Origin of the sequence: Nostoc sp. (assembly GCF_036919495.1) — a bacterium.
Taxonomy (GTDB): domain Bacteria; phylum Cyanobacteriota; class Cyanobacteriia; order Cyanobacteriales; family Nostocaceae; genus Nostoc.
In genome coordinates this window covers 1-47,267 of record NZ_JBALBZ010000103.1, presented here as the reverse complement: position 1 = coordinate 47,267, position 47,267 = coordinate 1, and the positions used below count along the sequence as shown (strand labels likewise).

Here is a 47,267-nt window from a genome sequence, read left to right as displayed (position 1 = left end):
CCCAAATAATTCGCAACAAGACTGCTCCTAATCTGTTTGGTTGGTCGTGGCAGACTGAATAACTGCCTACCCCTGATTATTGAGCCGATACCTTTATCTCATTATGGAATTAATTTTACAAAGCATTAAATTACAAATAGGTCAAGTCTATTTGACAATGAAAATTAGCCATGACTTTTCCAGTAGCCAACTTGAAAAAGTACATATTGCGAATGGCACTAATAAAAGCTCTAAGCTATGACAAATAGAGATTTGAAGCTTTAACCCATTGAGCATCGGGCGGAGGATCGATCAGGCGATGTCTACGAGGTGTTGCGTCTAACCTTCTTAGAGCTGTGCTATGGGGCGATCGCTAATTTAAACGTACAGTAGGATGCAGCGATGGTGCGTGGCTTGTCCAAAAATTTTTAGGTAGAAAAAGCTTATTCGTTCGTGAAATACTTTCTTTGAGACGAATGAATGCTCTGCAAAGAACAAATTTCAGCCATCAAAAAAGGTGACATTTTAGCTCAAGTAGAATTCGTGTTGAACTCGTTAATTTTGCTTTGTCATCTGTAGCTTTATTTTTAAAGAATCGGTATTAGTCGGCTTCAGAAGCGGTTTTGGCGTATCAACTTGAAGCAAAAACGCACGTTTGACTGATTGATTTTGTTCGGTTTCAGCCGTGAGGACAATTTGAGAAAGACTTGTGGTTGCTTTCAATGTCCTAGAACCGCTAGCTGGGACATCACCTAAAGGTTCGAGTTTAACCTTAGCACCATCTCCCTGTACCTTCCAGTTGAGAGTCACAACTTGTCCAACTTTTAAGAACATTGAGGGATTCGTCTCTGAACTTTGATTATTGAGCGTAAAGTCCATAATTTGAAGGGGTGTTGCCTTTAACTGAACTTGAATTGCTTTAGAGAGCGGCGATTGTTTTTGACTTCCACTAGACACAGGTTGAAGGCTAATCGTATAGTCGCCTGGTTTAGCTGGAAGCCCTATATCCACGTTGGAACAACTCAATGTTTCGTTGACTGGAAGTTGACATTGCTTCGTTAGTTCTGGAGGAATTTGTTTTTGAAAATCATAAGTCTTGAGGAGCGTTGGTTTATCCTCTTTGAGTTGACTTATAACCTGAAGCTGACCAAGTTGGCTAAAATTCTTGATATTCCAACTAAGGGTTAAGGGTTTCCCTTTTTCAAGTTGAGACTGGCGTGCTACAATTCTTACCACCTGTGGCAGTGGCTTAGGTTGAATTACGACATCAAGTTTCTGCTGAATAGGGTTTTCTGCTGATTTTGCCTTAATTTGAAGTTGGAAGGTGTATTTTCCCGCCAGTCGGGCACCTGTATCGACGTTAGTGCAGGTTAAATTGCGATCGCTAATTTGGCAATAACGGTTCAGTTCTGTCGGTAAGCCTTGACGAAAGTCGTAAACTTGGGGACTGCTCGCAATTTGATCTTTGGTTACATAAATCACCAGATGCTCAAGCCGATCTGAATTCGAGATCGTCCAGTTTAGGCGTACCCTGCCTCCCTCCGTATAGCTAGCGCTATCCGGTTTGAATTCTGCCACGATTGGCGAGGGAGTGGGTTTAAGAAACACAAACCAAATCAAAAAGCCGAGTCCCGACAATGCACCAACCCCTGCTAGCAGTAACAGCAGAAATTGCCACCAAGGACGTGCTTTCCAGACTAATAACCCTATCGGTAACTTTTCTGGCGTCGGTAATGCTTGAATATCTTGAAGATTGACTTGAAACGGTAGTTCTAAGCCATACCCAAAGAGGGGACGTCGCCATTTCTGTTTGGGATAAATGGTTAGACTAATCGTTGCTGTTTCGCCAATCAACAAATTGACAGAAGACGGACTGCAAACATAGTTGCACAACTCCGTTTCATCTCGACTGCTAGCACTTATGGCTAATTCTCGAATTGAATTCCCGTGATTTGTCAGTGTAAGTCGATACTGTCCTGGACTGTGGCTGACTTTTCCAAGAATAGTCTCCAGTTCAACACTCAAGTGAAATTTTGGCTTTACCTCTAAATACACCAGATCCAAAAAGACCTGCTCTGGGGCATTATCAGAAATGAGCTGGAGAGTCGGTGAATAGTGACCAGCAGGCATGTTTATTGGATAATGGAACTCAATAATGATTTCGCCTTGACCTCCAGGATTAAGCTCCAAACCATCGGTACTGGAAACGACACCTAACTCACTCAGTTCGTTAGAAGGATATTGAATCGTGAACCACGTTTTATCCAAGTCAAGACAATAGAGCCGGAACCGATCTACCCGACTGGAGTGGTTATTCACGATTACTGATAGCCTCTGGTGCTGGTTGGGCTGAACTAGTAAGGGCTGAACGGGACTAGTTGCTGGGCTAAGTGAAAAGGTAAGGTTTTGTGACCGTATAACAGTCTGCTCTTTGACTAGAACTTCAAGACGGGTTGGGTAATGAATCGGAGTCTCTTCTGGATAATGCTCTGGGGCATCTACTACTACCGTGTAGGGATAACTTCCTGGTAGAGCGTCTGAGGGAATTTCAAAGAGTAGGCTGACTTCACAAGCCTGTTGAGAGTCGAGAGCGACCCGCTTTCTTGCAGATGGACACCATGACAGCAGAGTTTGAGTCGTGGGATCGACAAACACATCAATTGTGGCTCCCTGCTCGCCTTGATTAATCAAACTGATGTCAAGGGTAACACTCTCCCCTGGGAAACCCTCTAGGTGGGTGGGAGGATTCAGTATAACTTTGAGTGGTGTTATAAGATTCAACATCTCTACAGCATCTTCAGTAAAGGAATATGGCGTTGCTGAAATGGAATGGTAGTTGTACAATAAAAAAAGAAAATGTCCAGAATGCAACTTTATCGAAATTAGAAAAAATAGTTGTCGTTGTGGTAAAATCAGCTTTTGGATTTAACAAGTGTAGTTTTCTTCCAACTAATTACTGTCGCATCAAACAAGTCATAATATAAGAATCGTATTTGATTGTTGAAGTTATCTGCGTAGGCTGGGAGTGGGGATTCGGAAATAAAGAGTTAGGCTTTTCGAGTTTTACCGAGCTTTTGCAGAAATCAAATATTAGTCTTATAGCTTGCCTTTGGACTCATAGGTTACATCATATTTAAATGCTAATTTATACTCAAGTTCGCCAAGTTTCCAACTATGTTTTGTTTGCAGTCAACTTAATATTTATTCTTGGTGTTTAACATTCAGATAGCTCTTGATTGCTTTATTTTAAAACGGATTATAAAGTAAACTAAAATATAGAGCGTTTTCTTGTAATGTTTTCCCATTTGATGAGTTAACAGATACTAAAGGAACGCCCCAGTCAAGACGAACGGTGAAGCGATCGCCTTGAAATTATTAGTTGGTAATTGTGTAGTATCAACAGCCTGAGCTTTCAGTGGACTTAAAGATATACTGCTGAGTAATATAAGCATACTCAGAGGTAAGTAGCAGACTATAAGATTTTTAGGGTATTTATCAATCATTGCACTGGACTATTTTTTGTCAGTAACTTTTATTCATCTGGGTTAAAGCGATAGAGGCGAACTTGTGCATCATCAGAGCCACTGGCAATCCAAACCCCCTGCTCTTTAGCAATCAAGTCTAAGGAAGTAATCCTGCTGGACAGGGTTGCGATCTGCTTCGGTTTTTGAGTCAGATCGGGAGTGAAGTTTGCGGTTAGACGCCAGGCCAGGATCTGACCATCATCGCCTGCACTCACCAGCCATCTTTGATCTGGAGTAAATAAAATGCTGCGAACCGATGTTTTTGAAACCTGCCACCTCGCCCGTTGTTTACAGCTTTGCTGAGGAAGTTGCTCTTTAGGCGACGCCTTTCGGGCTGCTTTCTGACATTGGCTTAAGTCCCAAAGAGTAACGTAACCATCAGAATCAGAAGCTGCTAGGATAGGAGTATTGGGCGCAAAGCTGACATCCCAGAAAAAGTCGTTTTCTCCGCGATTTTGAGCATTCTCTGAGAGCTTTAGCTGCCGAGGTTGCGAGTTTGCGACATCCCACAAGACAAGCCGCTTAAACTGTCCGGCACTCACAAGGATCTTTTCATCTGGACTGAGTGCTAAAGACCAGGCTTGATATGCGAAGCGATCGGGTACTTTCAAAACCTTAGCAGGCTTTGAGTCAAAACGGACATCTCTTGGTCTTTGCCAACTCCGAATGGTTCCGCTTCCATAGCTGGTGTATAGCGTCAGAGAATTACGAGTAAAAATCAAGTCCAAAATGCGATCGCTTGTCTGGTCTTTAGGGTCTTTGAGCGTATAGAGTCCCTTGCCAGTGTTGATATCCCAAACCTGAACGGTTCCATTCTCTAGACCTGCAAAGACCTGATTATTTTTCACCGGAATTAATGCTAGCGATCGGATTGCTTGCTGAGTAATCGCAAGAAGTCCCTTGGAAGAGTTAGGTTGAGCATCGGTGCAAGTTTTGGCTAACGTCCCCTTGCTCAAAGCACCCTGAGCGGTTAGCGTTCCCCAATCTGTCACGCCCCAAGTGCGAATTGAACAATCGTCTGAGACACTCATTACAAGCGGCGATCTGCCACTCGTGCCACTGAGTCGCACGGCATTAACGCCAGCCAGATGAGTGATGGGCGTTGGTCTAAATACAGCAGCTGCAATTGCTAAGAGCAATGCCACTAATAACCATAGAGGTACAATTGGGAAAACCTTTAAGAATAAAATCTGGGTTGCTGGATCGCTACTCCCTAATCTTGGGTCTGATAGCCAAGGCTTGAGTTCAAACTTGAGTTTTTGCGACCAGCCAATCCAGGGACGACGGGGAGAGAGGGTTAGGTTTGTGGAAGTTATTTCTCCCAATGGCAGAACGGGTTTTTCTGGACTAACCCCAATTTGGCATCGTTTCGCGTCTTGACCTCGTACTTCAAGATCGAGGGTTTGCAACAGATTACTATTGTTCTTAAACATCAATTGAAAGGTACTGCTACGCGATCGCCAATTCGGGAGCCAGGGTCTTTTAGCCGGGATACACTGCTGCTGAGGCTGGACTTCAAACTGCATGAACCCAATGGGCAGAACTTCTAAAATCCCTTGCACTTCAACGGTAGAACTCACATGACTTTTGGCAATTATGACAAAAAGATAATCGCGGCTCGGAACTCGATCTGCTCTAGGGGGCTGACATTGGAAAGTTGCTGTTGTCTCTCCATTTGCTGGAATTTCTATATACTGTTCTGAGCTACCAACTAGCCAGGACGACTCAAGTTCTGCACACTGCAAGCGCACTTCTGAAGGCTGCGACCCCACATTCTTAACAGTCACGGGAATATCCACGACGTTACGAGGGTAAACTTGAAACCGCTTCGCGGCTAGTGCGATCCGCAGTAGATTTAATTCACCACTAGGTTCTAACGTTAATCGCAGAACTAATCGTCGTTCTTCAGAGAGCTGGGGCGAAAAAATCCGCACCGTTAGATTGACGATCCCGACGAAATCAGGGAGGGGAGAGTCTAAAATCTCAACTTGAAAATCAGTGCGATCGCCCGGTGATTTAGCTGTAGATACATCTGGAGAAAGGTGATACCAGTTACTCTGCTCGCCTGCTCCCGCCGCTTTAATTTCAAGTTGAAACGACGCAAACTGATTGCTGCGGTTGATCACCGAGACACCAAAAGAAACCGGTGGCCCACTGGGGCGAAAGGCTATATTTTGCACAGTCAAGCTAGCATCGATAATTGAGCTGGCAAGCATAGTAAAGAGAAATATTTGGGCTGTTTTAATATTGAATAACAACTTTGATTGGAATAGATCAGACTTCTGTCTAATTCAGTCTGGGTCGAATGGCACTAAGAAAAGATGAAACCTTGGCTTAGTGCCAGTTCAGTAGAAGTTATTGACAAATCAATAGAATTATGCAGGTATTTTGATTGGATTCATAAGTGGCATTTGAGGCAAAACATGAAGATTATGAACAAGGGATTTGCCGTTATCCTAGTGCCATTCCACTCTGGATCGTTTTGTTATTTCTTAGCCTAAACACCAATAATCATCTTAAAAGCTGCATATTCTGATTTGAGTTATCCCAATGAGTGATACAGAAGCGTAAGTTCGGCTTTGGCTTTAAGCCGTTAGTTATGCTTGCTCACGAACATCGCTAACAACTATCTATTGTCAAAATTTTATGACCAATATTCATTTGGATAAGTTTCTTTCATTTCCTGATTTTAAACAGGTTGTTTAGTAAAAATCTCTGGTCATACTTTTGTTATAAGTTTGTCATAAGTGCGTCAAATTAAAATGAAATAATTAAAGATTATGTTTTACTGCTTATGTGAGTTGGGTTATCGCCTTGCCTGGTTGACAGGCTTGCTCCCTGAGAATTCCATCACCTACAAGTATGTACCCGCACCCGTGGTGATTACAATTCTCTGCTTTGGCTACTGTTATGAAAAGCCAAGATATGGAATGTCCCTAATGTCCCCCCACAACCGATCTACTGTAGCTTCTTTTAGTAGGTGCAAAATTTTCAACAAAATTACGGAATTAAGATGACATCGCTTGAAGTCATAATTGTCAGTCACAACATAAACTGACTGCATTCGCTGAATTTCTTGCTTTACTAACTCCAAGTAAGAAATCTTGAAAATGCCCAAATGATTAAAAGAACAATGCGATTTTATTAATCGAATTTTAATTCTCAGTTAACAAGCTAAATTCTCAATAAAAATAGCTATATCGGGGGTTGCTGAATTAGGGGATGATTTCGCACAATTTATAACATATTTCCAATGGTTTCGCCCGCCAATTCATCCCGCATTTATGCAACGCCCTATATCGCTGCGATGTCTGCGGCAACCTACGCCTACATATTATTAAATAGGTGATTTATAGCCTAATTTTTAGTATTTCACAAAATCGCACTGCTCCCTCATAGGAAACTGATTGTCAACAATAAGGCTTTACTACCTTACCATCTGATTCACTTTTGCGACACAACCTTTTTTGCAAAAGAACCAGAAGTAGAGCATATAATTTGGAGGAAAGTTATGGATAGTCTCACAGATAACCCAGGCATAGGTCTCAAACTCTTAAAAAATCTGAGTCCTCAGTCAGAAAAGGGGACTCCCCAGTATTACACCCGGAAACTAAAGCATTTCTTGCAGCTACAGATCGAGCAACTGGTAGCTCAACCGCAGATTCAATGGACGAGAGTGGTTTATCAAGATCCGCAGATGTCCGATCGCCAACAAGTTATTGAAACCTCTCAAATGCCTTTTTCTTTTGCGAAAGAGACCCTAGCTTACTTAGATAACAAAGGTTGGTTAGCTAATGTTTCATCTGCTCTAGTGTTAAAGCCGATTGATGCAGAGACAATAGAAAAAGGCTTCTATTATTGTCATTTTGGTGAATCAAGTCAGCCTAATCAATACTTACTATTATTTGCTAAGGGGCCTTTGTCTCATACTCAACGGCAATTCATCAAGCGAACGGCTGCTAGTATCGGTGAATATTTAGACGAACATCAACAAAACTGGCAACACCGCCAGAAGATTCAAATTTTAGAGCATCTTGTTCAACGAGTGGGGCATCAGTTACGTCATCCTTTGGGTTTAATTAGTCTCTATGCCCATAACCTTAGTCATCTTCTGGCTGCGAGTAAGGAGCAAGAACAAGCTTCAGTCATTTGCAAGACTGCTCACGGCTTAAATCAAACTCTCACTGAGATCGTGCAGTGTGCAAGTAGTAAAAATTTGCAGATTGTACCGCAAGATATTCGTAGCCTCGTCCATAAAACACTAGAAGAATTTCAAGGCTGGATTTCGGAGAAAGATATTCAGGTTTGTTGCAGCGATCGCACACTTATTTTAAAACTCGATCCACTCCAAATCAAACAAGCTATCAGCAATTTATTGAGTAACGCCATTCATTTTAGTCCCCAAGGCGCAAAAATTTTCATTGATTGGCAAGAGCAGCAGGGAGATATTTTACTGACCTTGAGAGATGAAGGCCCCGGTCTATCCTCCGAGGATTTACAGAAGCTGTTTAAGCCTTTCTATACCCGCCGCTCGGAGGGAACAGGTTTAGGATTAGCTATTGCCCAAAAAGTTGTACTCGACCACGGAGGGAAACTATGGGCAAAAAATGCACCCAAAAAAGGTGCAGAATTTTCGATAAGCCTACCTCGATTGATTCCATCCATTAACTTATCAGAGGACAACGCTGTATGTTAACCCAAGTAGAACAAACCAAAACCCTATCGACGCTTTTAGTCGATGACGACGATCAATTTCGGGCTGGAATCAGAACCTTTCTAAGCTTCTCCCAGATTCAGGATCGAGCCATTAAGGTGATTGGCGAAGCGAATCGTCCGGCTCTGGCTTTATCCCTTACCGAGCAGCATACTCCCGACCTAATTCTGATTGATATGGAATTAATTGAGGGAGATGGCCTCTCCCTATTACAGCAACTGCAAGACAGCAATGCATCGAGTAAAACCCTTGTTCTATCAGGTCATCAAGAAGACTATTGGATTTATCAGGCTATGCAGTCGGGGGCGGATGGCTATGTATTTAAGGGTCAGGTTTCACAGCAGTTGCTAGATGCGATCGCCACTATTATGCAGAACCAAATCTATTTACCACCTGAAGTTGCCACTGGGTTCTTTAGAAAATTCCAAAAAGCCCAAGCCTCATTACCCTCACAGATCGGTCAGCCCTGCACCCTATCCGAGAGAGAAAGCGATGTTTTATATTGGCTCGTTCAAGGAGCCTCAAACGAAGAAGTTGGGAAGCAACTCTACATTTCAGTGTCTACTGTTAAGACTCATATCACTAATATTTTTCTGAAGCTACAGGTAACAAGTCGGACACAAGCTATTGTAGCAGCCATCAAGATGAATCTGGTTCAGTCCTAATTGGGTTCAATCATTTTGGTTCGGAGCATCCCAATTTTGCCAAAAGGTACAGGACTGACACAAAAACCCTGGACAAACTTCTTTCCTTGGCGCTCTTGGCGTCCTTCTCTAACGAGACGCTGCGCGTTCGCGTAGCGTTCCGTTGGCGCAGCCTCTCGAAGAGAAGGAAAGGCGGTTCGTTATTTCATTATTGTTCTAAGCCAAAATCCCATATAAAAATAAACTTGCACATTTGGGATGCTCCCTTTTGGTTTAGCCCTAACTATCGAGAAGATTCTATGCCTATTGTTGATTCTAATGCATTAGCTAAATTCTACCGATGTACCCAAAATGCACCTCTGGGCTGTCGAAAGCCAATAGAAACTACTGAGAAAATACCGGGTGCTAAGTTTTGTCTGGAATGCGGATTCCCCACTACATTACCAATTCAAACTGAACTCCGGGGCAGCTTAGGCACCTATCGCATTTCTGAAATACTTAGGTCTCAGGGAATGGGACGGCTTTACAGAGGAACTCAGATCAGCAATGGTCAATCCGTTGTAGTGAAAGAGTATTTACTACCTAAGCAATATTTTAATGCTGTAGAAGCACAACAGCGCAGAACAGCCTTGAGTCAAGTAGCAAAGGGTAATTTGACCACCGCGAAGGGTCGGGAATTTCGATTGGTCAGTCCATCAGAAACCATTGCAGATCCATTGAGCGATCGCGTCTATCTGATTTTTTCAGGCGAAATCGCGGCACTTCCTACCCTGAAGCAGACTTTGAGAGAGACGGGAGCCTTTTCTGCATCACAAGTGCGACAAGTCCTAAATCAAATGCTCCAATCGCTACATTTCCTCCATAGTCAGCCATCAAGTTTTGCATCTGTTGCAATAGGAACTGCCCACGGCAACTTGGGGCTTGACAGCCTGCTTATAAGTGATGGCGGCTATGGCTACGTCTATGTCTGCGATCTGGCATCCTGGGAGCAGCTTTTTGTTCCTGCGCCGCGCCAGGTGCTGTTACCGGAACAAGACTTAATCGATCTTGGATCGGTCGCCTTTGCTCTCTGGACGGCTCAAGAGATGTCTTCTGGTTCTGACGCACCGCTAAATCCGCGCGAGGCTCAACATTGGCCCCAGAACGATCCACCCCTGAGAGATTTTCTGCATCGTTTACTAGGGTTAGACACCCCGTTCAACTCTGCGGCAGAGGCGCGTCAAGCTTTGATTAAACTGCCTCAACCTGAAACGGCTGCTGGTTTTCATGGAAATTTTAGCTCAGAGTCTCCAGCGAAACCGAAATCTCGAAAGTATTGGCTTTTGAGTTTACTTGCTTTGCCTCTATTGGGAGGGCTATTGTGGTTGCTATTGCCCCGATCTATATCAAATTCTAATGCAGAGATGGCTAACTTTAAGCATCTTTTGCCATCCTTTGCAGATGTTAATGGGATTGGGCCAGGACAGTATCCCTATACAGGAGAAGCGCTGGGAACTTGGACAATAGTTTTAGACAAGAAGCCCGCGAGCGATCGCAAAATGAGAGCGTTACTGACCCAGCCTAAGTTGGATATGGCAGCTATTTTTAACTACCGAACTTATGCCCCTCAACAGTCTCCCCTTACTGAAGTTCTCGAAGCGAACGCCAAGGCAAATTTTGCGATCGGTAGTTTATCAACCCAACTACCCGAAGGGTTAATTCAAGAAACGATCGCCTACGATGGTCTTTTAGTCTATGTACCTGCTTATAAAAGTCAAAATCTACCAAGTGCATTGCAAGGCAAGATCAGTCTTGCCCAATTGCAGCAAATTTTTACAGGGAAACTTACCAACTGGAAACAGCTAGGTTCAAATTTTCCTGACCTGCCGATCAAGCCCTATCGACCGATGGAACCTGAAGCATTACGCCTGTTCCAACAAAAAGTTTTAGGCAACGATCCGAATCTGATTGCCCAATTTAGCAAGATTGAGCAACGTTCAACCTTTAATACCTTGCGCTCCATCGCAGTTGGAGAAAAGCAGGCGCAAAAAACCGAGGCTGGCTCAATTAGTTTTGGACTATTGACCCAAACCTGGGATCAATGCAAGATTTACCCCCTAGCTATTGCCCAAGAAAATCTAGACCCGGTACAGCCTCTGCTAAAAGAGACCACCAACGGCATAATGCAGCCCATTTCTCCATCAGACAATCTCTGTCTGGAGAAAAAGCCCTTACTTAATATATCGGCTTTTCATACTGCAACCTATCCACTTAGCGCACCGTTGATTATTGCGTATCCTAGAGATAATAATTTGCCTGGGAATGTATCAGGGCCGCTCTTCGCTAATTTTCTCAAAACTCAAGATGGGCAGTATCTCCTTCAGCAAGCGGGTCTTGTGCCGCTACAAACTCCACCTAAAAACTACACTTTATCGTCATCTATTCTGAATCGTTAGGGAGCGCAATTACTATGGCAATCCAAACTCATCGTTGTCCAGAGCCAAGCTGCTCTTTCTTTAATCAGGTACTACCGCACAACGCTAAAATCTGCCCAATGTGCGGTACTTCTTTAGCACAGGCAGTACAAGCCCCTGCTATGGTAGCCTCGACAGCCCGCTATGCTCAAACCTCGCCTCCTTCGCCCCAGCTATCATCAATAATCAATAATCAGGAACGTCCTCAGTTAAAGTTGCTTCATCCCAGCGAACAAAGTTTTCTATTACTTAGGGAATCTGGCGTCATCGGTCGTCAAAATCTTTCTAACGGAATGCGGCCAGAAATCGATTTAACAGCACTGCCCCATGCAGGTATCATCTCTCGCACCCATGCTCATCTCTACTGGGATCTTGCTCGACAAGCTTATATGATTATTGATGATAGCCGAAACGGTAGCTACCTAAATGATAAATTATTACCTCGTGGAGCGCCCCATTCATTGAGTCATGGAGATAAATTACAGCTAGGTCAGGATGGGTTGATTTGCCTGCAAGTTGAATTGATCCATAATTCAATTTAAATCGCGATGCATGAAACTCATCTTTGTTTAGTTAGCGGGTGAATGTAGAGTTAGAACATTAGTTTTGTAACTTTATTCTTAGATAAAACAGAAACCAGGGCGCTTAAAATATTATTAAACAGTAAAGAACAGAGCGATCGCTCTGTTCTTTGCAATAATTTCGTCATTGAAAAAGCCGTTAGCAAAACCAGTGCTAAAACTAACGGTATTGAGAGATTTAACTGTACTTTAGGTCACAGAGTTTCACGTTTGATTAGAGAAACTTTGTCATTCTCCCAAAAATTAGAAACCCATATTGTAGGTATCTGGTATTTCATCCATCGCTATAATGAGTTGCTACGGATTTACGGCTATCTATCCTTACCTATTTAGGGCTAATAGATAGTTTTCATTGCTCTAGTTTTGTCTCAAGTAAGTGACATACTCTCTATTAAGATTTGGTGTTTTGCTCTTGACTATCGGTTGTTGTTTGCTGGCTGGCTGTTGCACTTTCATTAAATGGTTTTTCAACCGTTTCTCTGATTTTAGATTCAGCAACATCGGTTATCTTGTATCTCAGTTGATCGGATAGCCTATCAATAAATCCGCCGAAAACTCTAGCAAAAAAGTATCCAATTGATTCCATGATTTTCACCTTATAATGAAACAATATTCAAGAGTAGTCTCCATTAAGTTCATACTAGTTTAGTTAACTATGAAATGTGAATAGACTTATGTCTATAAGCAGGGTTATTCCATTTCTTCACAAGACTCCAGGCAGAATTATTAAATTAAAGCCATTAAGAATCTGTACAGGAACTATATGCTGAACTAACCTATTTACGGGAGCAACGCGATTTTGTGAGGTGGCAAAGCTGGGGAAGAGAAAGAAATTAATCTGAATCTGACTTATAGTCCGGAGTTGTTTTTAGAACAAATTCTTGTGCATCTTTATAGGATTGAAATACTGTATTAGCAGTGATCTGAGTATCTTTTTGCCCTTCAACCATAGCATTTCCCGATTTAAATTTATAGATACGGTAGTCACGGTATTCTTCGATTCCGTCCTGAAGATCCATATTCGGTCTACCCTCTGTATCGAACAAGGGGTCGTATTGAATCCCCTCAATTTTGCACCAAAAATGTGAACCGAAAAACCACATCTTTTTTTCTTCGGTATTTGATTGTCGGGCGTCTCCTCTTATCGTTCCCTTTTCTACCAACATTGCAGAAGTCTCTCTTTCTAGCGAGGCTTTAAAGCCGTGTTCTTCTGCTATTTTTACTGCCTTATCCGCCAAATACCCACAATCCTTGCCTGAACCGTATTTATACGACTCCTTTTCTAGCTCCTCCGTTAGCTCCGTCTTTACTAATGCTAATTTCTGCTGTGGTGTATTGGCTCCAGTAGAAACTTCATTTTCTATGTCTGCCTGTGTCTTAGGTGCGTTTTCCCTGCCTGCCACCTCTGTTACATTAGAGTGTTGTCCAACCGTTTGTTGTTCTGGAGCATTTAGAGGTATTTCAGAAAGGAGGTTGTTACTCCCCCGAATACTTCCACTTCTCCTCTGAGTATTTTCAGTGCGCGGGCGACTTGAAATATCTATTTCTTCTTGACTTGATTCTTCTGTATTTCTTCTTGTGCGTAAACAAGGCAGACAATTTTTTATAGTATCCATAATATCCTTGATATATTAGTGACTGAACTTTCTGTACGACTTTTAGATAGTTCTTTCTAATTCGTATTCTTGTTTAGCTTGAGCATTTTGATTTTAGTTTTAGGGTACATTTCTAGTGTACTTTCAACCTTTTTATAAGCATATAGACCTTCGGCTGATTGAATTTCTGCGATCGCTAGATATCCTAAACTTTATAAGCGAAGTTTAGGGACAATGAGGATGGCAAACTTAATAAACGAGCAGCCACAAAAGTATTTAGGTACAGGCTTATCTTTCCCATTGCAAAGCAATGTGCAGGGAGGAATCAAGCTAAGTTCTGAAGCTCAGAAGGTTAAAGAATCTATTTGGTTAATTTTGCGTACCGATTTAGGCGAACGTTTATACCGCCCTGATTTTGGCTGTCGCTTATCAGAATTAGCTTTTGCTCCCTTAAATAAAGATACTTTATTAAGAATTCGGATCTACATACTGGAAGCATTACAAAAATGGGAGCCTCGAATTGAAATTGATGAAGTTCGCGCAGATCCCGACACGATCGCAGGGCGTGTCAATATTATCATTGACTATCGCCTCAAATCTAATCCCGACCCCTACAGTTTTGTCTACCCGTTCTATTTAGCTTCAGAGGTGGAGTAATCGTGAATTTTGACTTTTTACCTCGGCTTCCCAGTTCTCGTCTGGACGATCGCAACTTTGATGATTTAGTAGAAGAATGCCTACTGCGTATTCCCCGCTATTGTCCAGAGTGGACAGATCACAATCTCAGCGATCCTGGTATTACTTTAGTCGAGCTATTTGCTTGGCTCACCGACCAGATGCTGATGCGATTCAATCAGGTTCCCCGTAAAAACTATATAGCCTTTCTAGAACTATTAGGAATCCGTCTACAGCCACCAACCCCAGCTCAAGTTAGGCTGACTTTCTACCTCAGCACTTATTTACTAGAAAACTATACCATTCCACGCGGAACAGAAGTTGCAACAGAGCGCACTGAAACTCAAGAAGCTATTATTTTTACCACAGATCGAGACCTGTTGATCTCTCAACCGACCTTAAAATATATATTGTCTGCACCAGAGGCGGGTAATACTCCTCAATCGCTCCATGACCACACCGGGGAATGGCATCGTCAACATGACGGTCTTGCAGTGACTCACGAATTCAAACTATTTCCGCAAAAGCCGCAGTCTGGCAATAGCTTTTATCTGGTGATTGAACCTGATACCCCTTTAGAAGGAAATGTGTTGGCGATCGCCTTCACAGGAGCGCAAGGTACGCCTACGGGCATCGATCCAAACCATCCTCCCCGCAGTTGGGAAGCCTGGGATGGCGAGTCATGGATAAAAGTGCTTTTGCAGGAAGCAGACGACACCACCAATGGCTTTAGCTTTAACGAGAATACGAAAGATAGCTCACAGCAGAGTGGTAATGTGATTCTACATCTGCCCGAACGCTGGCCTACATCTAGTTTTGATGCCTACCGAGGTCGTTGGATTCGCTGCACCCTCATCGAATCTGGCGCACGCCAGCCGGGATATTCAAATTCTCCTCGAATTAAAACAATTGCGATGCGTGCTATTGGCGGCTCGGTACAAGCTAGCCAATGCGTTCTGATCCAGGAGGAAATATTAGGTATCAGCGACGGGAAGCCGGGGCAGAGCTTTGAAGTTGAGACTGCGCCTATTCTGGAGCGCCGGGGAGAAGAGCAACTGGTTGTTCTTCCTCTTGGGAAGCCCCCTGAAATCTGGCAGGAGGTTGAAGACTTTGCTGAATCAAAACCCCAGGATCGGCATTATGTCGTTGATGTATTGGCAGGCACTATTCAGTTTGGGCCATTGATTCGCGAACCTCAAATGCTTAAGAAGCAAACGCAAACTCGTGCCTATTTACAGCAAGTGCTGCGAGCAGATCGCTCGCCTAGTCAAGACCTTCAGGCTCAAATGATTGAGCAACAGTATGGTGCAATTCCTCCTCGTGGTGCTGAAATTATGTTTACCTATCGTACCGGGGGCGGGAAACAGGGAAACGTACAGGCGAACACACTGAATTTTATGAAGACGGCAATTCCTTATATAGACCGCGTGACCAATTATCATGCTGCGGTCAACGGTGCTAATGCCGAGTCTCTAGAGCGGGCCGTCTTGAGAGCGCCTCAAATACTGCGATCGCACGATCGAGCCGTTACTGCTTCAGATTTTGAAGCCTTAACTCTCAAAGGCAGCGGCGGTGCGATCGCTCGCACATTGTGCTTACCGATGTCTGCCAGCCAAACTGCCGGGAGCATCAGCGTGTGTGTTGTGCCTCAAGCCAATACCGATCTGATTGACTTAGGACACGGGATTGCTCCAGACAACTTCAATTTAAGTTCGGCTCTGCGCGATCGGGTCTTGCACTATCTAGATGAAAGACGTTTGCTAGGCATTCAGTTGCAGCTACAGCAGCCCAACTATGTTGGCGTATCGGTTCAAGCCGAAGTTACCCTAGAGCCTGCCTATAATAATCCAAGCGCTCAAGCCGAGATTATCCACAAACTCAAAGTCGCGCTCTATCGCTACCTCAATCCTTTAACTGGTGGCGTAGAGATGACAGGCTGGCCCTTTGGTCGCCCCCTTTATCCGTCAGACATAATTGCTCTCCTTCAGCAAACAGCAGGGATTCAATATTTGGGCGCTATTTTACTGTTTCCTATTCAAAAAAATGGGGAATCTTGGCAGCGGCAAACAATGCCTGTAAACTACATAGATCCTGGCTCCTTGGGTTTACTCTGCTCCTGGGCAGATCCGCAGGTACGCACAGGACATAGTGTGAATATTCTCACAGACCAATCTGCAATGAGGATTTAGGGTATGGTGCCAGTACTTACCTCAAAATCAGCCAGTCTTCACATCTCTCCCATGCAGATTTCTGCGACCACCTCCCAAGGAGGCAGTCGGATGCTGGGAACTGAAGCCATCGAAGGCTCGCAACAGCAATCTGAAATTGTGGTTTACCCGGGAGAACTCTGCCGGGTTGCCCTTGAGATTAAAAACTGGGAGTCTCAATCTCAATACCTTACCTTAAAGTTAGATGGGACGTTCCCTTTGGAATGGTGTCAGGTGCAGACGGATGCTTCCAGCGCCCCTGAATTTGGGACAGCCGCACAGAACTCAGTAGCGCAACTGTCAGGCGCTGGAATGGGGGCTGCTATCAACCTCATAACCCTAGAAGTGGCTGCCAAGAAAAGCAGACATGCTGACTTATGGTTTCTGATTCCTAACAATTTTTTTGAGGGTGAAGATGCCCTTCAGGGAAGCAAGGGAAACCAACTCAACTTTCGAGGTTGTCTGTCGATTTATGCTAGTCAAAGCCTGAGTCAAGGGTCAAGTCCACATCCGATTCAAGAATCCAACTTTGAGCTAAATGTTCGACCACGGAGCAACTATACTGCTTTTTTGCCGATAGTTTATCAAGAAGTTGACTACATTCATCGCTTCATCAAAATCTTTGAGCAAGCGTTCGAGCCGGTAGTCAATAGCTTCAGTTCAATGTGGGCGCATCTAGACCCGTTAACGGCACCTCAGGCGCTCCTGCCGTTTCTAGCTCACTGGGTGGACTGGTCAATTGATGCACAGCTAGATTTAAACCATCAAAGGCGGCTGATTCGACGCGCCGTAGAAATTTATCGCTGTCGTGGAACCCGTAAGGGACTTCGATTTTATCTACATTTATATACGGGTTTACCACTTGATGAACAAATTGACCGGGAAGAAGATAAATCAATCTGCATTACCGAACCCTTTGATCAAGGATGTGTATTTGGACTAGCCTACGTGGGAGAAGATGCGGTTATAGGCGGTGGCAAGCCCTATCATTTTGATGTCCGCTTGCGTGCCCAGCCAAATAGCCCAATTGATCAGCAGCTCGTCCGGCGAATAATCGAGCAAGAGAAACCTGCATTTTGCTCTTACAGCTTGCGGATAGAAACAGACTAGATGAAAACAGACCATTACTGAGCATTTACCTGAAACTTATTCAATCGAATTGGAGAAATTTTTGTGGGTCATCCTTTTCCAAACCCTATTATCGCCCCCATGCAGCGCCAACAAGTTAGAGATGGCTTGCTGCTAACTGCCGAGCGTTGGCAACGTGCCCATGACTATCAGCGCAAACGCCAAAATCTTCACTATCAGTCAATCAATCAGCCAGGGATTGTTTGCGGGTTAGGAGTACGGGTAATTCCAGCCCCAGAAGAAGTTGCCGCTCAATATCGAGACAATCGCTGGGTGCAAATTCAGCCGGGAATTGCCATCGATTTAGAAGGGAATCCGATTGTCGTGCCTCATCAAATCAATTTTCGGATCGCAACCGAGTTGAAGGATTCGGAACCTGTCACTGTTTATTTAGTTGCTCAGTATCGAGATCCCGATCGCCTGGGGGGAAGCCCCGATCAGGAACTTGTACAGGAAACCTTCAGAATTGACGAGAGAAGCCGTCCCCCTGAACGTTCAGATGTGGAGCTTTGTCGGATTCTGCTGCGACGATCGCAGCAGGAAATGCTCCGCACACCTGCCGATGTCTTTTTTCCGGGATACGGCGATTTAGATTTACGTTATCGCCGTCAAGCCCAGGCAAGACCCCAAGGCTTGGTTCAAATTGCTGAAATTAACTCTGATGATCCAGACTGTAGCCGAAATTTTTTCAATCTCACCTACTTACTGCGTGCTGTTGAAGATATCTATCCATCCTTAAAAGGTGCAGAAACTGTCGATCGAGTCACTTGGGATGGAGATATCCATCTCTACGATCTGTTATATGTGACTGGGCATCAGAGTTTATCGCTAAACAACCATCAATTCTCGAAGCTTGAAAGCTACCTGAAGTCGGGGGGCACTTTGCTGGTCGATGCCTCCATTGAAAGTACAGAACTGATTCAATCAGTCCAGGCAGTAGCTCAACATTTGCAGACACCACTAAAGTCTTTACAAGAAGCCCGTCGCGACCATCCCTTACGGATAAAGCCGTTTCTATTTTCTGCGTTGCCAATAATAGATCAAACTAGAATTCAACTCTTATCTGGCGGGGGAATTATTTTAGCGATCGGCAATCTGGGCGGATTATGGGGTTTAGATGAAGAATTGCAGCGATCGCGAACTGACATAAGAACCGCTCAAGAGTTAGGAATAAATATTCTACATTTTGCTTGGAAACGCAAACAGACGATAGATTTACAGTCTTAAGCGGGCGCTGTTGTATAAATAAGGTCAGTAAGATTAAGGGTTTCAAGTGAAAAAGTATATAAAAATAAACCTGATGCAACTCTTCTGGGGTCTGACTTTTCATGGGATGTGGAAGTGCGATTCGTTGTATGATGAATCACGGTAATCAGTCCGTAAATAATCACACCAACCAACTTTAACAATAACCTGAGTTCGACGTAAAAAATGTTCCAATTAATACCAATTTAATGTGAAGCTGCATAGAAAAGAGCTTCTAGGATCAAGTTATAAGAAGAGACAGAAATTACTTGCTCAAATGTAAGTTGATCGAATATCTCTTGGATGCGTTCGCGTAAAGCTTGTAAAGAAGAGAATAGTTGATTTTTAAAGGGTTTTTACAGCCAAGGAATTGTTTTTCTGATAGCGTTTTCCGTTGCTGCTCAGTTTTCTGCCAGCACAAGTCTTTGGACACATCTGCGCCAAGTCCACTCAGGGATACTAGAGATTCAAAGGAGTATTTAGTTAAATGGCACTAAGAAAAGCGATACAAACTTTCAGAAAACTCTGGTCTAACACATAACTATCTAGCAAACAACAACCTAGCGGCTGAACTCTTTTGTTAATTTGGTAAGATAAAATGCACAGATAACGGGTTATTACTTAATTTTTATGTTATTCATCGTTTTTTTAGTTACTTAGTACCTTACTTGCTGACTTAATTTTTATGTAGTATATATAATGTCTTCTAGGTTGAAATAATACAAACTTAACCGATTTAGTAATAAATTGAGTGGTAAAAGTTTAGGTTTTTCTATAATTTATAATTTGGGTTTTATATAAAAACTATATTTTATTTTTAAATAGAAATAATGATTAGGCTACTAGAAGATTATCAGTACAAGGAATTACTGCGAGAAGAGAATAATACGGTTCTTTATCGTGGAATCAAAGGATTAGATCAAACACCTGTACTAATAAAATATATTAAAACAGAGTACCCAACTCTCGAAGATATTGCTCGGTTAAAATATGAATATAAAATTCTTCAGTCGCTAGATATTGCAGGAATAGTTAAATGCTATATCTTAGAAGATAGCCATCAGTTCTTGGCAATGATTTTGGAAGATTTTGGAGGAAACCCACTTCCAAAATACCTGAGTCAAACATCGCTCGATTTAAATGATTTTCTACACATTGGGATTCAGCTTGCTGAAACACTAGTAAAACTTCATCAATACAAAATTACTCACAAAAATTTAAAAACTACTAATGTGCTGTTCAATCCGCAAACTGGACAGGTTAAAATTGACGACTTTAGCCTTGCAACCTATTTGTATGAAGAAAAGCAAACAATTAGTAATCAGAATATTTTTGAAAATGCGCTTGCTTATATATCGCCTGAACAAACAGGGCGGATGAACCGCTTAGTTGATTACCGTAGTGATTTCTATTCTTTGGGCATTGTTTTCTATGAAATGCTGACACGACAATTGCCCTTTCAAAGTACTGACCCTCTAGAACTCGTTCATTGCCATATTGCTAGAACTCCAATTTCTCCTTGTATATTTGCTAAAAATCTGGGCTTAAGAGAAATCCCCCAGGCAGTTTCTGATGTTGTAATGAAACTTTTAGCAAAGACAGCAGAAGAGCGTTATCAAAATGCGTTGGGACTGAAAGCAGAATTAGTTTTTAATAAAACTCAAGGCAATCCTTTCTTTTTATTGCAACTACTCAAATCACTTTATCAAGATAAGTTAAATTTTTTCAACTTTAATCAAGCCTGTTGGCAGTGGGATATTGAAAATCTGTTAGATATTGATATCACGGATAATGTCGTTGAACTAATGGTTAGCCGAATTCAAAAGCTATTGCCAGCGACGCAAAATGTTATGAAGTTAGGTGCTTGTGTTGGTGACAAATTTACCTTAGAAGTCCTTAGTATTGTTAATGAAAAGTCTTTATCAGAGACGGCATTGCATTTATGGGAAGCGTTACAAGTTGGGCTAATTTTGCCATTAAATCAATATTATAAAATCCCCTTGGTTATTGAGCTAGAGAAATTTAGTAAGAGACATAAGTATGAAAATACTTCACTCTTAACTGTTTCTAGCCCTCCAACGATCGTTTATAAATTTTTGCATGACCGCGTACAGCAAGCGGCATATTCGCTTATTCCCAAAGCTGAATGCAGCCAAACGCATTTGAGAATTGGAGAATTATTACTTGAGCATACGCCAGAAGTGGAACTTGAAGAGAACATTTTTGAGATTGTTAATCACTTAAATATTGGCACTCATTTACTCACTCAACAAAAGCATAAAGATGAACTAGTAGTACTGAATTTGATGGCAGGGCAAAAAGCCAAGAGAGCTACAGCTTATGACCTGGCGTTAAAGTATTTAAAAGTAGGATTGGGATTACTTTCAGAAAAGAGTTGGCAGACAAATTATGATTTAACGCTGGCACTGTATGTAGAAGCAACCTCATCTGAGTTTCTCAATAATAATTTTGAACAAACGGCAATCTTAGCTGATATTGTTTTAAGTAATGCCAAAAATATTTTAGATAAAGTTAAGGTATATGAAATTCAAATTCAATATAGCGTTTCACAGAACAAATTGAAGGAAGCGATCGCTATTATACAAGTAATAGAAATGCTGGGAATTACTCTCAGTCAAGAGCCTCCTCATGCCTTAACCAAACAGTATGAAAATTCATTGACGATTGAGAGCTTAAGTAGTCTGCCACCGATGACTGACGATTATAAACTGGCAGCAATGCGAATTTTGGTGGCAGCAACCCCTGCCACTTATTTTGCAGCTGCTCAGTTATTCACCTCAATTACTTTCACGATGGTAGATCTGTGCATTCAATATGGAAGTTCGGCGATGGCAGCTTATGGCTATGCTTGTTATGGTTCGATTTTGGCAGGTCAGTTAGAAGAAATCGATGCTGCGTATCAATCTTGTTTGTTAGCTTTACAACTTCTCGATCGCTACAATGCCAAAGAACTAAAAGCTGAGATTTGCGAAATTTTTAATGGTCATGTTCGACATTTTAAAGACCCTCTCACTGCCGTATTAGAACCAATGTTAGAGGGGATTCAAAGTGGGTTAGAAGTTGGCAAAGTTCAATATGCCTCATATATTGCTGCTTTTTATTCAGGTGCTTTGTTTTATACGGGTGAGAACTTAGAAAGCGTCGCTCAAAAGCTTGAACATCGCTTAGAATTACTCAATAGTTTGAAAAATCAAGTTTGCATTGATTATGCCAAAATCTGGCAGCAGATGGTAGCAAATTTAGTAGGTGACTCAACACATAAGTTTGAATTAGTTAGCGATCGCTTTAATGAAACAGAAATTTTAAAGACATTAATCGCAGCCGATAACCAAACAGCTTTATCTGCTCTTTACCTTGCCAACCATACAATTTTAATTGCGCGTAATGGTAATGAATTTCCCATTGATGATTCCGCTGCTCCAATTCGTGCTAGCAACGGTAAGATAATTGGAGCAGTCATGGTATTTCATGATGTGTCCCGTAACCGCAACTTATCTCGGCAACTTTCCTGGCAAGCTAGCCATGATGCTTTAACTGGGCTGGTAAATCGACGCGAGTTTGAACGCCATTTAGAGCAGGCTATTAACGATGCCAAGATGCATAACGAACAATACGTCCTCTGCTATCTAGATTTAGATCAATTTAAAATCGTCAACGATACCTGTGGCCATATTGCTGGCGACGAACTTTTGCGTCAAGTGACAGCATTATTTCAAAGTCAGGTGCGTAAAACAGATGCTTTAGCCCGTATAGGTGGAGATGAATTTGGCTTACTTCTCAATCAATGCTCAATAGAGCAGGCACAACGAGTTTGCAATTCCATACGTCAGAAGGTTCAGGAGCTTCGATTTGCCTGGCAAGAAAAGCTTTTTACAATTGGCATCAGTATTGGATTAGTTATGATTAATACGCTTAGTGAAAGTGTTGCCCATGTATTAAGTCTTGCAGATGCAGCTTGCTATGCAGCTAAAAATCGGGGACGTAATCGGGTACACGTTTATCAAGTAGATGATATCGATCTATTACGACAGAAAGGCGAAATAGAATGGGTAACGCGTATTACTCATGCTTTGGAAGAGAATCGATTCTGTCTGTACTACCAAACGATTATCCCAGTTTTGCAAACTGAGATGAAAGAACAACATTATGAAGTCCTTTTGCGTTTGCAAGATGAAACTGGGGCTTTAGTATTACCTATGGCATTTATTCCTGCCGCAGAACGTTATAATCTTATGCATTTAATCGACCGTTGGGTAATTCGTACCCTTTTTGCTACTCAAGGGCAACAATATCGTGATAGTTGGAACGATTGCCAATCAAAGAATCAAGAATGCAATTATTGCAATTATATTTATGCAATTAATCTTTCAGGTGCAAGTATCAATGACGAGCATTTTATTGAATTCATACATGAGCAATTTGCTTTGCATCAAATTCCACCCCAAATGATCTGCTTTGAGATTACTGAAACTGTTGCCATTAGTAATTTAGGTAAAGCTTCTTTATTTATCAATGAATTAAGAAACCTTGGCTGTCGCTTTGCACTAGATGACTTCGGTAGTGGAATGTCATCTTTCACTTATCTGAAAAATCTACCTGTAGATTTTCTCAAAATTGATGGCAGTTTTATTAGGCAAATTGTAGATAATTCTATTGATTTAGCAATAGTTGAAGCAATTAATCATGTTGGGCATATTATGGGGCTTCAAACTATTGCAGAGTTTGTTGAAAATGATACTATTTTAGAAAAAATTAAAGTTCTTGGTGTGGATTATGCTCAAGGTTACGGCATCGCCAAGCCATGTCCTTTTCTATGATCTTTGGTTAGAACAAAAATTAGTTTAATTAATGCTTACTTTAAAAGTACGACAGGTATTCTACTTTTAATTTGGCGGTATCTTGGCTGAAATTGATATTGAGTTAACGTGAGTTATTACAAACTTTTGAGACTTTTGCCCATCTCAAAAGTTTGCAAAGGAATTAAACACATTGATACCCAAGAAGGCTATCGTGAATTAAATTACATACGAAATTAGACAGATACTCCAAATTGAAGAACACTGTTTTTTGTTTCTAAACTATGAGAAACTATATCAAATCCTTATTGTTGTGTTCTTTAGAGACATATAAATTTTCTCTAAAATCATTACACAAAAAGGGTTATATATTTCCGGAAAAGTCTAATAATTGCAGAATAAATTGGAGTGGAAATTTTACCCAATCAGAGCGATTATTTAGTTCATTGCCTACTGCATCAATCGCTTGCTCTAAAAGATAGGCAAAAAGCAGCACATTTAGTTCTTCTCTTGTGTTTGGAAGGAAAGATTCTTGATTAGCAGCTTCTAAATAAGAGTTCAAAAAGCTAGTACTGACCCAGGTATACCAAAACTGTCCCCATTGTTCTAGAAGGGGTAAATTTTCCGGCAGGATCATCCCAGATTCTTTTTGATAGCTCAGAGCTTCGTTAACTGCATAGTTGAAAGATAGCAACATTCCTGCTACATCTCGTAGAGGCGATCGCTTTATGCGTCGTTCGCTTAAACTGCGATCTACTTCGCCTTCAAAATCAGCAATAATAAAGTCTTTTCCTGTGTAAAATACTTGCGATAAATGGTAGTTTCCATGATGACGAGTACGCAATGCAGTAATTTTTTGCCCGACAACTAACTGAAAGCGTTCTAAGATTTTCTGTTGGCTATCAAGAACTTCTAATGCTAATGGTTGAGTATCGGTTGGCAAGTAGTTTGCTCGTTCTTTTAACAACCGAAATACTTGTCCGGTTAAGTTACGTGCATTTTGATATATCGAACGTTGATAAAGTGATGAAAAAGATTCTGGAGCAAAGTCTGAGTTATCTATATTTGTAGCCAGCGCTATATGGAATTCAGCTGTGGATTTACCCAACAGTTCAACACTTTGCAGGTAAGAAGTGATCGTTGCAATTGCCAATTCTGGAATTTCAATTCTCTGTAAATCTAACAAAGAACCTGATGGCAGAGGCACTTCGGTAATAGTGGCGTGTTCCGTGGTGACTAAATCAAAGTACTTTTGCAAACTATCAAGGGTATAGTCCCAGCCACTACGGCTATCTAGAATATACTCTTGTAATATGCCTATAGTCGATGGTATGGCAGTGTTATTGCCTGTTTTATTTGCACGGCGGTATTCTAAAGCACCAGCTAGATAAACTGAGTGTTGCAAGCGTTTTTTCTGGTATAGAAAACGCCGGATTTCTAAATCTGGGTGCAAACCCTCCTCGACTTTACGGAAGAGTTTTAACAACAAGCGATCGCCATAAACTATATAAGTTTGTTCTTCTTTATTCAGGACAGTCGGCTCACTATTAGTTAACTCTTGGCGCAATTCTGAGAATGAATCAGTAGTAGTGCCAAATAATTCTCCGGTTATCCCTTTATAAGAGTGATGATTAGCGATTCCATCTAGCAGTGAAGTGAGAAAGTTCTTGTCTGCTAAAGCATCAAATAAAATTCCAACTTCTTGAGTATTGGGTGGATTTGTATCTATTTTGCCTTGCACCCCAAGCCGTGCAATTACAGCTTGCGGCATTTCTGCTAAAAGATGTGTTGCTTGCTCACCTTCTGCATAGGCCAGAAATAACAGATAAGTTTCACGGTTTCCCTGACTATAATCTACCTGCAACCAAACAATTTGAGCTATCTGCTGGTTATAGGGTAAAGAAATCGCTTCAATGATTTGTACTGATTGTACAGTCTGAGTTTTGCCGCCAAACCAGCTACAGGTATAGAGGTAATCCCGCAGTGTTGATTCTAGAATGCTTTTTGACTCTCGTTGCCCAATCACATTCTGCCATGAACCATTTACCAGCAAAGTTGCTAAATCTGCTTGGGGTTTAAGAGGTTGAGTTGAACTAAGTTTACGCTGTAAGGTGAACCAGTAAAACCCATAAGGACTTAAGCTAAGGAAATAGGGCGATTCTGCGATCGCTGGAAACTCAGTCGAACCAAAAATTTCTATTGGTATTAGCCCATTGAAGGTTGATAAATCTAATGCCACCGTTTGCACGTAACGAGATAAATTTGCTACTACCAAGACATCTTCTTCAGAGGTAACCCGACTGAAGGCGAAAACTTTGCGATTATTAGACTGTATCAATTCAAAACGCCCTTCACCCAATGCCGCAAACCGTTTGCGAGTAGCAATTAAACGTTTCATCCAATACCAGAGAGAATTGGTATTAGTCCGTTGTGCCTCGACGTTGAGCGCTTCGTAGTGATATTCTGAGTCAACAATGACGGGTAGATACAAGCGTTGCGGGTTGGCGCGACTAAAACCAGCGTTGCGGTCAGAACTCCACTGCATAGGTGTGCGAACACCATTGCGATCGCCTAGATAAACATTATCTCCCATGCCAATTTCATCACCGTAGTAAAGTACGGGGGTTCCTGGCAGAGATAACAGTAAACTATTGAGTAACTCAATTTGGCGGCGATCATTGCCCAAAAGCGGCGCTAATCTGCGACGGATGCCTAAATTTACCCGCATCATTGGATCTTGTGCATAGGCCCCATACATAAAATCGCGGTCTTCATCTGTCACCATTTCTAGAGTCAGTTCGTCATGGTTGCGGAGGAATAATGCCCACTGACAGTTATCAGGAATGGATGGAGTTTGCTGGAGAATATCTACAATCGGAAAATTATCTTCCATCCGTAGTGCCATAAACAAGCGCGGCATTAGAGGAAAATGAAAGTTCATGTGACACTCATCACCCGCACCGTAATATTGAGCGGCATCTTCAGGCCATTGGTTCGCCTCAGCTAGTAACATCCGGTTAGGAAATTTGGCGTCGATGTGCGATCGCAACTCCTTCAAATACGCATGGGTTTCAGGTAAGTTTTCGCAGTTCGTTCCTTGCCGTTCGTAGAGATAAGGCACAGCATCCATACGTAGCCCATCTACACCCATCTCCAACCAAAAATCTAGAACATCAAATACTGCTTGGCGCACCAAGGGATTGTCATAATTCAAATCAGGCTGATGGGAATAGAAACGATGCCAGCAATAAGCTTGGGCAACTGAATCCCAAGCCCAGTTAGATGTCTCAAAATCTTGGAAGATAATTCGCGCTTCCTGGTATTTCTCAGGAGTATCACTCCAAACATAAAAATCTCGCTCCTGACTGCCTTTTGGTGCGCGACGTGCTCTTTGAAACCAAGGATGTTGGTCAGAGGTATGATTAATAATTAACTCAATAATTACACGAATACCGCGCTGATGAGCAGCCCTCAAAAACGCTTTAAAGTCTTCCAAAGAGCCATAGATAGGATTGATACTAGTGTAATCGGCAATATCGTAACCATCATCTCTGAGTGGTGAAGGAAAAAAAGGTAACAACCAGATGGCAGTAATACCTAAGTCTTGTAAGTAGTCTAGTTTTTCTGTCAGCCCTTGAAAATCACCAACACCATCACCATTACTGTCCGCAAAGGTGCGAACACCTAGTTCGTAGATAATTGCATTTTTGAACCATAAGGGGTCATCTTTGAAGTTAGAGTTTGGCATTTTAAGAAGATATGCGATCGCATATCTAATAGAACTATATTTTTACTTGATACGATGGCTGAGATTATCAGCTGATTTAGCTTACACGAGTAATGTATACATTTTCTTATTTAAATCATAAAACTACCAAACGAGCGATATTTAGTATTTAGTCATAAATAATCATACAAACTGTGTATATACCCTGTTCCACAACAACAGCCGGCGGTGCAACAATCAGCCAGATGACCTACACCCTCACCAGCCAATCGCATACCACAGACGTACCTAACTTTTCACGTTATGTGCAAAAGGTCCGAGGGTGTAAGGTGTCGGGTGTAGTTTAGTTGAAACCGTGATAGCTGATTTATTAGCTTTACTTATGTTTAAACTTCAAAGTGAGAGATGATATGCTAGTATCTAAAAGCACGAGATTTTCGAAAAAATACACTGGAGCAGCTATTCTTGACAGAGCGATGGCTACGCCCGCGTTGGCATCGCAAAACTTTTTAGTCTACTGAATTTGGCAACTCAAACAGGTCTGTGAGTATTTACCTACCAGAACGATTTATCGGTTTAAACCACTGAAATTCTTACCATATATACTTTAGCAGTTTTAAGCTCCGCTTTTTTCTGAGTTTGTAATAAATCCGAGTTAACACTCCCATTGCAAACCATCTCTAAAATTTTAATTTTCAATGAAGATGTATTGAAAATCACTACGATTTTAAGTAAATAGGTCAAAATGAGAGAACTAAATTTTAGAGTAAGTGCCCTTTCATACAAACATTGTAAGATTTCGGCATAAATTTGTTGGTAAATTAGTCTTTAAATAAAATTTAAAAGCTAAAAAAGCTAATAGTTAAAGGCATAAAGGTTTTAACATCCTTGCGTGTTATTTCAGCTCTCTCTATTAGTTAATAATTTACAAAACAAATCGTGAGTTAAATATGAAATTAATAACTAATTAATTAAATCAAAATCAAAATAATTATGGTTCTTCATTACTTGTTATGCTAAAAACGTCTATAAATTAGTTCATATCCCTTGCTTGGCAATAGATACAGCTTTTAATCTTGACGTTTGAGATTTTGGGATAAAATCCAGGTTGTAACTGCCTGAAACCCTTAATCTTAAAGGAAAATCCCTAATTTTAGTTTAAAGTTTGGCATAACACCCAGGGAAGAGCCATAATTGACAAATGAATATATAATTGGTTATTCAGTACCTGTTATGCCAAATTATTAGTTAAAAATCAAAACTTGGCTTAAAAATAAAGGTCAAAAGCCCAAATCATTGCCAAAACCCTAAAATGTTAGTAAAAAGCCTTCATTTTTATTGAAGAGCAAAGTTTCCAAGGTTTTATCAAGCAAAATTAGCATAATGTGTAATGAAGAATCATATAATTTTATCATTAGAAAATAATCTAGAACGAAACAATTTAACATTACCTAACTTGAAAAAATTAGAAAAACAGCTATTAGTAAGCTGGAATCACACTCAAACAAATTATCCTCAGCAAGCATGTATTCATCAGTTGTTTGAAGCACAAGTAGAGAAAACACCTGATGCTATAGCACTAATCTTTAATAATCAGTATCTCACTTATAAAGATTTGAATAGTCGTGCTAACCAACTAGCACAATATCTCAAAACAGTAGGGGTAGGAACAGAAACTCTTGTAGGAATCTGCATAGAGCGATCCTTAGAAATGGTTGTAGCACTTTTAGCTATCCTCAAAGCAGGTGGAGCTTATGTACCACTAGATCCAGGCTATCCACAAGAACGTTTAGCTTTCATGCTGTCAGATACTCAGGTATCAGTACTATTAACTCAAAAAGAACTAGTTACTAAATTACCTACTCATACAGCATTTGTAATTTGCCTAGATGCAGATTGGAATAAAATCGCCCAAAATAAAAAAGAGAATCTAAGTACTAGCATCACTGCTGATAACTTGGCTTATGTAATGTATACCTCAGGTTCTACAGGTACACCTAAAGGTGTTAGCGTTATCCATCGTGGTGTAGTTAGGTTAGTTAAAGAAACTAATTATGTTTACCTCACAGATGAAGAAGTAATTCTGCAACTGGCTCCGATTTCCTTCGATGCTTCAACTTTTGAAATTTGGGGTTGCTTACTTAACGGTGGGCGACTAGTAATTTGCCCTCCTCATACACCATCTTTAGAAGAGTTAGGGCAGATTATTCAACAATATCAAGTTACTACTCTTTGGCTGACAGCCGGCTTATTTCACCTCATAGTAGATGAAAAAATTGATGCTTTAAAACCCTTGCGTCAACTTTTAGCCGGTGGCGATGTCTTATCTGTTCCCCATGTGCAGAAGTTTCTCCAAACAGTGGATAACTGTCAGCTGATTAATGGCTATGGTCCAACTGAGAATACAACTTTTACCTGCTGCCATTCTATCACAGCGCCACTGCAATTAGATGTTTCTATTCCTATTGGTCGCCCAATTGCTAATACCCAAGTTTATATATTAGATAACAACCTCCAACCAGTATCAATTGAAGAAATTGGCGAATTATACATTGGTGGTGATGGATTAGCTAGAGGCTATTTAAACCGTCCCGACTTGACTGCTGAAAAATTTATTTCTCACACCTTTGATAGCAATTTACCAACGCGCCTATACAAGACTGGAGATTTAGCTCGTTATCTTCCAAATGGCAATATCGAGTTCTTAGGCCGCATTGATAATCAGGTAAAAATTCGCGGTTTCCGAATTGAACTAGGGGAAATTGAACGGGAAATCGCACAACATCCTGACGTTCGGGAAATTGTCGTTTTAGCTCGTCAGGATGAAATAGGTGAAAAACAGTTGACAGCTTATATTGTTCCTCACTATAACAGTAGAGACACGCTCAATAAATTGCGTAGTTTTTTACAACAGCGACTACCTAATTACATGGTGCCATCAGCGTTTGTGATCTTAGAGTCACTGCCTTTGACTGCAAATGGCAAAGTAGATAGACATAAATTGCCAGCGCCAAGTAAAGAACGTCCACAACTGGAACAAGCGTACATTGCTCCCCAAACCGATTTAGAACGTCTGCTTGCAGGTATTTTGTGCGAACTACTCAAAATCGATCGCGTTGGGATTGATGATAATTTCTTTGATTTGGGAGGAACTTCAATCTCAATTCTGCAAGTTGCTGTGCGAGTGCAACAAAAACTTGGTATTAAGCTATCGGCTGTGAAGTTATTTCAGTATTCAACGATTGGCTCTTTAGCAAACTATTTGCATTCAAACCAGAATAGCCAACCATCTTCTGACAAGCTGCAAAACCGCGCTCAACGCCAACAGGCAGCTAGAACTCGTCGCCGTAATCATCAACAAAGTGTTTAAGAAATGGTGAATATGCAAGCATCCGATAACCAAGATCCTATTGATGGTGTTGCCATTATTGGTATGGTAGGAAGATTTCCTGGCGCTGGAAATGTCGATGAGTTTTGGCGCAATCTGGCTGAGGGATTAGAGTCAACGACTTTTTTTGAAGATGAAGAACTAGATCCCAGTATTGACCCGAACCTTTGCAAAGATCCTAGCTACGTGAAAGCTAGAGGAATCATTTCTGGGGGAGAAACCTTTGATGCTGCTTTCTTTGGTATTAATCCACTCGAAGCTGTGGTTATGGACCCACAGTCTAGAGTGTTTTTAGAGTTGGCTTATGAAGCCCTAGAAAATGCTGGTTATGAATCAGAGTCTTTTGAGGGTTTGATTGGTTTGTACGCTGGTTGCGGTCAAAATACTTATTTTGCTAACCACATTTCTGGACGTATGGAAATTGTCGATCGCATCGGCGAGTTCCAGACGATGCTAGCAAATGAAAAAGACTTTTTGACCACTCGTGCTGCTTACAAGCTGAACCTCAAAGGCCCGGCTGTCAGCGTTAATACGGCTTGTTCTACTTCTTTGGTAGCAATTATTCAAGCTTGCCAAGCTTTAAGCAGCTATCAGTGTGATATGGCTTTAGCTGGCGGTATATCGATGACTACGCCCCAAAATAGCGGCTATGTGGCTCAAGAAGGTAGTATGCTGTCTGGGAATGGGCATTGTCGTCCCTTTGATGCCAGCGCTCAGGGCACAATGTTTAACAATGGTGCAGGGCTGGTTGTCCTCAAACGTTTAGAAGATGCACTTCATGAAGGCGATCGCATCTATGCTGTAATTCGGGGTTCTGGTATCAATAATGACGGCGCTGATAAGGTGAGCTTTACGGCTCCCAGTGTAGATGGACAAGCAGAGGCCATTGCAATGGCGCAAGCTTATGCCAACTTTCACCCAGAAACTATCTCTTATATTGAAGCTCACGGTACAGCTACACCCTTAGGCGACCCAATTGAAATTGAAGCGCTGACACAAGCATTTCGTGTACATACAAATGCTAAACAATTTTGTGCGATCGGCTCTCTTAAAAGCAATGTTGGACATTTAGTTGCTGCGGCTGGAGTAGCAGGGTTAATTAAAACCGCTCTCGCCCTGCATTATAAAAAGATTCCACCTAGCTTAAATTTTGAGGCTCCTAACCCCAAGATTGACTTTGCCAACAGCCCCTTCTATGTCAATACCAAACTAGCTGAATGGTCGGAGGGTGAAACTCCACGACGAGCCGGTGTGAGTTCTTTTGGTGTCGGCGGTACCAATGCTCATATAGTGCTAGAAGAAGCCCCACAAATTACAAATTCCGGTGCTTCGCGCCCACAGCAGCTATTGTTGCTCTCAGCAAAAACTAATAAAGCCTTAGAAGTTGCAACAGCGAATTTACTGCAACATTTACAGTACAACGCCGAAATTAACTTAGCCGATGTAGCTTATACCTTACAGCGAGGACGCAAAGCCTTCAACTATCGGCGCAGTGTAGTTTGTCACGACATAACAGATGCGATCGCAGCGCTACAATCTTTAGATCCAAATCAAGTAAGTACCCGGCATACAGAAATCCGCAATCCAGCCGTTGTTTTCATGTTCCCAGGACAAGGGTCGCAATATGTGAACATGGGACTGAATCTCTACAACCGCGAACCTGTATTTCAGGAGGTAGTAGATCGATGTGCTGAAATTCTTAAACCTTTGTTGGGCAAGGATTTACGAGAAATACTGTATCCAGTCGCAAGCGAGCGCGAAACTGCGGCTATCTTCCTGCGGCAAACCTGCTTTACCCAACCAGCATTGTTCGTCATTGAATACGCTTTAGCGCAACTGTGGCAAAGTTGGGGAGTTAAGCCTCAAGCCATGATTGGTCACAGTATTGGCGAATTTGTCGCCGCCTGTATTGCGGGTGTATTCACCTTAGAAGATGCGCTGATGTTGGTTGCAACTCGCGGCCGCTTAATGTGGGACTTACCGCAAGGGGCTATGCTCTCAGTCCGCCTACCAGCCAAAGAGGTAAAGCCGCGATTAAGTGCAGAACTAGCGATCGCAGCAATTAACGGCCCCTCCCTGTGTGTCGTTTCTGGGCCAACAGAGGCGATCGCGGCTCTGCAAAAACAATTAGAAAGCGAAGAAGTAGTCTGTCGCCATTTACACACTTCCCACGCTTTCCACTCCCCAATGATGGATAGCATCATTGCCCCCTTTGCTGAGGTCGTTGGGAAAGTTAAATTATCACCTCCCCAAATTCCCTTTGTTTCCACAGTTAGCGCCGACTGGATTACAGCCCAGCAAGCAACTGATCCGATGTATTGGGCTACACATTTACGTCAGACTGTGCGATTTGCCGAGGGCGTACAAACCCTATGGCAGCAGCCAGAACGCTTACTGTTAGAGGTGGGGCCGCGAATCACAACTACGACCTTAGCCCGCCAACAAGCAAAAGATATTAAACAACAGATAGCCATCGCTTCTCTCAATGATAATGCTGAGAACGAAGCCGAATGGACGGCATTACTCAAGGCAGTAGGACAACTGTGGCTAGCAGGAGTATCTATTGACTGGAGCAACTTCTATCAAAAGGAAACGCGGCAACGAATTCCTTTGCCTACTTATCCCTTTGAACGCCAACGCTTCTGGATTGATCCTCTACCTCATCCCAATCGCGCAGAAATTCCCAAACTTTCAAATCCTCAGTTATTAGAGAAAACCCAAACTATGACAATATCCCCTCAGCAAAAGCTTATTTCTCTACTTAAAGACATTATCGAAGAAACATCTGGATTGGAAATCGCTAGTGTTGACGACTCGACAACGTTTTTAGAAATGGGATTAGATTCCTTATCTTTAACACAAGTCGGTCTAGCGTTAAAGAAAAAATTTCAAGTCAAGGTAACACTTAGGCAGTTACTAGAAATTTACCCCAATTTAGGAACACTGGCTGACTTTATCAATCCAGCCTTGTCTCCCGAAACTTTATCCACATTAGGATTAACAGAAACCGTTGCAGAACTCATTCCAGAAGTAGCATTACCAGCACCTGCAACCACATCACCCACTTTGGTAGTGCATGAAGTTCATACAAATGGCTCTGCACCTCAGATTTCTCACCAACCTGCTGCATCCAGTTTTCTAGAAAATGTGATTAATCAGCAGCTCCAAATCATGACTCAGCAATTGGCACTATTGGGTAACAACAGTCAATCTGTAACAATCCCAGTTGTACCTGCGGCGACATCTCAAAATAATGGTGTCAAACCACAAAACGCTGTATCTATCCCAGCTACTCAAACGAGCAAAGAATCACAAGCATCGGTAGACACAAAGTCAAATGGCGCTAAAAAGTCATTTGGTGCGGCAGCTCGAATTGAAAAAACCCAGACTAAAACTCTAACAGCGCAACAACGGACTCATCTAGACAAAATTATCCAAAGATATACACAACGAACTAAAAAATCCAAAGAATATACTCAATCCTATCGCCCTTATTTGGCAGACCCAAGAACTGTTTCTGGGTTTAACCCGACGATGAAAGAGATGGTTTACCCCATCGTAGCGTCTCGTTCATCGGGTTCTAAACTTTGGGACGTTGATGGTAATGAATATGTCGATTTAAGCAATGGCTTTGGCTTAAATTTGTTTGGTTGGTCGCCACCTTTCATTACCGAAGCAATTGAAGCACAACTGAAACTCGGTATGGAAATTGGCCCCCAGACTCCCTTAGTTGGAGAAGTGGCAAAGTTGATGTGTGAATTGACCAACTTTGATCGAGCAGCCTTTTGTAACACAGGTTCGGAAGCGGTGCTAGGAGCAATGCGGATGGCACGCACCATCACAGGGCGTAACTTAATCGCCATCTTTTCTGGAGCTTATCACGGTATTTTGGATGAAGTAATTGTTCGGGGTACAAAGAAACTAAGGTCAATTCCCGCTGCTCCTGGTATCCCACCGGAAATGGTAGAGAATATTTTGGTGGTGGACTACGATTCGCCTGAGTCTCTAGAAATCCTCAGAAGTCGGGCTGATGAGTTAGCAGCAGTGATGGTGGAATCTGTGCAAAGCCGTCGCCCTGAATACCAGCCCAAAAAATTCCTTCAGCAATTGCGTGATTTCACGGAAGAAGCTGGTATTGCCCTAATTTTTGATGAAATCGTTACCGGATTTAGAATTCATCCAGGCGGCGCTCAAGCACATTTCGGTATCAAAGCTGATATAGCAACCTACGGTAAGATTGTGGGCGGTGGGCTACCAATTGGAGTCATTGCTGGCAAATCCCAATATATGGATGCTCTAGATGGTGGGTTTTGGCAGTTTGGCGATGACTCCGTACCAGAAGTAGGCGTGACTTACTTCGCTGGCACTTTCGTCCGCCATCCTTTAGCACTAGCAGCAGCCAAAGCAGTACTTCAGCATTTAAAACAAAGTGGCCCCAGCTTGCAGCAAAATCTCAATGCAAGAACCGATAAGTTTGTAGCGGAACTTATGGGCTATTTCCAGCAAGTGCAGGCTCCGTTTACAGCTTATAATTTCGGCTCCCTCTTCATGGTGAAGTCTTTAGCAGAGTTCCCCTACGGAGATTTACTATTTTACTTGCTGCGGGATAAGGGAGTGCATACTTGGGATCATCGTCCTTGTTTCTTGACGACAGCCCATTCCGAAGCCGATCTAGCTTTCGTAATGGCAGCCTTCAAAGAAAGTATTACCGAAATGCAGTCTGCTGGCTTCTTGTCTGCACCGCCCATAGAAGTAACAAACCGCGAAGTTACCAATAACAGCCTACGTAATCGTCCTCCGCAACCTGATGCCAAATTAGGACGAGATCCTCAAGGAAACCCCGCCTGGTATATTCCTGATACCAAACGACCCGGCAAATATCTACAAGTTGCCAGTGTTTCCTGAAGTGTTTTGAAAAATCAATCGCCTAGAAAATTTAGTGAGCGTCAATAATTTTTGCAAATAGCAAATACTCATCCATCAAGGTTTTGTATGTCAGTTGATAATCTACTTGAACATAGTTCTATCAAGTCCGATCTGAAGCTTCCTGAACAAATCATTCAAAGTGACCCTTCAAACTTCCGAGAAAACTTCAACCGCTCTCATTTTATGTTTTCGTATAACCTTGCGGGACATCCTTTGTTTGAGATCCCGCGCTTAGTTGAACTTGCAAATACTATCCTGAGTCAAGGAAGAACGAAATTTCAACATGCAGTGAAGTCGCTAAAGCCATAATCACCTGTCGTAATTATTGAAAACAAAGCACATACAATATTTCAGATTAAGTAAGTCGGTATAAATAATTATCATTGGGATAAAGCACGGAGAAAAGGTTTGAGCCTTGTTTGCTTTTTTTGTGCCGACTTACTGAGGTTTTTCGATATGTCACTACCTAAACCATCCACGAATAAGCATAATTCGATCAATTCCCTAGTAAATAAACATATGAAAATGGTTGATAAGTTTGTATCAGAGCTTCAACAGTTAGATGTAAAGTTATGGATTGAAGGCGGTAACTTACGCTATAAAGCTCCTAAGGAAAAACTGACTCCTGATTTACTCGCTCAAATGAAAGATCGCAAAGAAGAGATTCTAAATTTCCTAAGCCAACCCCATCCTACTAATACAAATTATTATGGAAGCTTAATAGCTAAACCAGAAAATATTACTGTTGATAAAGTAGCTAACTTATCCTATAAAGAGTTTGCTAGTCGATATCTAAACCCATTGCAACCTGTTGTTATCACTGATGCAATCCAAGATTGGAAAGCATTGTCAACATGGACTCCTGAATTCTTTAAAAACAACTATGGTTCCAAAGAAGTAACTGTTGATACTCAACGCTATAAATTACGGAATTTTATTGATTTAGTTCTAGCTTCTACTGAAGAAAAACCTTGTTCATATCTCAAAGATACTGATATTCCCGGACTATTCACTGAACTACTTGCAGATATTGAACCTACACTACTTTACTCTCAGTATAATTGGCTCTTGAGTCCGATGCTTTACATCCCAGCAGCCGATCCAGTAAAACAGCGAAATGCTTTTTTGGAGCTTTTAATTGCAGGTCAAGGGACAAAATTCCCAATCTTACACTTTGATTATTGGCACTTACATGCTTTTATCATGCAGGTTTATGGGGAAAAAGAGTTTACCCTTTTCTCACCCGTTCAAACTGAATATCTCTATCCAGTTGATATGTCATCAAATAGATCCTTAATTCCAGATATCCATCAGCCAGATTTAGAGCAGTTTCCACTGTTTGTAAAGGCAACTCCTATTAAAGTAATTGTCAAGCCAGGAGAAACTATTTTTGTGCCAAGTGGGTGGTGGCATACAACACGCATGTTGACCCCCTCAATTGCAGTCACAATGAATTGTCTAACTAACTCGAACTGGGATAAATTTAGCCAAGATTTGACTCGCGATCTGGTTAATTCGTTAACTTCTTTCAAAAATCACCAGGGTAAACTTACTATTATTGAATCTAATATTTCTTCCTATCTAGACAATCTAGGAAAACTCTTAGCATCCCTAGATTCCAATTGAGTTTTTTGTATTCTTAACATCATTGAACGCCAAGAATATCAATGTATAAACACATCAAATCGCTGACTTCTCTACGTGGTATTGCAGCCTTGGTTGTTGTTATACACCATTTCTCTTACTACGCTTTACCTAAAACAGGTTCAACTATATCAGCTTATAGCAACTTTTTCAAAAATGGATATTTGTGGGTTGACTTTTTCTTCATCCTGAGTGGTTTCATCATGACCCACGTTTATATAGAGGATTTTTATTTAAAAGTAAGCTTAGATAAATATCGCTCATATTTATTCTCGCGATTTGCTAGAATTTATCCTCTGCATATATTTATTTTATCTCTGTTCGTTGGATTAGAAATTGTCAGAACACTCTTACTAAATACTTCTGCTTTCACAGGTAAATTTAACTTAACTGCTCTTTTTGCAAATATTTTTCTTCTACAAGCATTTGACCTAAATTGTCCACCTTTATTATGGTGTGATACCTATTGGAATGAACCTGCTTGGTCAATTAGTGTAGAGTTTGTTATTTACTGTCTATTTCCATTTTTATTGCTTTTTTTATTAAGGAATAGCCCTAAAAATGATTTGATTATTTATAGCTGCACTCTCTTTAACATATTACTACTAATTACCTTTACCCGTGGGAATTTAGATAGTATTGTTGGCATTCCTTCGATCGCTAGATGTGGTCTAGAATGTGTACTTGGCATTATAACTTACAAAGTCTATCGTAGAGGTAATTATAAAAAATATTTCAATCTTAATTTACTGGCAATTCTAGCCACAACTTGGATACTTTTGATTATGCATTACTACTGGGATCATTTTCGTAACCTTCATGATTGGCTACTTCTACCAGCTTTTTCTCTATTAATTTTAGGTGTATCTGTCAACAATAATAGCATGATATCAAATTTTTTGAATTCACGCTTAATGCTATATCTCGGCACTATATCTTACTCAATTTATATGGTTCATTGGTTTTTACAGGAACTATTAAAACTATTGTGGCTTTCTAATTTTAACGATGTTTTTGGCAAAAGTTTCACAGAATATCAAGCATTGACATCTTTAGGAGTATTTCTTATGATTGTATTATTGACTGCATCATTTACATATAGATTTGTAGAAGTTCCTATGCGTAATTATTTAAAATCTACAATCTTGGTTAAATAATGTATTGAATGTCAGTAGTTTGTCAAGAAAATTTAAATTTAACCACATTGAATAAACTGAGAAAAGAAGAGAGTTTTATGAGCTTATCACCTGTAGATTACCAATCCAGATTGACTGCGGTTGATTTTGATCCATTCGCAGATGGAGAATTACTTCTAACCGCCCCTGCCACAGAATCACAAAAAGAAATTTGGGCTTCTGTGCAAATGGGAGATGCTGCCAATTGTGCTTATAACGAGTCTCAATCTCTGCGACTAAGAGGCGAACTTGATGTCAAAGTTTTCCAGTCTGCGGTGGAAAAGTTAGTACAACGTCATGAAGCACTACGAACAACTTTTAGTACCGATGGCAATACACTCTGCATTGTTGCTTCTCGACAAATTGAAATCCCTATTATTGATCTTGCTAACCTGGAACCACAGGAAAAACAGGAAAAATTAGCTAGTATCTTGCAACAAGAAGTAGAGCAACCTTTTGATTTGGAACACGGCCCTCTATTTCGGGCAAAAATTGTCAAATTGCAGCCGCAGGAGCATCTAGCTACTTTGACAGCCCATCATCTTATTTGTGATGGTTGGTCTTGGGCGGTGCTAATGCCAGATTTGGGTAAACTCTATTCTGGCTTGCAACAGGGTATTGTTCCTGAATTGGAAGAACCAGACTACTTAAGTGAATATGCGATTTTGCAGGAAGAAGAGGCAGATAGTCCAGAAGCGATCGCTACAGAAAAATACTGGTTGGAACAATTCGCTGACTCTGTACCTGTGCTAGATTTCCCTAGCGATCGCCCTCGTCCACCACTCAGAACCTTTAACGCTGCCCGCGAAGATTGGCATTTAGCTCCCGAACTAGTTGCCAACCTCAAACAACTAAGGACAAAACTTGGTTGTAGCTTCATGACTACTATCCTGGCAGGATTCGAGGTCTGGCTACACCGTCTGACAGGACAAAACGACTTGGTTGTAGGTATTCCAGCCGCTGGACAAGCTACTTTAGGGCAATATAATCTTGTAGGTCACTGTGTAAATTTACTACCCTTGCGTAGCCAGATTGATGGCGAAAAATCTTTCAGCGACTACTTGCGATCGCGGCGATCGGCTGTGTTAGATGCTTATGATCATCAACAATTTACCTTTGGCAGTTTAGTCAAAAAATTAGTATTTCCACGGGATTCTAGCCGCATTCCTTTAGTTCCAATTACATTTAATATCGATCAGGGTTTAGATAGTGATAAACTCCCCTTCACTGGGTTGGAGGTAGAATTTTTCTCTAACCCTCGCGCCTTCGAGAATTTTGAACTGTTCATCAACGCTACGGAATTACGTGGTCAGATGATCCTAGAATGTCAGTACAACACTAATTTATTTGACGCTGACACTATCCGCCACCGGATGGCAGAGTTTGAAACTTTGTTATTGGGTATAGTTGCTAACCCTAATCAAGCTATTGCGAAATTGCCCATTTTGCCAGCCGTTGAGCAACAGTTATTAGCAACATGGAACCAGACTCAAACAGACTATCCGCAAGATAAATGCATTCATCAGTTATTTGAAGAGCAGGTAGAGCGTACCCCCGATGCAGTAGCGTTGGTATTTCAAGAACAGCAACTTACTTATCGAGAGTTAAATATTCGTGCGAATCAATTAGCGCAATACCTGCAAACACTAGGAGTAGGCGCAGATGTTCTTGTGGGAATCTGCGTAGAGCGCTCTTTAGAAATGGTAGTAGGTCTTTTAGGGATTCTGAAAGCAGGTGGAGCTTACGTACCCCTAGATCCGGGTTATCCGCAAGAACGCTTGGCTTTCATGCTTTCAGACACCCAGATCAAATTATTATTGACTCAAAAACAGCTAGTTGATAAACTACCCGATCACACAGCAAGTGTAATTTGCCTAGATACCGACTGGGATAATATCAACCAAACAACACCAGAGAATTCAATTAATAGTGTCAAAGCTAACAACTTGGCTTATGTAATGTACACATCTGGTTCTACAGGTCAGCCCAAAGGTGTTAGTGTTATCCATCAAGGTGTAGTTAGATTAGTCAAAGAAACTAATTATATAAATCTCACTCCAAAGGAAGTATTTCTGCAAATTAGTCCTATCTCCTTCGACGCTTCAACCTTTGAAATTTGGGGTTGTTTGCTTAACGGTGGAAAACTAATAATATTCCCTCCCCATACTCCATCTTTAGACGAATTAGGGCAAATTATTCAGCAATATCAAGTGACAACCCTGTGGTTAACGGCGGGTTTATTCCATTTGATAGTTGATGAAAAAATTGATGCCTTAAAACCCTTACGTCAACTGTTAGCAGGTGGTGATGTTTTATCGGTTCCCCACGTCCAGAAATTTCTGAACACAGTAGAAAACTGTAGACTAATTAATGGTTACGGTCCGACAGAAAGTACAACTTTTACCTGCTGCTATGATATTACAGCACCACTAAAGCCAGGGGCTTCTATTCCTATTGGTCGCCCCATTGCTAATACCCAAGTTTATATCTTGGACTCCCATTTACAACCAGTTCCCATTGGAATCATAGGTGAGTTGTATATTGGTGGCGATGGTCTAGCACGAGAATATTTCAATCGCCCTGATCTGACTGCTGAGAGATTTATTGCCAACCCTTTTAGCTCAGATTCGCAATCACGCTTGTATAAAACTGGAGACTTGGGGCGCTATTTGCCAGATGGAGAGATTGAATATCTTGGTCGTATTGACCATCAGGTAAAAGTGAGCGGTTTCCGCATAGAATTGGGTGAAATTGAAATCGCACTTTTGCAACATCCAGCAGTAAAAGAAGCAGTAGTAATTGTTCGAGAAGATATTCCTGGAGAGAAATTACTGGTTGGTTATTTTGTAGCAGAAGTTGGTCAAGATAGCCCACAAATCATCTCCGAATTACGGCGATTCTTAAAACAACAGCTTCCTGAGTACATGGTGCCAAAGATTTTTGTGGCGCTGGAAGCCTTGCCGCTAAATGCTAACGGCAAAGTTGATCGTCGGGCACTACCAAAGCCTGATTCTTTCCGTCCAGAACTGGAAGCAAATTATGTAGCGCCTCGTACTCCCATTGAGCAGAAGATTGCAGATATCTGGACACAGGTTTTGAATATTAAACGGGTTGGGATTTACGACAACTTTTTTGAACTAGGTGGATATTCTCTACTAGGAATTCAAGTGGTTTCTCGACTGCGCCAAGCCTTGCAAGTAGAAATCCTGATGTCCAATTTATTTGAATTACCAACTATAGCAGATTTGGCTGAACGAGTGGAAACTCTGCGCTGGGCAACCCAAGGAGTTCAGGCTGCTGATAGTGAAATAGCTGATGATTACGAGGAAGGTGAGCTATGAAAACATTGGATGAACTACTATCTGAGCTACGTCAGCGCGATGTTAAACTTTGGCTAGAGGGCGAACGCTTACGCTATCGGGCGGCAAAAGACAGTCTCACGCCGGAATTGCTGACTGAGTTAAAAACGCAAAAAGCCGCAATCATCAACTTTCTCCGACAAATAAATACAGCTGCCAGTTCACAGATTCCTCCAATTGTTGCTTGTGAACGGAATGGCAACTTGCCGCTTTCCTTTGGTCAGCAACGGATATGGTTCCTTCATCAGTTTGAACCTGCTAGTTCCTCAAATAATATGCCAGTTGTGGTGCGTTTTACGGGGAACCTGAATGTTGCTGTCCTAGAGGAAAGTTTGAAAGAAGTGGTCCGCCGCCATGAAGTTCTGCGGACAACTTTTCCAGCAGTGAATGGAAAGCCGACTCAAGTTATCGCTACCGATGTTTCTTTGACACTGCCTATAATTGACTTGCGGCAAATACCAGATGAAAAACGGGAGGCAGAAGCCTACCTACTGGCAACTAAAGAAGCTCATCAACCCTTTAATCTAGGCAATGGGCCGATTTTGCGGTTGCTGTTGCTGCGCTTTTGCGATCGCGAACATTTGCTAATCTGGAATATGCACTGCATAGTTTGTGATGGAGCTTCTTCTGATGTATTCTATCAAGACTTCACTACCATCTATAAAGCATTGTCGGCTGGGAAAGCTTCTCCCTTAACTCCCTTACCAGTGCAGTATGCTGATTTTACCAATTGGCAATATCAATGGCTCCAGGGAGAGGTTTTAGAGTCACAGGTAAACTACTGGAAGCAAAAGCTAGAAGGCAATTTACCAATCATTAAGTTACCTTACGATCATCCCCGTCCTCAAGGTGTGCAAACTTACCAAGGCGATCGCGCGGCCCTACTGCTACCAAAGACGCTCAACCATACCCTGACAAACCTGAGTCAAAAATGGGGTGTCACGCTGTTCATGACTCTACTGACAGTGTTTGAGCTATTGCTCTACCGTTATTCTGCACAAGAAGACCTACTCATTAGCTTTGCAAGTGCAAGTCGGGGACAAGTAGAAACCGAGAGGCTGATTGGATTTTTCTCTAATACTCTTGTACTGCGGAGTAACTTAGCAGGAAACCCAACTTTCCGACAATTATTAGACCGAGTGCGTAAGGATTGCTTAGAGGCTTATAGCCATCAAGACTTACCATTTGAGAGACTAATTGAAGAACTTAGACCAGAACAACAAAGTCGGAACAGTTCGCCTTTATTTCAGGTAAAGTTCTCCCTCAATCCTCCTTGGTCGAATGGTCGTGGTATGGGAGCAGTGCAACTACCTGATTTGACTATCACTTCTCTATTTGGCTATATATATCATGGTAAAACCAAATACGATCTGACATTAGTCTTGCGGGAACAGGATAATGGTCTGGGCATGGTATTTGATTACAATGCCGAAATGTTTGATGCCAGTACCATAGAGCGGATGTTGGGACACTTCAAAACTTTACTAGAAGGTATTGTCGCTAATCTCGATCAGCCGATATCTGAATTACCCTTGTTGACAGCAGGTGAACAACATCAAGTGTTGATTGATTGGCATGGTAAACAGGCTAATTATCCTCAAAATACTTGTATCCATCAGTGGTTTGAGGCTCAAGCTAAACGAACTCCAAATAATATTGCAGTAAGTTTTGAAAGTCAGCAACTAACCTATCAGGAACTCAACCAGCGTGCAAATCAGCTAGCCCATTATTTGCAAACTTTAGGGGTAAAATCGGGGATACTCGTCGGTCTTTATGTTGAGCCTTCCCTAGAGATGATTGTAGGGCTGTTGGGTATTTTGAAAGCAGGGGGAACTTACGTACCGATAGCTCCGACATCTGGGCAAAATGGTCTAGCTTTCATTTTAGAAGATACCCGAATATCCTTAGTGTTAACCCAAAGCTCATTGGTTGAAAAACTCTCTGAGCATCAGGTACAAGTTATCTGTTTGGATAGTGATTGGGAAGCGATCGCCGTACACGCGACTGAAAATCCAGACTGTCACACCACAGATATCACTCTCGCCTGTGTGATGTATGTGTCCGGCTCCAATAGAAAACCCAACGGAATAGCCATTACCCACCATAATCTCGTCACCCACAGCCTAGCAATCAGTGAAACTTGGGAGTTGAGCCAGAGCGATCGCCTACTACTTATATCTAGTATTAGCTGCGATACTTTCATTGAATCACTCTTCCCCACTTGGATTACTGGTGCTACCGCAATTCTCCAGGCTCAAGAGCTACAAAACTCGACGGCGCAGTTTTTCCCATTCATCGCTCAACAACAGATTACCGTTGTTAATATATCTACTTCTTTTTGGTATGAGTTAATTAAAGAGCCATCTGTATCTCCACAAAGCTTGCCAGCCATTTTACGCTTAGTGATGGTTGGTGGTGAAAAAGTTTCACGCAATGCTTATTTAACTTGGGTAGAAAAAGTTGGCAAGCAAGTACGCTGGCTCAATGCCTATGGCTCATTAGAAACAACTTTAACCACCACGGTTTACGATCCAGAAACTGCCGCTGAAGCCAGTAGTACTCGTCCAGAAATTCCTATAGGAAAAGCGATCGCTAATACCCAAATCTACATTCTCGATCGGCGATCGCAACCCCTACCGATTGGCGTTACTGGCGAAATCTACATCAGTGGTATCGGTATTACACAAGGTTACTTTAACCGTCTTGAATTAACATCTGAGAAATTTATCCCCAATCCCTTTAGCAGCGAATCTGGGTCATACCTTTACAGAAGTGGCGACTTAGGACGCTACTTAAATGACGGCAATATTGAGTTGATTGGCCGTCAAGACAATCAGGCTAAAATTCGCGGATTTCGGATTGACTTGACAGAAATTGAGACAATTTTGGGTCAATATCCAGGCGTGCAGAACACTGTAGTGATTGCCAGAGAAGATGTTCCTGGGGATAAACATCTAGTTGCTTATTTGGTTCCCAAACAAGGTGAGACTTTTGGGAGCGAGCAACTACTGAGTTTTCTCCAGCAAAAGCTGTCTGAGCATTTGTTGCCTTCTGCTTTTGTCATAGTCGATTCTTTGCCATTGAATGCTAATGGCCAAGTTGATTACAAAGCCTTAGCTGCGCTTAATCCAACTACTTCTAAAATAGAAAAAATATTTGCTACAGCAGAAAATCCATTACAACTTCAATTAACAGAAATTTGGGAAAATGTTTTAGGAGTTCACCCAATTGGAATAACAGACAACTTTTTTGATTTGGGTGGACACTCACTGCTGGCAGTACGTCTGTTTTCTCAGATTGAAAAGATCGCAGGCAAAAATCTAGCTCTATCTATCCTCTTGCAAGCACCAACTATTGAGCAGTTAGCTAATATTGTTGAGCGAGAAAGATGCTCAAAACCTGGGGTTGCGGCAACGCCAACAGATGATGTCAAGTCTGAAACATCAGTTCCTTGGTCATCTTTGGTAGCTATTCAACCCAACGGTTCTAAGCCTCCTTTCTTTTGTGTACATGGTTTTAGTGGAGAAGTTCTACGTTTCCGTGAATTGGCAGTGCATTTAGGATCAGATCAACCATTTTATGGACTACAACCACAAGGGTTAGATGGAAAACAGCTTCCATATACCCGGATTGAAAGCATGGCAGCGCACTACATTCAGCAAATCCAGACTATTCAGCCCCATGAGCCTTATTTTATTGGTGGATATTCTTCTGGGGGGATAATTGCTTATGAGATGGCTCGGCAATTGGTCATGCAAGGTAAGAAAGTAGCTTTTTTGGTTTTATTTGATACCTATGGGTTAAGAAATATCGAGTCTGTGCCATTGCAAAAGACAGCCTCTAGCCATAAGAGTTTTTTAACAATTGCATCTAACTATGTTTTTGAGCAGGTAAAAAGAAATACAGATCGGCTTAAGTCTCAAATCAAAGAGATCCTCTGGCGGATTGTCTTTCACTTTCACTTGATTATCGGTCGCCCCTTACCTTATTCCAACCGGAAATTTATGGTGGAAGAGGCTACCAGACAAGCACTAAGAAAATATGTTCTACAAGTTTACTCAGGTCGAGCAACTGTATTCCGAACAGAAGATGGTCTTGTAGTTGGACAACGAGAGGCTGATTCCAAAATGGGTTGGGGTAAATTGGCATTAGGGGGAGTGGATATCTATGATATTTCTGGGATTCATAATTCCATTTTTAAAGAACCCCATGTACGATCTGTGTCCAAAAAAATGAAGGATTGCATAGATCAAATTATTGCAGAAACCTGAATATTTGTAGACTTATAGAAAATATAATTCAGGCACAAAGATTATAACGTTTTGCTTCTCACCTCTGAATCCTTAATTATGTTGTAGTTACAGCTTTGCAACCTCATCTCACTTCCGGGATGGGGTTGTTTTATTCGCGGGTAATAACTTCCACTCGCAGCTTGATATATGTGTAAATGCGATCGCTAATCAAGCCTTTGCATAAGTCTGAAACTGGATTTGTAACCGCAATACTTCTCGGTTAAGGCCAAAATTGGGGTAAACCCGGATTTCTCACCAAGATTGAAAAAAGAGGGGTCAAAAACTGCCAAAATGTATATTGCAAAACAGTTTTAGCAGTTTAAAGTATGACGCCAAATAAAAATAATTCTATACCGTCCAAGTTCGTATTTGGACAAGTGGAGTCACGTCCAAATCTTCGTATCCCATGATTAACCCGTATATCCGTTGTGCAATTAAGCTTTCTATTGGATGCAACATTCGGTTTACCTGACGGTAATCTTGGAAACATCCTGCTAATCGTGATGTTATTTGAAGTTTTCTATCTAGTTCCGCAATTAAGCTTAACCCAGCATCTGATGTTACCTGCCCTCCGTGGAAATTAACTACGACTGGGAGTGACTGTGGCTGTTCAAATCTTCCAGGTTTTGGTAGCGATCGCGTTCTGATTTATCCCGTTCGGCAACAATAGTCGGCGGTGGAACTTATTTAAAGTCAAGGCAAAATAAGGTTTACTACCCGATCTAAAACTGGTGTTACCCATTTGGGAACACTAAATTAAGAAATCACCAAAATTTAGCAGTATGGTCAGCACTTTTGCCAGCCTTCCCGGATACCGCATCAGCGAAGAAATCTACAATGGTTTGAGAACCTTGGTTTATCGAGGGTATCGAGAAACTGACTCATTACCTGTAGTTATAAAAGTGCTGAAAAATTCTTATCCCAGCTTCAGCGAATTGGTACAGTTTCGCAATCAATACACCATTGCCAAAAATCTCAATTCACCTCTAATCATCCAAACCTACAGCCTAGAACCTTACCAAAATAGCTATGCATTGGTAATGGAAGATTTTGAGGGGATTTCTCTTAAAGAATATTTCACTCCTGTAGAGACGTTGTATGCAACGGGAGCATCCCATTTTTGCAAAGACATTAGATAGCAAGTTGACCATTGAGGTAGGCACAGCGAAGTTGTAGTATGGACGGCACATTGGC

Annotated in this window: 21 protein-coding genes and 3 pseudogenes; 17 read left to right on the top strand and 7 right to left on the bottom strand. The window is 41.6% G+C overall.

Translation table 11 applies throughout. From position 1 onward, the window contains the following. Positions 1-534 precede the first annotated feature (534 nt). The 3 genes from V7K25_RS14910 to V7K25_RS14895 form a co-directional block, all read right to left on the bottom strand. Positions 535-2,763 (bottom strand): COG1470 family protein, encoded by a 2,229-nt coding sequence (locus tag V7K25_RS14910; protein ID WP_335159134.1) that lies wholly within the window; start codon positions 2,761-2,763, stop codon positions 535-537. Positions 2,764-3,302: 539 nt separating this feature from the next. Next, the gene (locus V7K25_RS14900) at positions 3,303-3,431 is read right to left on the bottom strand and encodes a hypothetical protein (protein ID WP_335159132.1); all 129 of its coding nucleotides are present in this window, start codon (positions 3,429-3,431) and stop codon (positions 3,303-3,305) included. Between the two features lie 80 nt (positions 3,432-3,511). Then, positions 3,512-5,719 carry a hypothetical protein gene (locus V7K25_RS14895; RefSeq protein ID WP_335159130.1) on the bottom strand — a complete coding sequence of 736 codons (2,208 nt, stop codon included), beginning with the start codon at positions 5,717-5,719 and terminating at the stop codon, positions 3,512-3,514. Between the two features lie 1,295 nt (positions 5,720-7,014). On the opposite strand from V7K25_RS14895, the gene V7K25_RS14890 reads away from it, so the two are divergent. From V7K25_RS14890 to V7K25_RS31620, 5 genes are all read left to right on the top strand, one after another. After that, positions 7,015-8,199 carry a sensor histidine kinase gene (locus tag V7K25_RS14890; protein ID WP_335159128.1) on the top strand — a complete coding sequence of 395 codons (1,185 nt, stop codon included), beginning with the start codon at positions 7,015-7,017 and terminating at the stop codon, positions 8,197-8,199. After that, the gene (locus tag V7K25_RS14885; RefSeq protein WP_335159126.1) at positions 8,193-8,882 is read left to right on the top strand and encodes a response regulator transcription factor; all 690 of its coding nucleotides are present in this window, start codon (positions 8,193-8,195) and stop codon (positions 8,880-8,882) included. Before V7K25_RS14890 ends, V7K25_RS14885 begins: the two co-directional genes overlap by 7 nt. A gap of 278 nt (positions 8,883-9,160) precedes the next feature. Then, on the top strand, positions 9,161-11,296 hold the full coding sequence (locus V7K25_RS14880; protein WP_335159125.1) for a substrate-binding domain-containing protein: 2,136 nt from the start codon (positions 9,161-9,163) through the stop codon (positions 11,294-11,296). Between the two features lie 14 nt (positions 11,297-11,310). Beyond that, the gene (locus V7K25_RS14875; RefSeq protein WP_335159123.1) at positions 11,311-11,856 is read left to right on the top strand and encodes an FHA domain-containing protein; all 546 of its coding nucleotides are present in this window, start codon (positions 11,311-11,313) and stop codon (positions 11,854-11,856) included. Between the two features lie 57 nt (positions 11,857-11,913). Then, entirely contained in the window at positions 11,914-12,228 is a 315-nt protein-coding gene (locus tag V7K25_RS31620) for an IS1 family transposase (RefSeq protein WP_442948088.1), read from the top strand. Positions 12,229-12,286: 58 nt separating this feature from the next. Here V7K25_RS31620 and V7K25_RS14865 read toward each other — a convergent pair whose 3' ends face one another. Both V7K25_RS14865 and V7K25_RS14860 read right to left on the bottom strand, forming a co-directional pair. After that, entirely contained in the window at positions 12,287-12,481 is a 195-nt protein-coding gene (locus tag V7K25_RS14865; RefSeq protein ID WP_335159121.1) for a hypothetical protein, read from the bottom strand. Positions 12,482-12,728: 247 nt separating this feature from the next. Further along, positions 12,729-13,511 (bottom strand): hypothetical protein, encoded by a 783-nt coding sequence (locus V7K25_RS14860; protein WP_335159119.1) that lies wholly within the window; start codon positions 13,509-13,511, stop codon positions 12,729-12,731. A 219-nt stretch (positions 13,512-13,730) separates the two neighbouring features. Between V7K25_RS14860 and V7K25_RS14855 the strand changes: the two genes are divergently transcribed. The 5 genes from V7K25_RS14855 (at position 13,731) to V7K25_RS14835 (ending at position 23,583) form a co-directional block, all read left to right on the top strand. Then, positions 13,731-14,147 (top strand): GPW/gp25 family protein, encoded by a 417-nt coding sequence (locus tag V7K25_RS14855; protein ID WP_335159117.1) that lies wholly within the window; start codon positions 13,731-13,733, stop codon positions 14,145-14,147. 2 nt (positions 14,148-14,149) lie between these two features. After that, positions 14,150-16,354 carry a putative baseplate assembly protein gene (locus V7K25_RS14850; RefSeq protein ID WP_335159116.1) on the top strand — a complete coding sequence of 735 codons (2,205 nt, stop codon included), beginning with the start codon at positions 14,150-14,152 and terminating at the stop codon, positions 16,352-16,354. Between the two features lie 3 nt (positions 16,355-16,357). Beyond that, positions 16,358-17,482 carry a phage tail protein gene (locus tag V7K25_RS14845; protein WP_335159114.1) on the top strand — a complete coding sequence of 375 codons (1,125 nt, stop codon included), beginning with the start codon at positions 16,358-16,360 and terminating at the stop codon, positions 17,480-17,482. Positions 17,483-17,545: 63 nt separating this feature from the next. After that, on the top strand, positions 17,546-18,727 hold the full coding sequence (locus V7K25_RS14840; protein WP_335159112.1) for a DUF4159 domain-containing protein: 1,182 nt from the start codon (positions 17,546-17,548) through the stop codon (positions 18,725-18,727). An 848-nt stretch (positions 18,728-19,575) separates the two neighbouring features. After that, entirely contained in the window at positions 19,576-23,583 is a 4,008-nt protein-coding gene (locus V7K25_RS14835) for an EAL domain-containing protein (protein WP_335159110.1), read from the top strand. A 343-nt stretch (positions 23,584-23,926) separates the two neighbouring features. Here V7K25_RS14835 and treS read toward each other — a convergent pair whose 3' ends face one another. Further along, complete coding sequence (gene treS / locus V7K25_RS14830) at positions 23,927-27,310, bottom strand: maltose alpha-D-glucosyltransferase (RefSeq protein WP_335159108.1); 3,384 nt, start codon at positions 27,308-27,310, stop codon at positions 23,927-23,929. Between the two features lie 1,381 nt (positions 27,311-28,691). On the opposite strand from treS, the pseudogene V7K25_RS14825 reads away from it, so the two are divergent. The 6 genes and pseudogenes from V7K25_RS14825 to V7K25_RS14800 form a co-directional block, all read left to right on the top strand. After that, positions 28,692-30,659, top strand: a pseudogene (locus V7K25_RS14825) (non-ribosomal peptide synthetase); the annotation flags it as partial. 12 nt (positions 30,660-30,671) lie between these two features. Beyond that, positions 30,672-35,582: an aminotransferase class III-fold pyridoxal phosphate-dependent enzyme gene (locus V7K25_RS14820; protein WP_335159106.1), complete on the top strand. Its 4,911-nt coding sequence runs from the start codon at positions 30,672-30,674 to the stop codon at positions 35,580-35,582. Positions 35,583-36,128: 546 nt separating this feature from the next. Further along, positions 36,129-37,229: a cupin-like domain-containing protein gene (locus V7K25_RS14815; RefSeq protein ID WP_335159104.1), complete on the top strand. Its 1,101-nt coding sequence runs from the start codon at positions 36,129-36,131 to the stop codon at positions 37,227-37,229. Between the two features lie 41 nt (positions 37,230-37,270). After that, complete coding sequence (locus tag V7K25_RS14810; RefSeq protein ID WP_335159102.1) at positions 37,271-38,404, top strand: acyltransferase family protein; 1,134 nt, start codon at positions 37,271-37,273, stop codon at positions 38,402-38,404. 77 nt (positions 38,405-38,481) lie between these two features. Continuing rightward, a complete protein-coding gene (locus V7K25_RS14805; protein ID WP_335159100.1) occupies positions 38,482-41,763 on the top strand; it encodes a non-ribosomal peptide synthetase in 3,282 nt (1,093 codons plus the stop codon). Then, complete coding sequence (locus V7K25_RS14800) at positions 41,760-46,052, top strand: non-ribosomal peptide synthetase (protein ID WP_335159098.1); 4,293 nt, start codon at positions 41,760-41,762, stop codon at positions 46,050-46,052. The genes V7K25_RS14805 and V7K25_RS14800 overlap by 4 nt, the downstream gene beginning before the upstream one ends. Before the next feature lie 408 nt (positions 46,053-46,460). Here V7K25_RS14800 and V7K25_RS14795 read toward each other — a convergent pair. Then, positions 46,461-46,721 (bottom strand): annotated as a pseudogene (locus tag V7K25_RS14795) (transposase); the annotation flags it as partial. A gap of 134 nt (positions 46,722-46,855) precedes the next feature. On the opposite strand from V7K25_RS14795, the pseudogene V7K25_RS14790 reads away from it, so the two are divergent. After that, positions 46,856-47,194, top strand: a pseudogene (locus V7K25_RS14790) (hypothetical protein); the annotation flags it as partial. Between the last annotated feature and the right edge of the window lie 73 nt (positions 47,195-47,267).

Bases quoted from the DNA above. Each gene is read 5' to 3' on its own strand.
- V7K25_RS14910 (WP_335159134.1), bottom strand. From the start codon at position 2,763: ATGTTGAATCTTATAACACCACTCAAAGTTATACTGAATCCTCCCACC.
- V7K25_RS14900 (WP_335159132.1), bottom strand. From the start codon at position 3,431: ATGCTTATATTACTCAGCAGTATATCTTTAAGTCCACTGAAAGCTCAG.
- V7K25_RS14895 (WP_335159130.1), bottom strand. From the start codon at position 5,719: ATGCTTGCCAGCTCAATTATCGATGCTAGCTTGACTGTGCAAAATATA.
- V7K25_RS14890 (WP_335159128.1), top strand. From the start codon at position 7,015: ATGGATAGTCTCACAGATAACCCAGGCATAGGTCTCAAACTCTTAAAA.
- V7K25_RS14885 (WP_335159126.1), top strand. From the start codon at position 8,193: ATGTTAACCCAAGTAGAACAAACCAAAACCCTATCGACGCTTTTAGTC.
- V7K25_RS14880 (WP_335159125.1), top strand. From the start codon at position 9,161: ATGCCTATTGTTGATTCTAATGCATTAGCTAAATTCTACCGATGTACC.
- V7K25_RS14875 (WP_335159123.1), top strand. From the start codon at position 11,311: ATGGCAATCCAAACTCATCGTTGTCCAGAGCCAAGCTGCTCTTTCTTT.
- V7K25_RS14865 (WP_335159121.1), bottom strand. From the start codon at position 12,481: ATGGAATCAATTGGATACTTTTTTGCTAGAGTTTTCGGCGGATTTATT.
- V7K25_RS14860 (WP_335159119.1), bottom strand. From the start codon at position 13,511: ATGGATACTATAAAAAATTGTCTGCCTTGTTTACGCACAAGAAGAAAT.
- V7K25_RS14855 (WP_335159117.1), top strand. From the start codon at position 13,731: ATGGCAAACTTAATAAACGAGCAGCCACAAAAGTATTTAGGTACAGGC.
- V7K25_RS14845 (WP_335159114.1), top strand. From the start codon at position 16,358: ATGGTGCCAGTACTTACCTCAAAATCAGCCAGTCTTCACATCTCTCCC.
- V7K25_RS14835 (WP_335159110.1), top strand. From the start codon at position 19,576: ATGATTAGGCTACTAGAAGATTATCAGTACAAGGAATTACTGCGAGAA.
- treS (WP_335159108.1), bottom strand. From the start codon at position 27,310: ATGCCAAACTCTAACTTCAAAGATGACCCCTTATGGTTCAAAAATGCA.
- V7K25_RS14820 (WP_335159106.1), top strand. From the start codon at position 30,672: ATGCAAGCATCCGATAACCAAGATCCTATTGATGGTGTTGCCATTATT.
- V7K25_RS14815 (WP_335159104.1), top strand. From the start codon at position 36,129: ATGGTTGATAAGTTTGTATCAGAGCTTCAACAGTTAGATGTAAAGTTA.
- V7K25_RS14810 (WP_335159102.1), top strand. From the start codon at position 37,271: ATGTATAAACACATCAAATCGCTGACTTCTCTACGTGGTATTGCAGCC.
- V7K25_RS14805 (WP_335159100.1), top strand. From the start codon at position 38,482: ATGAGCTTATCACCTGTAGATTACCAATCCAGATTGACTGCGGTTGAT.
- V7K25_RS14800 (WP_335159098.1), top strand. From the start codon at position 41,760: ATGAAAACATTGGATGAACTACTATCTGAGCTACGTCAGCGCGATGTT.